Origin of the sequence: Microbacterium sp. NPDC008134 (assembly GCF_042957055.1) — a bacterium.
GTDB lineage: Bacteria > Actinomycetota > Actinomycetes > Actinomycetales > Microbacteriaceae > Microbacterium.
Genome location: NZ_JBIBHO010000003.1, coordinates 171,282 through 224,675, shown reverse-complemented (window position 1 = coordinate 224,675; position 53,394 = coordinate 171,282). Strand labels below are relative to the sequence as shown.

Annotated in this window: 60 protein-coding genes (2 of these 60 running past the window's edge); 34 read left to right on the top strand and 26 right to left on the bottom strand. The window is 69.5% G+C overall.

Translation table 11 applies throughout. The features are described from left to right. On the top strand, positions 1-849 hold the 3' portion of the coding sequence (locus tag ACFY9N_RS14580) for an MFS transporter (RefSeq protein ID WP_391479519.1). It extends 357 nt beyond the left edge of the window; only the last 849 of its 1,206 coding nucleotides appear in the window; its start codon lies beyond the left edge, outside the window; it ends in the stop codon at positions 847-849. A 229-nt stretch (positions 850-1,078) separates the two neighbouring features. Further along, on the top strand, positions 1,079-1,411 hold the full coding sequence (locus ACFY9N_RS14575; RefSeq protein ID WP_391479517.1) for a hypothetical protein: 333 nt from the start codon (positions 1,079-1,081) through the stop codon (positions 1,409-1,411). On the opposite strand, the gene pnuC is transcribed toward ACFY9N_RS14575, so the two are convergent. Next, entirely contained in the window at positions 1,323-2,069 is a 747-nt protein-coding gene (pnuC, locus tag ACFY9N_RS14570; protein ID WP_391479516.1) for a nicotinamide riboside transporter PnuC, read from the bottom strand. The two genes, ACFY9N_RS14575 and pnuC, sit on opposite strands and share 89 nt — an antisense overlap. 2 nt (positions 2,070-2,071) lie before the next feature. Further along, entirely contained in the window at positions 2,072-2,590 is a 519-nt protein-coding gene (locus ACFY9N_RS14565; protein WP_391479514.1) for a GNAT family N-acetyltransferase, read from the bottom strand. A gap of 231 nt (positions 2,591-2,821) precedes the next feature. Here ACFY9N_RS14565 and ACFY9N_RS14560 point away from each other — a divergent pair, with 231 nt between their 5' ends. Beyond that, positions 2,822-3,076: a ribbon-helix-helix protein, CopG family gene (locus ACFY9N_RS14560; RefSeq protein WP_391479513.1), complete on the top strand. Its 255-nt coding sequence runs from the start codon at positions 2,822-2,824 to the stop codon at positions 3,074-3,076. After that, positions 3,073-3,450, top strand: a complete 378-nt coding sequence (locus ACFY9N_RS14555; RefSeq protein ID WP_391479512.1) for a type II toxin-antitoxin system VapC family toxin — start codon at positions 3,073-3,075, stop codon at positions 3,448-3,450. The genes ACFY9N_RS14560 and ACFY9N_RS14555 overlap by 4 nt, the downstream gene beginning before the upstream one ends. Here ACFY9N_RS14555 and sigJ read toward each other — a convergent pair. Beyond that, entirely contained in the window at positions 3,444-4,364 is a 921-nt protein-coding gene (sigJ, locus tag ACFY9N_RS14550; protein ID WP_391479511.1) for an RNA polymerase sigma factor SigJ, read from the bottom strand. The two genes, ACFY9N_RS14555 and sigJ, sit on opposite strands and share 7 nt — an antisense overlap. 130 nt (positions 4,365-4,494) lie before the next feature. Here sigJ and ACFY9N_RS14545 point away from each other — a divergent pair, with 130 nt between their 5' ends. Then, positions 4,495-5,247: an SDR family oxidoreductase gene (locus ACFY9N_RS14545; protein ID WP_391479510.1), complete on the top strand. Its 753-nt coding sequence runs from the start codon at positions 4,495-4,497 to the stop codon at positions 5,245-5,247. Positions 5,248-5,364: 117 nt separating this feature from the next. Here the strand turns inward: ACFY9N_RS14545 and ACFY9N_RS14540 are convergent, their stop codons facing one another. Then, positions 5,365-6,282, bottom strand: coding sequence for a DUF808 domain-containing protein (locus ACFY9N_RS14540; RefSeq protein WP_391479508.1), 918 nt, complete (start codon positions 6,280-6,282; stop codon positions 5,365-5,367). 136 nt (positions 6,283-6,418) lie between these two features. Continuing rightward, positions 6,419-7,261 (bottom strand): hypothetical protein, encoded by an 843-nt coding sequence (locus ACFY9N_RS14535; RefSeq protein ID WP_391479507.1) that lies wholly within the window; start codon positions 7,259-7,261, stop codon positions 6,419-6,421. A gap of 146 nt (positions 7,262-7,407) precedes the next feature. Here ACFY9N_RS14535 and msrB point away from each other — a divergent pair, with 146 nt between their 5' ends. The 3 genes from msrB to ACFY9N_RS14520 all read left to right on the top strand — a co-directional run bounded on the left by msrB (position 7,408) and on the right by ACFY9N_RS14520 (position 8,872). Beyond that, positions 7,408-7,890 (top strand): peptide-methionine (R)-S-oxide reductase MsrB, encoded by a 483-nt coding sequence (gene msrB / locus ACFY9N_RS14530; protein ID WP_391479505.1) that lies wholly within the window; start codon positions 7,408-7,410, stop codon positions 7,888-7,890. Then, on the top strand, positions 7,887-8,432 hold the full coding sequence (gene msrA, locus ACFY9N_RS14525) for a peptide-methionine (S)-S-oxide reductase MsrA (protein ID WP_391479503.1): 546 nt from the start codon (positions 7,887-7,889) through the stop codon (positions 8,430-8,432). Before msrB ends, msrA begins: the two co-directional genes overlap by 4 nt. Before the next feature lie 200 nt (positions 8,433-8,632). After that, complete coding sequence (locus ACFY9N_RS14520; protein ID WP_391479501.1) at positions 8,633-8,872, top strand: PLDc N-terminal domain-containing protein; 240 nt, start codon at positions 8,633-8,635, stop codon at positions 8,870-8,872. 100 nt (positions 8,873-8,972) lie between these two features. Here the strand turns inward: ACFY9N_RS14520 and ACFY9N_RS14515 are convergent, their stop codons facing one another. From ACFY9N_RS14515 to ACFY9N_RS14495, 5 genes are all read right to left on the bottom strand, one after another. Then, entirely contained in the window at positions 8,973-9,782 is an 810-nt protein-coding gene (locus ACFY9N_RS14515) for an alpha/beta fold hydrolase (protein ID WP_391479499.1), read from the bottom strand. A gap of 104 nt (positions 9,783-9,886) precedes the next feature. After that, on the bottom strand, positions 9,887-11,338 hold the full coding sequence (locus ACFY9N_RS14510) for a catalase (RefSeq protein ID WP_391479498.1): 1,452 nt from the start codon (positions 11,336-11,338) through the stop codon (positions 9,887-9,889). A gap of 76 nt (positions 11,339-11,414) precedes the next feature. Continuing rightward, a complete protein-coding gene (locus tag ACFY9N_RS14505; RefSeq protein WP_391479496.1) occupies positions 11,415-11,837 on the bottom strand; it encodes a Fur family transcriptional regulator in 423 nt (140 codons plus the stop codon). Positions 11,838-11,911: 74 nt separating this feature from the next. Then, positions 11,912-12,829, bottom strand: a complete 918-nt coding sequence (locus ACFY9N_RS14500; protein ID WP_391479495.1) for a J domain-containing protein — start codon at positions 12,827-12,829, stop codon at positions 11,912-11,914. Positions 12,830-12,976: 147 nt separating this feature from the next. After that, positions 12,977-13,621, bottom strand: coding sequence for an IMPACT family protein (locus ACFY9N_RS14495; RefSeq protein WP_391479493.1), 645 nt, complete (start codon positions 13,619-13,621; stop codon positions 12,977-12,979). Between the two features lie 121 nt (positions 13,622-13,742). On the opposite strand from ACFY9N_RS14495, the gene ACFY9N_RS14490 reads away from it, so the two are divergent. Next, positions 13,743-15,239 carry an MATE family efflux transporter gene (locus tag ACFY9N_RS14490; RefSeq protein WP_391479492.1) on the top strand — a complete coding sequence of 499 codons (1,497 nt, stop codon included), beginning with the start codon at positions 13,743-13,745 and terminating at the stop codon, positions 15,237-15,239. 202 nt (positions 15,240-15,441) lie between these two features. Continuing rightward, positions 15,442-15,867, top strand: coding sequence for a hypothetical protein (locus ACFY9N_RS14485; RefSeq protein ID WP_391479490.1), 426 nt, complete (start codon positions 15,442-15,444; stop codon positions 15,865-15,867). Between the two features lie 25 nt (positions 15,868-15,892). Here ACFY9N_RS14485 and ACFY9N_RS14480 read toward each other — a convergent pair whose 3' ends face one another. Both ACFY9N_RS14480 and ACFY9N_RS14475 read right to left on the bottom strand, forming a co-directional pair. Beyond that, the gene (locus tag ACFY9N_RS14480) at positions 15,893-17,605 is read right to left on the bottom strand and encodes an AMP-binding protein (protein WP_391479488.1); all 1,713 of its coding nucleotides are present in this window, start codon (positions 17,603-17,605) and stop codon (positions 15,893-15,895) included. Positions 17,606-17,639: 34 nt separating this feature from the next. Further along, entirely contained in the window at positions 17,640-18,122 is a 483-nt protein-coding gene (locus tag ACFY9N_RS14475; RefSeq protein ID WP_391479487.1) for an Lrp/AsnC family transcriptional regulator, read from the bottom strand. 106 nt (positions 18,123-18,228) lie between these two features. Between ACFY9N_RS14475 and ACFY9N_RS14470 the strand changes: the two genes are divergently transcribed. After that, the gene (locus ACFY9N_RS14470) at positions 18,229-19,461 is read left to right on the top strand and encodes a trans-sulfuration enzyme family protein (RefSeq protein WP_391479486.1); all 1,233 of its coding nucleotides are present in this window, start codon (positions 18,229-18,231) and stop codon (positions 19,459-19,461) included. On the opposite strand, the gene ACFY9N_RS14465 is transcribed toward ACFY9N_RS14470, so the two are convergent. The 4 genes from ACFY9N_RS14465 to ACFY9N_RS14450 all read right to left on the bottom strand — a co-directional run bounded on the left by ACFY9N_RS14465 (position 19,408) and on the right by ACFY9N_RS14450 (position 22,454). Beyond that, on the bottom strand, positions 19,408-20,262 hold the full coding sequence (locus ACFY9N_RS14465) for a metal ABC transporter permease (RefSeq protein WP_391479484.1): 855 nt from the start codon (positions 20,260-20,262) through the stop codon (positions 19,408-19,410). The two genes, ACFY9N_RS14470 and ACFY9N_RS14465, sit on opposite strands and share 54 nt — an antisense overlap. Beyond that, entirely contained in the window at positions 20,259-20,993 is a 735-nt protein-coding gene (locus ACFY9N_RS14460; RefSeq protein ID WP_391479483.1) for a metal ABC transporter ATP-binding protein, read from the bottom strand. The genes ACFY9N_RS14465 and ACFY9N_RS14460 overlap by 4 nt, the downstream gene beginning before the upstream one ends. Beyond that, the gene (locus ACFY9N_RS14455; RefSeq protein ID WP_391479481.1) at positions 20,990-21,916 is read right to left on the bottom strand and encodes a metal ABC transporter substrate-binding protein; all 927 of its coding nucleotides are present in this window, start codon (positions 21,914-21,916) and stop codon (positions 20,990-20,992) included. Before ACFY9N_RS14455 ends, ACFY9N_RS14460 begins: the two co-directional genes overlap by 4 nt. A gap of 70 nt (positions 21,917-21,986) precedes the next feature. Then, positions 21,987-22,454: an acyl-CoA thioesterase gene (locus ACFY9N_RS14450; protein WP_391479480.1), complete on the bottom strand. Its 468-nt coding sequence runs from the start codon at positions 22,452-22,454 to the stop codon at positions 21,987-21,989. Between the two features lie 190 nt (positions 22,455-22,644). On the opposite strand from ACFY9N_RS14450, the gene ACFY9N_RS14445 reads away from it, so the two are divergent. Both ACFY9N_RS14445 and ACFY9N_RS14440 read left to right on the top strand, forming a co-directional pair. Further along, the gene (locus ACFY9N_RS14445) at positions 22,645-23,259 is read left to right on the top strand and encodes a ClpP family protease (RefSeq protein ID WP_391479478.1); all 615 of its coding nucleotides are present in this window, start codon (positions 22,645-22,647) and stop codon (positions 23,257-23,259) included. Next, a complete protein-coding gene (locus ACFY9N_RS14440; protein WP_391479477.1) occupies positions 23,256-23,846 on the top strand; it encodes a ClpP family protease in 591 nt (196 codons plus the stop codon). Before ACFY9N_RS14445 ends, ACFY9N_RS14440 begins: the two co-directional genes overlap by 4 nt. 107 nt (positions 23,847-23,953) lie before the next feature. Here the strand turns inward: ACFY9N_RS14440 and ACFY9N_RS14435 are convergent, their stop codons facing one another. From ACFY9N_RS14435 to ACFY9N_RS14420, 4 genes are all read right to left on the bottom strand, one after another. Beyond that, positions 23,954-24,280 (bottom strand): helix-turn-helix domain-containing protein, encoded by a 327-nt coding sequence (locus tag ACFY9N_RS14435; RefSeq protein WP_391479476.1) that lies wholly within the window; start codon positions 24,278-24,280, stop codon positions 23,954-23,956. Between the two features lie 148 nt (positions 24,281-24,428). Beyond that, a complete protein-coding gene (locus tag ACFY9N_RS14430) occupies positions 24,429-24,926 on the bottom strand; it encodes a MarR family winged helix-turn-helix transcriptional regulator (protein ID WP_391479474.1) in 498 nt (165 codons plus the stop codon). A 2-nt stretch (positions 24,927-24,928) separates the two neighbouring features. Further along, on the bottom strand, positions 24,929-25,588 hold the full coding sequence (gene ribA / locus ACFY9N_RS14425; protein WP_391479473.1) for a GTP cyclohydrolase II: 660 nt from the start codon (positions 25,586-25,588) through the stop codon (positions 24,929-24,931). Between the two features lie 27 nt (positions 25,589-25,615). Beyond that, positions 25,616-26,524 carry a DMT family transporter gene (locus ACFY9N_RS14420; RefSeq protein ID WP_391479472.1) on the bottom strand — a complete coding sequence of 303 codons (909 nt, stop codon included), beginning with the start codon at positions 26,522-26,524 and terminating at the stop codon, positions 25,616-25,618. Positions 26,525-26,705: 181 nt separating this feature from the next. Between ACFY9N_RS14420 and ACFY9N_RS14415 the strand changes: the two genes are divergently transcribed. Further along, the gene (locus ACFY9N_RS14415; protein WP_391479471.1) at positions 26,706-27,542 is read left to right on the top strand and encodes a sulfurtransferase; all 837 of its coding nucleotides are present in this window, start codon (positions 26,706-26,708) and stop codon (positions 27,540-27,542) included. 84 nt (positions 27,543-27,626) lie between these two features. Here the strand turns inward: ACFY9N_RS14415 and ACFY9N_RS14410 are convergent, their stop codons facing one another. Beyond that, on the bottom strand, positions 27,627-28,535 hold the full coding sequence (locus ACFY9N_RS14410) for a hypothetical protein (protein WP_391479470.1): 909 nt from the start codon (positions 28,533-28,535) through the stop codon (positions 27,627-27,629). Between the two features lie 293 nt (positions 28,536-28,828). Here ACFY9N_RS14410 and ACFY9N_RS14405 point away from each other — a divergent pair, with 293 nt between their 5' ends. From ACFY9N_RS14405 to ACFY9N_RS14395, 3 genes are read left to right on the top strand one after another with little or no spacing between them, the layout of a single operon-like run. Further along, the gene (locus ACFY9N_RS14405; protein WP_391479468.1) at positions 28,829-29,464 is read left to right on the top strand and encodes an acyl-CoA synthetase; all 636 of its coding nucleotides are present in this window, start codon (positions 28,829-28,831) and stop codon (positions 29,462-29,464) included. Continuing rightward, a complete protein-coding gene (locus tag ACFY9N_RS14400) occupies positions 29,461-29,835 on the top strand; it encodes a hypothetical protein (protein ID WP_391479467.1) in 375 nt (124 codons plus the stop codon). Before ACFY9N_RS14405 ends, ACFY9N_RS14400 begins: the two co-directional genes overlap by 4 nt. A 28-nt stretch (positions 29,836-29,863) precedes the next feature. Then, positions 29,864-31,297: an MFS transporter gene (locus ACFY9N_RS14395; RefSeq protein ID WP_391479466.1), complete on the top strand. Its 1,434-nt coding sequence runs from the start codon at positions 29,864-29,866 to the stop codon at positions 31,295-31,297. Positions 31,298-31,387: 90 nt separating this feature from the next. On the opposite strand, the gene purB is transcribed toward ACFY9N_RS14395, so the two are convergent. Both purB and ACFY9N_RS14385 read right to left on the bottom strand, forming a co-directional pair. Further along, entirely contained in the window at positions 31,388-32,770 is a 1,383-nt protein-coding gene (gene purB, locus ACFY9N_RS14390; RefSeq protein ID WP_391479686.1) for an adenylosuccinate lyase, read from the bottom strand. 23 nt (positions 32,771-32,793) lie between these two features. After that, positions 32,794-33,282: a low molecular weight protein-tyrosine-phosphatase gene (locus tag ACFY9N_RS14385; RefSeq protein ID WP_391479685.1), complete on the bottom strand. Its 489-nt coding sequence runs from the start codon at positions 33,280-33,282 to the stop codon at positions 32,794-32,796. A gap of 163 nt (positions 33,283-33,445) precedes the next feature. Between ACFY9N_RS14385 and ACFY9N_RS14380 the strand changes: the two genes are divergently transcribed. After that, positions 33,446-33,718, top strand: coding sequence for a hypothetical protein (locus ACFY9N_RS14380; protein WP_391479465.1), 273 nt, complete (start codon positions 33,446-33,448; stop codon positions 33,716-33,718). Further along, positions 33,715-35,079, top strand: a complete 1,365-nt coding sequence (locus ACFY9N_RS14375; RefSeq protein WP_391479464.1) for a hypothetical protein — start codon at positions 33,715-33,717, stop codon at positions 35,077-35,079. Before ACFY9N_RS14380 ends, ACFY9N_RS14375 begins: the two co-directional genes overlap by 4 nt. 2 nt (positions 35,080-35,081) lie before the next feature. On the opposite strand, the gene ACFY9N_RS14370 is transcribed toward ACFY9N_RS14375, so the two are convergent. Further along, positions 35,082-35,489, bottom strand: coding sequence for a phage holin family protein (locus ACFY9N_RS14370; RefSeq protein WP_391479462.1), 408 nt, complete (start codon positions 35,487-35,489; stop codon positions 35,082-35,084). 143 nt (positions 35,490-35,632) lie between these two features. Between ACFY9N_RS14370 and ACFY9N_RS14365 the strand changes: the two genes are divergently transcribed. The 4 genes from ACFY9N_RS14365 to ACFY9N_RS14350 are packed head-to-tail and all read left to right on the top strand — an operon-like array spanning position 35,633 to position 40,224. Beyond that, entirely contained in the window at positions 35,633-36,715 is a 1,083-nt protein-coding gene (locus ACFY9N_RS14365; protein WP_391479461.1) for a histidinol-phosphate transaminase, read from the top strand. Positions 36,716-36,742: 27 nt separating this feature from the next. Then, positions 36,743-37,870: a thiamine pyrophosphate-dependent dehydrogenase E1 component subunit alpha gene (locus tag ACFY9N_RS14360; RefSeq protein ID WP_391479460.1), complete on the top strand. Its 1,128-nt coding sequence runs from the start codon at positions 36,743-36,745 to the stop codon at positions 37,868-37,870. Positions 37,871-37,881: 11 nt separating this feature from the next. Continuing rightward, positions 37,882-38,847, top strand: coding sequence for an alpha-ketoacid dehydrogenase subunit beta (locus ACFY9N_RS14355; protein WP_391479684.1), 966 nt, complete (start codon positions 37,882-37,884; stop codon positions 38,845-38,847). A 21-nt stretch (positions 38,848-38,868) separates the two neighbouring features. Then, positions 38,869-40,224 carry a dihydrolipoamide acetyltransferase family protein gene (locus ACFY9N_RS14350; protein WP_391479458.1) on the top strand — a complete coding sequence of 452 codons (1,356 nt, stop codon included), beginning with the start codon at positions 38,869-38,871 and terminating at the stop codon, positions 40,222-40,224. 9 nt (positions 40,225-40,233) lie between these two features. Here the strand turns inward: ACFY9N_RS14350 and ACFY9N_RS14345 are convergent, their stop codons facing one another. Together ACFY9N_RS14345 and ACFY9N_RS14340 are read right to left on the bottom strand one after the other, a co-directional pair. Then, a complete protein-coding gene (locus ACFY9N_RS14345) occupies positions 40,234-40,773 on the bottom strand; it encodes a 2'-5' RNA ligase family protein (protein ID WP_391479457.1) in 540 nt (179 codons plus the stop codon). A 141-nt stretch (positions 40,774-40,914) separates the two neighbouring features. After that, a complete protein-coding gene (locus tag ACFY9N_RS14340) occupies positions 40,915-42,135 on the bottom strand; it encodes an ROK family protein (RefSeq protein ID WP_391479455.1) in 1,221 nt (406 codons plus the stop codon). Between the two features lie 100 nt (positions 42,136-42,235). Between ACFY9N_RS14340 and ACFY9N_RS14335 the strand changes: the two genes are divergently transcribed. From ACFY9N_RS14335 to ACFY9N_RS14285, 11 genes are all read left to right on the top strand, one after another. After that, positions 42,236-43,555 (top strand): ABC transporter substrate-binding protein, encoded by a 1,320-nt coding sequence (locus ACFY9N_RS14335; protein WP_391479454.1) that lies wholly within the window; start codon positions 42,236-42,238, stop codon positions 43,553-43,555. Further along, a complete protein-coding gene (locus ACFY9N_RS14330; protein ID WP_391479453.1) occupies positions 43,552-44,499 on the top strand; it encodes a carbohydrate ABC transporter permease in 948 nt (315 codons plus the stop codon). The genes ACFY9N_RS14335 and ACFY9N_RS14330 overlap by 4 nt, the downstream gene beginning before the upstream one ends. Continuing rightward, entirely contained in the window at positions 44,499-45,377 is an 879-nt protein-coding gene (locus ACFY9N_RS14325; protein WP_391479451.1) for a carbohydrate ABC transporter permease, read from the top strand. The genes ACFY9N_RS14330 and ACFY9N_RS14325 overlap by 1 nt, the downstream gene beginning before the upstream one ends. 74 nt (positions 45,378-45,451) lie before the next feature. Next, entirely contained in the window at positions 45,452-47,143 is a 1,692-nt protein-coding gene (locus ACFY9N_RS14320; protein WP_391479450.1) for a glycoside hydrolase family 13 protein, read from the top strand. 192 nt (positions 47,144-47,335) lie between these two features. Continuing rightward, complete coding sequence (locus ACFY9N_RS14315) at positions 47,336-48,364, top strand: metal ABC transporter solute-binding protein, Zn/Mn family (RefSeq protein ID WP_391479448.1); 1,029 nt, start codon at positions 47,336-47,338, stop codon at positions 48,362-48,364. Beyond that, on the top strand, positions 48,361-49,185 hold the full coding sequence (locus ACFY9N_RS14310; protein WP_391479446.1) for a metal ABC transporter ATP-binding protein: 825 nt from the start codon (positions 48,361-48,363) through the stop codon (positions 49,183-49,185). The genes ACFY9N_RS14315 and ACFY9N_RS14310 overlap by 4 nt, the downstream gene beginning before the upstream one ends. Next, entirely contained in the window at positions 49,182-50,042 is an 861-nt protein-coding gene (locus tag ACFY9N_RS14305; protein ID WP_391479445.1) for a metal ABC transporter permease, read from the top strand. Before ACFY9N_RS14310 ends, ACFY9N_RS14305 begins: the two co-directional genes overlap by 4 nt. 466 nt (positions 50,043-50,508) lie before the next feature. Beyond that, entirely contained in the window at positions 50,509-50,925 is a 417-nt protein-coding gene (locus ACFY9N_RS14300) for a Fur family transcriptional regulator (protein WP_391479444.1), read from the top strand. Positions 50,926-50,927: 2 nt separating this feature from the next. Beyond that, the gene (locus tag ACFY9N_RS14295; protein WP_391479683.1) at positions 50,928-51,950 is read left to right on the top strand and encodes a permease; all 1,023 of its coding nucleotides are present in this window, start codon (positions 50,928-50,930) and stop codon (positions 51,948-51,950) included. Beyond that, entirely contained in the window at positions 51,943-52,749 is an 807-nt protein-coding gene (locus tag ACFY9N_RS14290; RefSeq protein WP_391479443.1) for a TIGR03943 family putative permease subunit, read from the top strand. The genes ACFY9N_RS14295 and ACFY9N_RS14290 overlap by 8 nt, the downstream gene beginning before the upstream one ends. Positions 52,750-53,155: 406 nt before the next feature. Beyond that, a protein-coding gene (locus tag ACFY9N_RS14285) for an Ig-like domain-containing protein (protein ID WP_391479441.1) crosses the window boundary here: on the top strand, positions 53,156-53,394 show its beginning. The gene runs 1,096 nt beyond the window's last position; 239 of the gene's 1,335 nt are visible here — the first part of the coding sequence; the start codon lies at positions 53,156-53,158; its stop codon lies off the right edge, out of view.

Here is a 53,394-nt window from a genome sequence, read left to right as displayed (position 1 = left end):
GTCGCGCAGAACGCCCACGGTCTGCGCGTGCAGCGCGGCTACGGACGCTCGATCCTCAACTCGTTCCATGCCGTGTGGTCGATCGGCGCGGTGCTCGGCGGGTCGATGGCCGCGGGGGCGATCGCGCTCGGCGTGCCGATCGGGGTGCACCTCGCGATCTCGGCCGTGCTGTTCTCCGCCGTGTCGTTGACAGCGTTGCGGTTCTGCCTGCCCGGACTCGATGCGGCTTCGTTGGCCGCCGACGAAGAGGCGGTGGCGGACCCGGGTGAGGTGCAGGCGGCGGTGCGCGCCGGCATCCGCCCTCGTGTGGTCCTGATGCTGATCGCGCTGGTGATCATCGCGATGGCGGGCACGATCGTCGAAGACGCGGGCAACTCGTGGGCGACCCTTTACCTTGGCTCGCTCGGGGCTCCGGCGGCGATCGCTGCGACCGGATTCATCGCTCTCGTCGGAGCGCAGTTCGTCGGACGCCTGCTCGGCGACGGCCTCGTCGACCGCTTCGGGCAGCGCCTCGTGGCGCGGGCCGGTGGGGTGATCGTGGTGGTCGGCATGGGAGTCGCTCTCGCGTTCCCCACGATCCCCGGCACGATCATCGGCTTCGCGGCCGCCGGGTTCGGCGTCGCGACGCTGGTTCCGGCGGCGATGAACGAGGCGGACGTGCTGCCGGGGCTGCGTCACGGCACCGGCCTGACTGTCGTCTCGTGGCTGATGCGCCTCGGATTCCTGCTGTCGCCGCCCGTCGTGGGCCTGATCGCCGATGCGACCAGCCTGCGCGTGGGGTTGCTGCTCATCCCCGCGGTCGGCGTGGCTGTCGTGCTGTTCGCCGGGGTGTTGCGCCGGCGCGCATGACTCCTCAGAATCGGTCTGGATTCGGTCGGATCCAGCCGAATCCGGCTCGGGCGCTCCGTTTCTGAGGAGTTATGAACGCTCGCGACCTCACACCCACCCCGCCCGCGTCGTCATCCCGGGTATGAGACGACTCCACTTCCTCGCCCTCGCCTTCTCGACCCTCCTCGCCCTCTTCGACGGAGGCTGGGCGTACTTCGCGGCGCAGAGCTTCTAAGACTCGTTCCCCGGCGTGCTCGGATCGTGGGTCTCGGTCGACGGCCCGTTCAACGAGCACCTTATCCGCGACGTCGGCGCGATGTACCTCGCACTCGGCGCGGCGAGCATCGGTGGACTCGTGTGGCGGCATCCGATCGTCTCCCGCGTGCTCGGCCTCGCCTGGACGGTCTTCGGCACCCTGCACTTCGCGTACCACGCGCTGCACCTCGCGCACATGCCGCTCGAGTCGGCCATCGGGGAGATGGTCGCGCTCGGGATCAGTCTGCTGCTGGGGGTCGTCCTGCTGATCCCCGCCCGCGACCCCGAGGGGCTTTCTGAACCGGGATCAGTCCGGTCTGCGCAGTGAGGATCGGTTCGACGGCACGGCGTTGGGTGCGCATCCACACCACGAAACCGACCGCGGTGAACCCGCCGTAGAAGACGTACATGAGTCCGGTGGCGTAGTACCCCGAACTGAACAGCAGGGGCACGCCCACCACGTCGACGGCGATCCAGATCAACCAGAACTCGGTCCAGCCCTTGGCCATGCCGTAGGTCGCGAGCAGTGAGCCGACGAAGGTCCAGGCGTCGGCCCAAACGGGCTCCCACGAGCCGAGCGCCCGGAAGAGCGGGGTCAGCGCGACGGAACCGATGACCATCGCGAGCACCAGTCCGATGCGCGCGCCCGTCGGAGCCCACCGCGGTTGGATCCGCCCGCCCTCGGCCTGGCGCCACCGCACCCAGCCGTAGATCGCGATGGCGATGAACATGATCTGACGCCCCGCCTGTCCGAGCAGGTGCGGCAGGGAGTGGTCGGGGCTGAGCACCGATCCGAGGAACACGGTAAGCAGCAGCACGTTGCCGATGATGCCGACGGGCCAGGCCCAGATGCGTCGGCGCATGCCGCCGATCGCGCTCGCGAGCCCGAAGGCGTTGCCGACGACCTCACGCACGAGGAGCGTCTGCCCGCCGGGCAGCACCCAGTTCGAGTTGAACGCCTCGACGAGCCAGTTCAGGGGATCCATGATCAGGATGCCGGGGCGGGGGTGGCCCGCTCGTCGAGCGTGATCTGCAGGAAGGTGAGGTCGAGCCAGCGTCCGAACTTGGCGCCGACCTGCGGCATCCGTCCGACCTCGACGAAGCCGAGCTTCTCGTGCAGGGCGACCGACGCGGCGTTGCCGCTCTCGACCGCGGCGACCATCACGTGCACGCCCTGCGCACGGGCGCGTGCGAGGAGTTCGGTCATGAGGATGCGCCCGATGCCACGGCCCTGCTGGCCCTCGCGCACGTAGACCGAGTGCTCGACCGTGTGTCGGAACCCGCTGTGGGGCCGCCACCGGCCGAACGACGCGTAGCCGAGCACGCCCGTGTCGTCGGTCGCGACGATCACCGGGAATCCGTCGCACGAGCGCTCACCGAGCCACGCGGCCCGGTCGTCGACGTCGACGGGGTCCTCGTTCCAGATCGCGGTGGTGTGCACCACGGCGTGGTTGTGTATCTCGGTGAGCGCCTCGAGGTCGGCGACTCCGGCATCCCTGATCTGCACGGGGTTCTCCTGGGTCTGCGCTGCGGGAAGCGCATCGCCGACGGTATCAGGATGCGGGGCGCTCGGTGCGCCAGTTCTCCTGCACAGGGGCACGATTGCGCGGACTTCTTCTCGATCCGCGACCGGGTGCGGGATCGTCGTCGATCGACGCCCAGAAGTCGTCAGGATGGGCGGATGCACCCTCCCCCGTCCCTATCGCGCGAAGGAGACGCGATGTATAGTCCTTACATCATGAGCCTGAAGCGTACGCAGATCTCTCTGAGCGACGACGACCGTCGCGTGCTCGACGCCGTCTCGAGTCGGACGGGGATGTCGATGAGCCTCCTCATCCGACAGGCGATCCATGCGACGTACGGCAACGTCGATCAGGAGGACGCGACGAAGCGGGCGCTCGCCGCGACCTTCGGTGCGCTGACCACCGACCGATCGGGCGAGCAGCTCGTCGACGGCATCCGCTCCGGACGCCGCCTCTCTACGCATTCATGATCAGCCTCATCGACACGTCCGTCCTGATCGACCACACTCGCGGGGTCGTCGGCGCGCATCAGGCTCTCCTCGCGGCGGTCGATCGAGGCGCCCTGCATTCGAGCGAGATCGTGCGCACCGAGCTGCTCGTGCTGATCCGCGATCACGAACTCGCACGCATCGCGCCGCTGATCGACCAGATCATCTGGCATCCGGTCGATCGCCCTGTCGCGGAACGGGCGGGCGAACTCGGCCGACGGTGGCTCCACGCGTTCTCGGGCATCGACGCCGCAGATTTCATCGTCGCGGCGACCACCGACCTGCTCGGGGCCGAGCTGCTCACACGCAACGTGAAGCACTTCCCGATGTTCGACGGGCTCACTCCGCCTTACTGAGCTGCGGGGCGCTCGGTGCGCCAGTGCGAGAGCTTGTGCGGGTTCATCATGATCCAGACGCGGGTCACGGCTTCGTCGGCGACGCTGAGGTTGACGACCGACACGACCTCGCCGTACTCGCGGAAGAGGAAGGCGAGTCCGTCGCCGGTCTCGACTTCTTCCAGCCGCATGTCGGGGCGCTTGGCGGCGATACCGAGCAGGAACCGGGCGACGCGATCGGCACCCGAGACGACGTTGAGCGCGGCGCGCACGACTCCGCCGCCGTCGCTGTGCAGCTCGACGTCGGGGGCGAGCACCCGCAGCAGCTGCTCGATGCCGCCCGATCGGCTCGCGTGCTGGAACGCCCGCACCACCCGATCGTGCTCGGCGCGCGGGACCACGCTCGTGCGGTTCTCGCGCACGTGCCGCCGTGCCGCCGTCGCGAGCTGACGGACGGCCGCCGACGACCGCCCGAGGATCTCGGCGATCTCGGGGAACGGCACGTCGAAGATGTCGTGCAGCACGAACGCCACCCGCTCGGCCGGCGTCATCGACTCGAGCACCACGAGTAGCGCGGTCGACACCGAGTCGTCGAGGGCGACCCGCTCGAGAGGGTCGTCGACAACGGATGCCGTGACCCGCTCCCCGCCCACGAACAGGTCGAGCGGCACCGGTTCGGGCAGCCACTGCCCGACGTACTGCTCCCGTCGTCGCCGCGCCGAGGTGAGCAGGTCGAGCGAGATGCGGCTCGCGACCGTGGTCAGCCACCCGGCCGGGTTGAGGATGCCGGCGCGCTCGGCATCCGTCATCCGATACCAGCGCACGTACGTCTCCTGCACGACGTCTTCGGCATCGGACAGGGTGCCGGTCATCCGGTAGGCGAGGGAGGTGAGGCGACGGCGTTCGCCGAACACGTCGTCCTGGTGGTGATCCACGGTCTCTCCTCGTCGGGCACCGTCGAAGCCGGGGTGCTCTCGAAGACTACCGACCTCACACATCGCCGCCCTGCATCGTCGGACATGTGACAGGGTGACGCGCAGGGCACCCCGAACGAGAGGAACACCCATGAGGATCGCCGTCGCCGGAGGCACCGGAACCGTCGGACGTCACGTCACCCGCATCGCCCGCGAGGCCGGGCACGATGTCGTCGTGCTCTCGCGGGCGAACGGGGCGAACGTGCTCACCGGCGAGGGGGTGGCCGAAGCGCTCGCCGGAGCGGATGCCGTCATCGACGTCACCAGCATCATGACCCTGTCGGAGAAGAAGGGGCGGGAGTTCTTCGAGACGGGTACGCGCACCTTGCTCGCGGCCGAGGCCCAGGCCGGGGTGGCCCACCACGTGGCGCTCTCGATCGTGGGGATCGACGGCATCGACACCGCCTACTACGCCGCGAAGCTCGCCCAGGAGCGGGCGGTCGCGGCGGGTTCGATCCCGCACACGATCGTGCGCGCCGGACAGTTCCACGAGTTCGCGGGGCAGGTGCTCGCGCAGATCTCCGGTCCCTTCGCGATCGCGCCGCGCACTCTCATGCGTCCGGTCGCCGCGCGGGAGGTGGCTGCGCATCTCGTGCGCGTGGTCGAGGGGGCGCCGGTGGGGCGGGCACAGGATCTCGTCGGTCCGCGCGACGAGACCCTCGCCGACGTCGCTCGGCGGCAACTCGCCTTCGACGGCATCCGTCGCCGGGTGCTCGACGTGCGGCTGCCCGGTGCCTACGGTCGCGGCTTGGCGTCGGGCGCGCTGCGCGGCGGGCCCGACGCGTTGCAGGGCGAGATCACGTTCGACGAGTGGCTGCGCAGCGCCGATCACGCGCGGGGCTGAGCGCGCCGACGTCCATAACTCCGGAGACTCTGCCGCCGACCGCCCGGAACCGGCGGCAGCAGCACCGGAGGCAGCGATTCTTACGGAGTTATGCACACGCCAGCACGGACGAACCGATCAGGCGTGCACGTCGGCGGGCGACTCCTCGCCTTCGTGGAAGTTCGGCTTCTTGCCGAAGAGCTTCGCGATGCCGAGCACGATCCCGACGATCACGAGACCGGCGGCCAGGCCGGCGATCGCCGAGAAGAGGGTGTCGCCGATCCAGACGATGACGGCCCCAGCCGGCTCGAGGGCGTGCTCGATGGCGTGCAGGATGTCGGCGCCGAAATGCACGCCCACCTCGCCCAGATTGACGAGCAGCAGGTGCCCGCCGACCCAGAGCATCGCGACCGTGCCGAGGATGCTGATGAAGCGGAACACGCCGGGCATCGACCGCACGATGCGCATGCCCGTGTGGCGCACGCGCTTCTCGCGGTTCTTCGCCATCTTGAGGCCGATGTCGTCGATCTTCACCAGCAGTGCGACCGCGCCGTAGACGACGCCGGTCATGATGAGGGCGATGACCGCGAGGATCGCGAGGGTGGTCCAGATGTCGAGGCCGGCCTCGAGGTTCGACAGCGAGATGAGCATGATCTCGGTCGAGAGGATCAGGTCGGTGCGCACGGCGCCCCACACGAGTTTGTTCTCGTTGCGGGCGCCCTCGTCGGCGTGGCCGTGCTGCACGCCGAACCATTCGAGCACCTTCTCGGCGCCCTCGAAGCAGAGGTACGCGCCGCCGAGGATCAGCAGGAAGGGCAGCACGAACGGCGCGAAGGCGGTGAGCAGCAGCGCCACCGGGATGATGATGAGGAACTTGTTCGCCAGCGACCCGACGGCGATCTTTGCGACGACCGGCAGCTCACGCGCGGGCGTGATGCCCTGCACGTACTGCGGAGTGACGGCGGCGTCGTCGATCACGACGCCCGCAGCCTTGGCCGAAGCCTTCATCGCCGCGCTCAGGATGTCGTCGACGACGGCGAGCAGACCAACCGACATGTGCGTCCCCCAGGGTGTGTGTGCAGACGAGACACTCTATCGAGTCGGCGCGTCTTCACACGTCGCCGAAGAGATCTCGGAGCTCGGCGGCGTAATCCACGCGATCAGCCTGGAGGCGGACCGATCGGGCCCCGGTTCACCCGGACGTCTGCCCGTTGTCGACGAACACCCCGACGCGGTCGCCGTCGAGCACGAACTGCACGCCGCGCGCCTCGGGGAACCGGGCGCGGAGCGTCTCGGGCGCCTCGCTCCGCAGCGGGACTTCGATGGTCGCCGAGAACGCGCCGGCGCTGCATCCGCTGTAGATGGGGCCGTCGAAGCCCCACGACGTGGCGTCGAAGGAGTCGACCGCCGGTACCTGCTCCGTCGGCACGGCCATGATGCACACGTCGCCGACGCCGGTGCCTCCGCCCCCGAAACCGCCCTCGGCGTGGAAGATCGTGAGGCCGTAGAAGTCGTAGACGGGTGTGTCTTCCGAGGCGCCGAAGAAGCCGTGCGGCACCGCGGTCGCCGTGGTGGGGTGCAGTGTCGCGACCTGGGGCACGCCCGACGATGCCGACACCGGCGCGACGGCGGTGAGCGCGTAGGTCACGCCGGCGGCCGCGGCGGCGGAGGCGACGACCGAGAGCGCCCAGAGCACGCGCCGCCGACGGGGAGCGGATGCCGTCGCCCCGACGCGAGCGTCGTCGTCGGGTTCCTCGCGGGGTTGCCACCATTCGCTCTCGCTGCCCTCGTCGGTGGGGTCGGCGATGGCCGTCGGTGAGCTGTCGGCGGAAAGCTGCTCGGCGGGCGCGGCATCCGCTTCTTCCTCGCCGACCGTCGGGTCCGAGGGATCCGTCGGGCCGGTGACCTCCGCACGACGTGCCGCCTCGAGCTCGCGCAGACGTCGCATCGCCGCACGGTCGGTCGTGATGTCGGCCTTCGGGCCGTAGGCGCGGGCGCGGAGTGACCGCAGCTCGGCTTCGTTCTCGGCATCCATCCCCGGAATCGTCTCATGTCCGCGCGCTCGAGCGACGACGAAAAACTCACAGCCCGCTCTCAGCCCGGCGGGACCAAAACGGAGCGCTGCCTGGTTGACAACAGAGACGTCGCAGCCAGCGGCGTCCAGCAAAGGAGACACAGACCATGTCGAACGACTTCCGCAAGACGCCCGAGGCCGTCAGCGACCTCACACACCTGCAGTACGAGGTCACGCAGGAGGACGCCACCGAGCCGCCCTTCCGCAACGCGTACTGGAACAACCACGACGCCGGCATCTACGTCGACGTCGTCTCGGGCCAGCCCCTGTTCAGCTCCACCGACAAGTTCGACAGCGGAACCGGATGGCCGAGTTTCACGAAGCCCATCGAGGCGGATGCCGTGACCACCCGCACCGACCGCTCGCTGTTCATGAAGCGCACCGAGGCGCGATCCACCGGGGCCGACAGTCACCTCGGGCACGTCTTCGACGACGGCCCGCGCGACGCGGGAGGCCTGCGCTACTGCATGAACTCCGCGGCCCTGCGTTTCATCCCCGCCGACCAGCTCGACGAAGAGGGGTACGGTCGCTACAGCGGCCTCTTCTCCGCCGACGGCACCCCCACCCACGACTCCGAGGAGCAGTCATGACCGACGACACCGGAACCATCACCCGCACCCCCGGCACCGAGACGGCGGTCCTCGCCGGCGGTTGTTTCTGGGGCATGGAAGACCTGATCCGCCGCCAGCCCGGCGTGCTCGACACCCGGGTCGGATACACGGGCGGCCAGAACGCCCACGCGACCTACCGCAACCACCCCGGTCACGCCGAGGCGGTCGAGATCGTCTTCGACCCGAGCAAGACGACGTACCGCGACATCCTGGCGTTCTTCTTCCAGATCCACGACCCGTCGACGCTCGACCGTCAGGGCAACGACATCGGCTCGAGTTACCGTTCGGCGATCTTCCCGCTCAGCTCCGAGCAGCAGCAGGTCGCCCGCGACACCATCGCCGACGTCGATGCCTCGGGTCTCTGGCCGGGCAAGGCCGTCACCACGATCGAGGCCGAGGGCCCGTTCTGGGAGGCCGAGCCCGAGCACCAGGACTACCTGATCAAGTACCCGAACGGCTACACCTGCCACTTCCCGCGCGCGGGATGGGTGCTGCCGAAGCGCGCCGAGACCGCCGTCTGAGTCTCGGTCCGGGCCCGTCGTCTCCTCTCTGGGAGGCGGCGGGCCTTTCGCGTGCGGTTGACGCGCGCTTCCGGTCGCATGAACGGCTCGTCTGAGGCGCCAGATCAGCCCTTTGCGCGACCGGAGCGCGCGGTGCAGCCATTCGCGCGACCGGAAGGACGTGGGATGCTGGTCGTCCGACCGCCCGAGGAGACTCCCGCATGGATGCCAACCCGCTCATCCCCACCGCGTTCGACGTCGCCGTCAGCGTGGTGTGGCTCATCGTGTGCGCTTACGCGGTGGTCGCGTTCATCTCCGTGGTGCGGGATCGCCGCGTCGTCGGCATCCGCTTCCTGCTGTGGTTCCTCGTGATCGCGCTCGTGCCCGTCATCGGCCCGACCGCCTGGTTCGTGCTGCGCCGACGCGAGGCCGAGTCAGTGGCGCGCCCACCCGCCGGCTGACGCACGCTCCGCAGGAGATCTCACTCTCTGCAGGAGCGGATGCTGAGATCGATTCTGCAGAGCGCGAGATCTCCTCCGCAACGCGCGACGGGAGCAGGAGTCAGCGCTCGCCGAGGAATCCCACCGCCGCCTCCTTGAACGCCCGAGAGCCGGGAGCGTTGAAGTGGTTGCGATCGGGGATCTCGAAGAAGCGGGCGTCGGGAGCGGCGGATGCCAGGGCGCGTGATCCTTCGATGATCGCGTCCTTCGACCCGGTCGCGAACAGCATCGGGCGGGTGGGGGCATCCGCCGGATCGGGGTCGATCGACCCGGACGCCCGCATCCCCTCGGCCAGCGCGACGAGCGCACGCAGATCGTTGCCGGGCACCCGCTCGGTGAGGGCGATGTAGTTCTGGGTCGTCGGGTCGGCGACCGGCGTGCCGTCGGCGATGTACGCGCGCACCTGATCGAGATCGAGGCGGGCGAGGGGGATGCCGTCGGGCACCCCGCCGAGCACGGCGCGGCCGATGCGGTGCGGCAGTTCCTTCATGACCTCCCAGCCGACACGCGCGCCCAGCGAATAGCCGACGTACACAGCGTCATCGACGAGATAGGCGTCCATCACGGCCTCGACATCGGTGACGAGGGTGCGGATGCTGTAGTCCTCCGGCTGGTGCGGCCTCTCGCTGAGCCCGTGCCCGCGCTGGTCGAGGGCGAGCACACGGTACCCGGCCTTCGTGAGCTCGCGCACCCACCCGGTCAGGACCCAGTTGTCGCGCGCGTTCGACGCGAACCCGTGCACGATCACGACGACGGGAGCGTCGAGATCTCCCCACGTGTACGTCGCGAGGCGCGTGCCGTCGGCGGCGTAGACCTGCTGGGGTTCGGGCATGCGGGTGAGGTCGGAGAGCGGAACAGCCACGGCATCCATTCTCCTCCCGCGCCGGGGCCCTTCGTCTCGCTTCGCTCGCTCAGGAACCGAATAAACACCGGTTCCTGAGCGAGGAGCGAAGCGACGAGACGAAGGGCGCCGGATCAGACGCGGGTACGGAGCGCCTCTCCGAGGGCGGCATCCACGTTCGTCCAGTACTGGAAGAAGCGCTCACGGATCTCGTCGACCGTGATCGACTGGCCCTGGCCGGTCAGCGTGTCGAGGAACCGGGCGCGCTGCACGTCGTCGAAGACCTCGCGGTACAGCGTGCCGGCCTGACCGAAGTCGTCGTCCTCACTGTGCAGGGTCGCCGCCGAACGCATCAGCTCGCCGTCCGACTCCCAGCTCGCCTCGACGCCCGCCTGCGGGTCGGCCTCGGGTCCGCCGGCCGCGCCGTACGAGTTCGGGGTGTAGACCCGCTGCTTCGCACTGCTGAAGTGGTACTGCATCTGGCCCTCGTGCATGTAGTTGCGGGCCTCGGTGGCGTGCGGCTGGTTGACCGGCAGCTGGTTGTAGTTCGCGCCGATGCGGTAGCGCTGCGCGTCGGAGTACGCGAACACGCGGGCCATGAGCATCTTGTCGGGCGAGATGCCGGTGCCGGGCACCTGATTGCCGGGCGAGAACGCCGCCTGCTCGATCTCGGCGAAGAAGTTCTCCGGGTTGCGGTTCAGGGTGAACGTGCCGACCTTGATGCGCGGGTAGTCCTTCTTCGACCACGTCTTGGTGAGGTCGAACGGGTTGAAGCGGTATGCCTTCGCCTCGTCGTACGGCATGATCTGCACGTAGACGTCCCACTCGGGGAAGTCGCCGGCAGCGATCGCGTCGAACAGGTCGCGACGGTAGTGGTCGGCATCCGATCCGGCCAGGCGCTCGGCCTCGTCGGCGCCCATCGCCTCGACGCCCTGCTTCGAGAGGAAGTGGTACTGCACCCAGAAGCGCTCGCCCGCGGCGTTGACCCACTGGTAGGTGTGCGAGCCGTAACCGTTCATGTGGCGCCAGCTGAGAGGCAGGCCGCGGTCGCCCATGAGGTAGGTGACCTGGTGTGCGGTCTCGGGCGAAAGCGTCCAGAAGTCCCACTGCATGTCGGAGTCGCGCAGGCCCGAGTCGCCGAGGCGCTTCTGCGAGTGGATGAAGTCGGGGAACTTCATCGCGTCGCGCAGGAAGAAGGTCGGGGTGTTGTTGCCGACCACGTCGAGGTTGCCCTCCGACGTGTAGAAGCGCAGCGAGAACCCGCGCACGTCGCGCCACGTGTCGGGGGAGCCCTGCTCGCCGGCGACCGACGAGAAGCGCAGCAGCGTCTCGCTCTTCGCGCCCGGCTGGAAGACCGCCGCGCGGGTGTAGGCCGAGACGTCTTCGGTGACGATGAACTCGCCGAACGCGCCGCCGCCCTTGGCGTGCGGGTTGCGCTCCGGCACCCGCTCGCGGTTGAAGGAGGCGAGCTTCTCGACGAGGTAGCGGTCGTGCAGGACGGTGGGGCCGTCGGCGCCGACGGTGAGCGAGTGGGCGTCGCTCGCGACCGGGGTGCCGGTCTGGGTGGTGGTGGCGGGTTTCGTCATGGTTTTCTCCTTCTGCGCGCAGGCGCGACGAACAGCCCTTCTCCGCGGGTGGCGGGTCGGTGGCGGATGCGTCGGACTACTGTGCGGCGTTCTGGCAACTGGGGCACAGGCCCCAGAAGGTGACTTCTGCTGTCTGGACGGTGAATCCCCCCGTCGATGACGGGGTGAGACACGGCGCTTCGCCGACCACGCAGTCCACATCGGCGATCGCACCGCAGGCGGTGCAGACGATGTGGTGGTGGTTGTCGCCGATGCGCCGTTCGTAGAGCGCCGCGGATCCTGCCGGTTCGATCCGGCGGACGAGGCCCGCCGTCGTCAGGTCCGCGAGGATGTTGTGCACCGACTGGATCGACGTGGTCGGCAGCACCTCCGAGATCACCCGGTAGAGGCGTTCGGCATCCGAGTGCGCAAGGGAGTCCAGCGCCTCGAGCACCGCGACCCGGCCTGCGGTGGCCCGCAGTCCGACGCCGCGAAGCGCCTGATCGAGTGTGGTCTCCATGTCTTCGACCCTACCTGTTCTTTTTAGTGATTCAAAAGTGCGGCGTGTCTGCGCGTGTCGTCCGATCGCGTGCGTCACAGATGGCGGATGCTGTGCCGCAGTCGCGTGCGGATGTCGAACAGCTCGTTGCCGCCGATCACCCGCGTGCCCGGCAGGCCCGTGCGCAGGCGCGTCGGCAGGATGCTGCGGCGCACGACGAAGACGGGCAGACCGCGGATGCTGCCGAGCGGTGTCGAGGGCATCGACAGGTCGTCGTCGGGGAGCACCACGATCGCCCCGCTGAATCTCACGCGCGCCGTGCGCGCGACCGAGCGGATCTGCGCGAGCAGGTCGGTGACGGGCGCGCGGTGCCCGAGGCTCGGGCCGGTGATCTCGCCGCGGCGGAAACCGACGATGCCGCCGAAGTCGGCCGACATCACCCCGTACAGACCCGACGGGCCGAGGATCACGTGGTCGAGGCGGTGCGCGGCATCCGCGTCGTCGGCGGCGCTCGCCGGGCCGGTCGCGATGCCGTGCCACAGCGTGAAGCCCATGCCGAGACCCGCGAGGGCGTGCGCCGTGGCCTCTTCGGCGAGGGCATCGGCCAGGATGCGACGCAGGGCGCGCGGCGCCGCCCGCACCACGCTCGGCGCATAGGGGTCGGGGATGCTCTCGCCCGCCCATTCCTCGAGCAACGCCGTGTACCGGGCGCGCCGCCAGGCCCCGGCCTCGCCCGAGGTCTTCGGGCGTGGGCGGGTGTCGGTGCGAGCCGGCGTCGGCGCACGCCACTCGTCGCCGTCGCTGCGCATGCGGTCGTAGCTCGCACGCCCCGCGGGAGTGCCGATGAGCTCCCAGGCCCGCTGCACCCGGATGAACACCGCCGCATCACCGCCGGTGTCGGGGTGCGCTTCGCGCAGGCGTGCCCGGTAGGCGCGGCGCATCGCCTCGTCGTCGGTGTCCGGAGTCACCCCGAGAACCTCGTACGCCGAGGCCGAGAGCGGGCTGTCGAACATCCCCTCAGAGTATCCGTGCGGGCATGGGGCGCTTCGACAAGCTCAGCGACCCAGTTTCAGTACTGGGTCCCTGAGCCTGTCGAAGGGTCCCGCACCTACGACACTGGGTCCCTGAGCCTGTCGAAGGGCCCGCCCCGCGCGGCCGCCTCACGCCGGAACGTCGACCACGCGCTCCGCCCCGACCGCGGGCACGACACCCCCACCGGATGCCGCGGCCACAGCATCCGTGAGATGCGCGATCTCACCCTCCGGCACCCACACCTCGAGCGTGGCCGCCGCGCCGTACTCGGCCTCGCCGAGGGTCGCCCCGTGATGCCCGGCCCAGTCGCGCAGCAGGTTGTCGAAGCGCCCGGCGTCGGCGTGTGCGACCTCGATCCGCACCTGCGTGAGAGCCTCGCACCTCACGAGCCGGGCGAGGTCGAGCGCCTCCGAAGTCGCGGTCGAGTAGGCCCGCACGAGTCCGCCGGCGCCGAGCTTCACGCCGCCGAAGTACCGCGTGACGACGGCGACCACGTCGGTGAGCTCGCGGCGCCGCAGAACCTCGAGCATCGGGATGCCGGCGGTGCCGGACGGTTCCCCGTCGTCCGACGATCGAGCCTGGTCGCCGAGAAGGCCCGTGACCATTGCGGTGCAGTTGTGCGCGGCATCCCAGGCCCGCTTGCGGATGCCCGCGATCACCGCCTCGGCTTCCTCGACCGAGCCGACCGGCGCGATGTGCGTGAGGAACCGAGACTTCTTGATGACGAGCTCATGGTCGACGGTATCCGCGATCGTCGCCGGATACCTGCCCATCCGCCCACCCTATCCAGCACATTCGCGTGCGATCTGCCGAATCGATTCGATAGACTGAATGCCGCGACACGGAGCAGTGCCGCGCAGCCCCGATCCGTATCCAGCCCTGCGAGTCCTCCTCATGGCAACCTCCCTCACCACGGGCCGTCCGTGGCGCGTCATCCTCGCCTTCTCGATCCCCCTGCTGCTCGGCAACGTCGTGCAGCAGCTCTACCAGTTCGCCGACGCGATCGTCGTCGGGCGCCACCTCGGCGTGACCTCGCTCGCCGCGGTCGGCGCGACCGGTCCGCTGCTCTTCCTGCTGCTCGGCTTCGCGTGGGGACTCACGAGCGGATTCGCGATCCCGATCGCTCAGGCCTTCGGCGCGCGCGATGACGCAGGGGTGCGCCGCTCGGTCGCGACCGGTGTGCTGCTCAGCGGCGCGACGAGCGTGCTCCTCACGGCGTGCGCCCCACTGATCGCCGGCCCGCTGCTCACCTTGCTGCAGACCCCCGCCGAGCTCATGCCCGAGGCGACGGTCTTCACGCAGATCAGCTTCCTCGGCGCGAGCGCCACGATGTTCTTCAACTACCTCTCGGCGATCATCCGCGCGATCGGTGACTCGCGCACCCCGCTCGTGTTCCTCACGATCTCGTGCGCGCTCAACGTCGGACTCGTCGTGCTCATGGTTGGTCCCCTCGAGTGGGGCGTCGGCGGCGCGGCGCTCGCGACCGTGATCGCCCAGGCCATCTCGGTCGTGCTGTGCCTCGAGTTCGTGCGCCGGCGCCTGCCGATGCTGCACCTGCGCCGCAGCGACTGGCGCATCACCCGCGCCGACATCGCGGAGCATCTGCGCCTCGGCCTCCCGATGGGCTTCCAGGCGTCGATCATCGCGATCGGCACGCTGACCGTGCAGGTCGCGCTGAACACGCTGGGATCGGATGCCGTCGCCGCCTACACGACCGCATCGCGCGTCGACGGGCTCGCCGTCGCCCTGCTCTCGTCGCTGGGCCTGGCGGTCTCGATGTACTCGGCGCAGAACCACGGTGGACGCCGCCCCGACCGCATCCGTCGCGGCGTGGTCGAGGCCACCTGGATGGCGATCGCCGCGGGTCTCGTGCTCGGAGGCCTGCTCGTCGCGTTCGGGGCGCCCATGGTGCGCCTGTTCGTCGGCGAGGGATCCGACGAGGTCGTCGATCTCGCGCATCTCATGCTCATCATCAACGGCGCGGGTTACTGGGCGCTCGGCATCCTGTTCGTGCTGCGCGGTGCGCTGCAGGGATTGGGCCACACCCTCGTGCCGACGGTCACCGGGGTCATCGAGCTGGTGATGCGCGTGGTCGCGGCGGTCGCGCTCGGCGCGGTCATCGGGTTCGCGGGGGTCGCACTCAGCAACCCGCTCGCCTGGGTCGGCGCTATCGTGCTGCTCGTGCCGGCGTACGTGAAGGCGCATCGCGCTCTCGCGAAGCTGCCGGTCGCGCCCGCCGAGGCGACCGAGACCTCGGCCATCGCGATCGTCGGGCCGACCGACGGATCGATGGTCGTCGATGCCGTGATCACCCAGCCCGTCCCGGTCGTGCGCAAGCGCGGACTGCGCCGACTGAGCCTGCGCCCGTCGCGCCGGAAGGCCCGTCGCTGAGGCATCCGATCTTCTCGTGACCGGAACCGGGAAACCGCGTCAGAAATGAGCACTTCGGTCGTCTAGTAGAGGGAGGGTGCCGAGCGGCGCCTTCCGGTTGTCCTCCGAAAGGATGACAAAGATCATGCGTGAGACGGATGGGGATCCGCGTACGCTTTTCTAGTGTGAAGAGTGCGGAGATTCCGCAGACCGGGGGGTCATCATGACGACAGCAGCCATTGCCAGGGACCTGGCCGGATTCCTTGTACCGATCGGGTGGATCGGGGCGGCGCTCGCCGTCGTCTGCGCGATCGTGGCGGGGGCCGCGATCGCCCGTGGCGCGGGTGGACTCAGCGGGGGAGCGGTCGGGGTCTGGATCCCGATGGCGTTGCTGAGTTCCACCGCGTCGTTCGCCCACGAGTGGTTGCCGCTGATCGCCTCCGGCGCGGCGCTGGGCGCGATGCTCGTGCTCGGCGGCATCGTCCGTGCGATCGTCAGCGTCGCCGACAACGGCCGCATGACGCGCAGCGCGGCTCGCGCGGCGGCGGCATCGGCTGCCCCCGTGGAGCCCGCTCCGGCGACGACCACCGTGCTCGTCCCGGCGCGCACGCCCAGCACGGCCACCGGCGCGATCGCCGTCGTGCGCTGAGTCCGTTCGACCGCGCCGATCCGCCTCAGCGGTAGTCGCGCTCCCAGTGCTGCCCCGCGGCCTCGCCCGCCTCGACGCGCTCGGCCTCACGGGCGCGCAGTTCGACGCGGCGGATCTTGCCCGAGATCGTCTTGGGCAGTTCGTCGACGAACTCGATCACCCGCACCCAGAGGTGCGATGACAGCCGCTCGTTCGCGTAGGCGAAGATCGAGCGCGCGGCCTCGCCGTCGGCCGCGGCATCCGCTCGCAGGCAGACGTACGCCTTCGGCACCGACAGCCGCGTCAGGTCGGGGCTGGGAACGACGGCCGCCTCGATCACCAGGTCGTGCTCGAGCAGCACCGACTCGAGCTCGAACGGTGAGATCTTGTAATCGGATGCCTTGAACACGTCGTCGGCCCGACCGATGTAGGTGAGGTACCCCTCGTCGTCGCGCACGGCGATGTCGCCGGTGTGGTGGTAGCCCCCGTCGCGGGATTCGGCGGTCTTCTCGGGGTCGTCGTAGTACCCGGCCATGAGCCCGAGCGGCGGCTGCGACAGGTCGAGCGCGATCTCGCCTTCGCTCGCCCCGTCGACGACTTCGCCGGTCACGGGGTCGAGCAGCACGACCGGGTAGCCGGGCAGCGGGCGACCCATCGAGCCGACCTTCACCGCCTGCCCCGGGGAGTTGCCCACGCAGCAGGTCATCTCGGTCTGCCCGAAGCCGTCGCGGATCGTTCCGCCCCACGCATCGCGCACGCGGTCGATGACCTCGGGGTTGAGCGGTTCGCCGGCGCCGACGAGCTCGCGCGGCGGGTGGGTGAGGCGGCCGAGGTCGGCCTGGATGAGCATCCGCCACACGGTCGGCGGCGCGCAGAACGTGCTCACGTGGTGCGTGTCCATGACCTGCATGAGGGTGTTCGCGTCGAAGCGCGCGTAGTTGTAGACGAACACGGTCGCCTCGGCGAGGAATGGCGAGTAGAAGCTCGACCACGCGTGCTTCGCCCAGCCCGGCGACGAGATGTTCAGGTGCACGTCGTCGGGGCGCACGCCCAGCCACCACATGGTCGACAGGTGCCCGACCGGGTACGAGACGTGGGTGTGCTGCACGAGCTTCGGGCGGTTCGTGGTGCCCGAGGTGAAGTACAGCAGCGAGCTGTCGGTCGCGGGCGTCGGGCCGTCGGGCTCGAACACGGTCGGGGCGTCGACCGAGTCCGCGAAGCGCTCCCACTCGGCGGGGACGTCGTCGCCGATGCCGATGCGCAGGATGCCGTCGTCGATGCCCGAGAGTCGGTCGCTGAGAGCTCCGAGCGTGACGACGGCACGGGCGCGGCCGTGCTCGATCCGGTAGGCGAGGTCGGATGCCGAGAGCAGCGTCGAGGTCGGGATCGACACCGCGCCGATCTTGGTGATCGCGAGCATCACCTCCCACAGCTCGATCGTGTTGCCGAGCATCACGATCAGGTGGTCGCCGCGACGGATGCCGAGACCGGTCAGCCAGGCGGCGACCTGGTCGGAGCGGCGGGAGAGTTCGCCGTAGGTCCACGACCGCAGCGACAGGTCGGCCTCGACGATCTGCACCGCGGGGCGATCGGGTGTCTCGCCGGCGATCACGTCGAACCACTCGAGCGCGAAGTTGAACTCGTCGACGCGGGGCCACGAGAACCCGGCGCGGGCGGCGTCGTAGTCGGTCGCGTTCGCGAACAGGAAGTCGCGCATCTCGCGGATGGTCTGCGTGGCGGCGGTGGCACTGCGGGTCATGGGGTCCATCCTCCCGCAGGTTCGCCGGGTGGGGCTAGCGCGACAGCAGCCCGGCGCCGTCGCGCAGCTCGAACACGAGCTGGGTCTCGGTTCCGCGCACGACCGGGTGCACGGTGATGTGCTCGAGCACGATGTCGCGCAGCGCCGTTGCGTCCTCGACGGCGACGTGCACGAGGAAGTCGTCGACGCCCGCGACGTGGAACACCTGCAGCACGCGCGGGATGCCGGCGAGGGCGTCGAACAGGGCGGTGACGGTCGGTCCGGTGTGGTTGGCGAGGCGCACCTTGATGATCGCCTGCAACGGATAGCCGACGGATGCCTCGTCGAGGCGGATCCGCGTATCGCGGATGACACCGCGCTCGCGCAGCGCCCGCACGCGGTGCGCGCAGGTCGACTCGGCGAGATTCAATCGGTGCGCGAGGGCCTTGTTGGTGATGTCGGCTTCGCGGGTGAGCACCGCGAGCAGCGCGAGGTCGGTCTCGTCGAGCGGCGAACCTTGTTCTTTGGCCAACGTCACGCCCTCCTCGGCATCCGATCTTGCTCAGAATATCGAAATAGTCGCTGAGAACGGCGGATGCTGTCGATTCTTACCGCGTTTACTGTGATTCCCGCAACATGGAGGGGTGACCGTCCCGCTGCATCCCGACACCGTCGCCGTCCACAGCGGCCGCTCCGACCTCGCCGACCTCGGCGTGCACGCGCTGCCGATCGACCTGTCGACCACGAACCCGCTGCCCGATGTCGAGCGCGGCGGCGACTCCTACGAGGCGATGGCGACGGGCGGACGCCCGCCCGCCGACGGCAGCCTCGTCTACGCGCGCCTGTGGAACCCGACCGTCGCGCGCTTCGAAGAGGCGCTCGCCGAGATGGAGCACGCCGAGGCGTCCGTCGCGTTCGGATCGGGCATGGCGGCGATGACCGCCGTGATCCTCGCCCATACGAACGCGGTCGGCAAGCACCACGTCGTCGCGGTGCGCCCGTTGTACGGCGGCACCGACCACCTGCTCGGCTCGGGACTGCTCGGTGCCGAGGTCTCGTACTGCCACCCGCACGAGGTGGCCGCGAGCATCCGCACCGACACCGGGCTCGTCGTGCTCGAGACGCCCGCGAACCCGACGCTGGAGCTCGCCGACATCGCCGACATCGTGCGCCAGGCGGGAGGTGTGCCGGTCGTCGTCGACAACACCTTTGCGACGCCGATCCTGCAGAACCCGCTCGATCACGGCGCGGCGATGTCGCTCCACAGCGCGACCAAGTACCTCGGCGGGCATGGCGACGTGATCGCCGGCGTCGTCGCCTGCCGCGAGGAGACCGCCGCGGCGCTGCGCCGTGTGCGCGCTGTGACGGGCGGCCTGCTCCACCCGCTCGGCGCCTACCTTCTGCACCGCGGACTCGCCACGCTGCCCGTGCGCATGCAGCGCCAGCAGCAGAACGCCCGCCGCATCGTGTCGTGGTTGCTCGACCGGCCCGAGATCGCCGAGGTCTTCTACCCGGGACTCGACGGCGATCCGCACGGCCTCCTCGACCGGCAGATGCGCGGCACCGGGGCGATGATCGCGATGCGGATGCAGGGCGGGTACGCCGCGGCATCCGCCGTCGCCTCCGCCACCGCGCTCTTCGCCCACGCCGTTTCGCTGGGTGGTGTCGACTCGCTCATCCAGCACCCCGCCGCGCTCACGCACCGACCGGTGCCGGCCGAGGCGCGCCCCGCCGCCGACGTGCTGCGTCTGTCGGTCGGCCTCGAAGACGCCGACGATCTGATCGCCGACCTCGCGGCGGCGTTCGCGGCGATCGCGCCGGTGTCAGGCGGTGACCGTGTGCCGACGCATGCGGGTCACGAGACCCTGGCGGGGTGAGAAGAGGTAGACGAGCGCGAACAGCGCTCCCTGCACGACCACGACCAGCCCTCCCGATGCGGCGTCGGCCCAGTAGCTGATGTAGATGCCGACGACGGCGCAACCCGCCGACAGGAGCGGCGCCATCCACAGCATCCGTCCGAATCGGTCGGTGAGCAGGTGCGCGGTCGCCCCCGGAATGATCAGCATCGCCACCACCAGCACGACCCCGACGACCTGCAGGGCGACGACGCAGGTCAGCGCCAGGATGCCGAGCAGCAGCGCGCTCAGGCGCCGCGGGGACAGCCCGATCGCGAACGCGTGCGTCGGATCGAAGGCGAACAGGGTGAGATCGCGCCGTTTGATCAACAGAACCGCCAGGGCCACGGCCGCGAGGATGCCGATCTGGATCAGGTCGGAGGTCGAGACGCCGAGGATGTTCCCGAAGATGATGTGGTTGAGATCGGTCTGACTCGGGGTCACCGAGATCAGCACCAGGCCCAGGGCGAAGAGCGTCGTGAAGACGATGCCGATGGCGGCATCCTCCTTGATGCGACTCGTACCGCGGATCGCACCGATGAGTGTGACCGCGAGCAGCCCGAAGACGAGCGCGCCCAGGGCGAACGGGGCGCCGACGATGTAGGCGAGCACCACACCGGGAAGCACGGCATGCGAGACGGCGTCGCCCATGAGCGACCATCCGACGAGCACCAGCCAGCACGACAGCACCGCGCACACGACGGCCGCGATGACCGTCGTGACCAACGCCCGCACCATGAACTCGTACTGGAGGGGCTCGAGCAGGAAGTCGAGGGGGTTCACGCGGCGGCCTCGTCGTCGCCGAGTCCGAAGGCGCGGGCGAGGCTCTCGGGGCGCAGCACTTCGGCGACCGGGGCGTGCAGGAGCACGCGCCGCCGCAGCAGCACCGCGTCGTCGGCGAGCTCGGGGAGGGCGTGCAGGTCGTGCGTCGAGACGAGCACGGCGTGCCCGTCGGCGGCGAGGTCGCGCAGCACGCGCACGATCATCTGCTCCGATCGCTTGTCGACCCCGGCGAACGGCTCGTCGAGCAGCAGCGTGCGCGCGCCCTGGGCGATGCCGCGGGCGACGAACGCGCGCTTGCGCTGACCGCCCGAGAGCTGGCGGATCTGCCGGTCGGCGAGAGCGGTGAGTTCGACGCGCTCGAGCGCTTCCTCGACGGCGGCGCGATCGGCGGCACGGGCGCGCCGGGTCGGTCCCATCGATCCGTAGCGCCCCATCATCACCACGTCGCGCACCGAGACGGGGAAGTCGACGTCGATGTCCTCGCTCTGCGGCACGTATCCGACGGTTCCCGAGCGTCGCGCGGCCACGGGGGTGACGCCGTCGAGCGTGACCGTGCCGGCGCGGGGGCGGATGCTGCCGATGATCGTGCGGAAGAGCGTCGACTTGCCCGAACCGTTCGTGCCGATGAGGCCGGTGACCACTCCGGCCTCGACGCAGAGGGACACGTCGTCGAGGGCGACGAGATCGCCGTACCGCACCTCGACCCCGCTCACGTCGATCGCGGCGGTCATCGGTTCTCCGTGAGCGCGGCGACGATGGTGTCGGCATCGTGGCGGATGAGGTCGAGGTAGGTCGGCACCGGTCCATCGTCGGTCGACAGGGAGTCGACGTACAGGATGCCGCCGAACTCGGCATCCGTGGCCTCGACCACCTGCTGCATCGCGCGGTCAGACACGGTCGACTCGCAGAACACGGCCGGGACGTCGTTCTGCTCGACGAAGGCGATCGTCCGGGCGATCTGCTGCGGCGTCGCCTGCTGCTCGGCGTTGACCGGCCAGATGTAGGCCTCGGCCAGGCCGGCGTCGCGCGCGAGGTACGAGAAGGCGCCCTCGCAGGTGACCAGCGCGCGCTGACTCTCGGGCAGGCGCTCCAGTGCGCCGGTCAGGTCGTCCTGCACCTGCTGCAGCTCGGCCTTGTACGCCTCGCCGTTCGCGCGGAAGTCGTCGGCATGCTCGGGAGCGAGGTCGGCGAACGCCTCCACCGTGTTGTCGACGTAGGTCTGCACGTTCGTGGGGCTCATCCAGGCGTGAGGGTTGGGGGTGCCCGCGTACGCGTCCTCCGAGATGTCGATGACGTCGATGCCCTCCGACACCACGGCGTGGGGCACGTCGACGGTCTCGACGAACTGCGCGAACCAGAGTTCGAGGTTCAGGCCGTTGTCGAGGATGAGGTCGGCATCCGCCGCCGATCGGATGTCGCCGGGCGTGGGCTCGTACCCGTGGATCTCGGCCCCGGGCTTGGTGATCGATCGCACCTCGAGGTGCTCGCCGGCGACCTCCTGTGCGATGTCGGCGAGCACCGTGAAGGTCGTCAGCACCACCGGGCGGTCGTCGCCATTTTCCGGCTGTGCGTCGGGCTGTGCGTCGGATGCCGCTGAAGCCGAGCACGAGGCGAGGAAGAGCGCCCCGACGAGGACGAGAGGGGCGGCAAGCATCCGGGTCAAATTTTTCGGCATGCCTAAAACGTAGCTTTTAGGCGCACCGAAAACAACTCACGGTGGGATCTCAGAGCTTGGGCAGCGTGACCGTCCCCGTCGCCAGTCGCTCGGTGGGCATGCGGTCGCGGTTGTAAGTGATGTCGCTGTAGCCGTGCGGGGTCGGGTTGCCGTCCTCATCGAGGCTCACGAACACGATCTTCTCGATCGTGAGGATGCGCTTGCGCGTGATCATGTTGCGCGCGACCGCCCGCATCGTCAGCGACGTGCGCCCGAAGTGGGTGGCGGTCAGGCCGATCTCGATGAGGTCGCCCTGCACGGCCGAGGCCTCGAAGTTGATCTCCGAGATGAGCTTCGTCACCGCGCGGTAGTTGCCGAGCTGCACGATCGCGTAGATCGCCGCCTCTTCATCGATCCACTTCAGCAGGCTGCCGCCGAACAGCGACCCGTTGGCGTTGAGGTCCTCCGGGCGCACCCACTTGCGGGTGCGGAAGTTGATGCCGTCCTCGGACCACGAGTTCTCTTCATGCTGGGCCATGCCTCCAGCCTAGGAACGCCGTGAGTCGGCGGTGTTACGAGGGCGGCTTTCGAATCGCTCACCTTGCAGTTCTCGCACCCGACTTTATGCAAAGTGAGCGATTCGAGAGCCTGAGGGGGCTCTGCCGACGGCAGAACGGCCCAGGGCAGATTCCGGCGTAAGACTGCGGATGCCGACGGATGCTGGGGGCATGAGCGAAGAGAACCCCCTCCCGCAGTTCGGGCCCGAGGCCCGACGCGCCCTGTTCCACGAACGCGTCCTGGTGCTCGACGGCGCCCTCGACGACGACAACGGCACGCTGCTGATGACGCAGCTGCTCACTCTTTCGGCCGAGGATGCCGCGACCGACATCGCCCTGTGGATCCATTCGCCGGGCGGCTCGGTGCCGTCGATGCTCGCGATCCGCGACATCATGCGGCTCGTTCCCAACGACGTGTCGACCCTCGCGCTCGGCCTCGCCTGCAGTGCCGGGCAGTTCCTGCTCTCGGCGGGAACCCCGGGCAAGCGTCGGGCATTGCCGCACGCGCGCATCCTCATGCACCAGGGGTCGGCCGGGATCGGGGGATCGGCAGGCGAGATCGAGACCCAGGCCGACGACCTGCGCCACATGCGCGACACCGTGCTCGGACTCATCTCCGACGACACCGGGCAGACCCGCGAGCGCATCTTCGAGGACTCGCTGCACGACCGCTGGTACACCGCCCATCAGGCGCGCGACTACGGCTTCATCGACGAGATCGTGTCGTCGTTCGCCGAGGTGATGCCGCGTCGACGGGCCCGGGTCGGACTGGGGGCGGGCGCATGAGCGGGTACACGATCCCGAACGTGATCGCGCAGCATCCGCGGGGCGAGCGTGTCATGGACGTCTACTCGCACCTGCTCGCCGAGCGCGTCATCTACCTGGGCACCGGCATCGACGCTGGCGTCGCGAACGCGCTGATCGCCCAGTTGCTGCACCTCGACGCCGACAGCCCCGAGAGTGCGATCCAGTTCTACATCAACAGCGAGGGCGGCGATCCGGGGGCGGCGCTCGCGGTCTACGACACGATGCAGCACATCCGTCCGAGCATCGCGACGACGTGCGTGGGGCAGGCGATCGGGCCGGCCTCGCTGCTCGTCGCGGCCGGGGCGCCGGGGGAGCGGGCGGCCCTCGCGCACGCCCGGCTCGTGCTGCACCAGCCGGCCGGACAGTCACGCGGGGCGATCCCCGACCTGATCCTCGCGGCCGACGAGGTGGTGCGGGTGCGGTCCGACATGGAGGCGATCCTCGCCCGGCACAGCGGGCGGACCGTCGAGGAGCTACGGGTCGACACCGACAGGGATCGGGTGTTCACGGCATCCGCCGCCCAGGCTTACGGCCTCATCGACACGGTGCTGGGGGAGCGGGGGTAGCGCGGGGCGGGGCCCTTCGACAGGCTCAGGGACCCAGTTGCGAGTGGGTCGCTGAGTGCTCACCCTGGGTCGCTGAGCCTGTCGAAGCGTCCCCGCCCCGCGCAACCTCAGGCCGCCAGCGCGAAGACCGACGCCCGAGCGGATGTCGGCGCCGACGCCGTGCGCAGCTCGTCGGCGACCGCGCTGGTGAGCTCGATGAGGCTGGTGTCGAGCGCGCCGGCGATCGCGGCGATCATCTCGCTCGACGGTTCCTTGCGCCCGCGCTCGACCTCCGAGAGGTACTGCGGCGAGACGCCCGCGGTGTCGGCGGTCTCGGTGAGGGTCTCGCCGCGTTCGTGGCGGCGTCGGCGCAACTGGTCGCCGAGGAGGTGGCGCCACAGCGGCTCGGGGTCGGAGGGGCGGGGTGCGCGCGGGAACGGGACGATGTCGGCCATGCCTCACGGTACGTCGCGGTGTCTGACGGCATCCATCGTTTCTGCTCAGAGCAGAACCCGGCACCCACCCCGTTTCGAATCGCTCACTTTGCACTTTCCCGCCCCGAAAAGCGGCAAAGTGAGCGATTCGAAAGCCACGACGCCCGCCCTACAGCGCCGCCGTCACCCCGGGGAGCAGCTTCGTCAGGATGCCGGCGAGCTGATCGCGCTCCTCGTCGGTGAGCGGGTCGAGCACGAGTTCGCGGATCTGCTCGACGTGCACGGGGGCCGCCTCGCGCAGCATGTCGCGTCCGGCCGGGGTGAGGGTCGCCGACAACGTGCGCTTGTCGGCGCCGCACGAGGTGCGCTCCACCCAGCCGCGCTCCTCGAGCGAGTCGAGCGCGTGGCTGAGGCGCGACCGGCTCAGCCCGGCGATGCGCGCGAGCTCGGTCATGGTCACAGCGGAGCCGTCGATCTGCTCGGCGAGCATGATGAGGATCGCGTATCGCGCGTGGTTGAGTCCGGCCTCGTCCTTCAGCGCGCGGTCGAGCACCTGCGGCAGCAGCTGCACGAAGCGGATGACCGGAAGCCACGTGTGCATCTCGGTCTCGTCGAGCCGCCGCGGGTGCCGTTCGGCATCCGTCCGCCCGTCGATCCGTGCGTCCATGCTCACGCCGCCGAGAGGTCGATGGTGTGCGCGGTGTGGTCGCGCTTGGCCTCGAGATATCGGGTGTTCGCCTCCGAGAGGTGCACACCGGTGGGCACGTGCTCGGTCACGCGGATGCCGAGGGCCTCGAGCTGCCGCGCCTTGTCGGGGTTGTTGCTGAGCAGGCGGATGCCGTCCACTCCGACCGCGGTGAGCATCTGGGCGCCGACGGTGTAGTCGCGCTCGTCCTCGCCGCGGCCGAGGGCGACGTTCGCCTCGTAGGTGTCGAGGCCGGAGTCCTGCAGCGCGTAGGCGTCGAGCTTGGCGTAGAGGCCGATGCCGCGACCCTCCTGGCGGAGGTAGAGCAGGAAACCGCCCTCGTCGGCGATGCGTTCGACGGCTTCGCGCAGCTGGGGGCCGCAATCGCAGCGCTGCGAACCGAAGACGTCGCCGGTGAGGCATTCGCTGTGGGGGCGCACGAGGGGTGCGGGTCCGCCGTTCGCCGCGCGGTCGATCGCCGCGCGCCAGTCGCCGATGCCGAGGAGCAGGTGCTCGCGTCCGTCGACGAGCCCGTCGAAGGTGACGACGTCGGCGGTGGTGGAGTAGCCGTCGGCGAAGGCCATCGGCACGCGCACGCGGGTCCGCTCGGTGGCGAGAGGAGCGACCGTTGAACTTTCAATCATGTGGGGTAGAACGCGACGCGGCCGGGTCTATTCCCGAGTTCCTCCTGTGGCGGCATCCGCCCGCCGTCGCACGAACTTCAGCTCGCTCGCGAGGATGCCGAGCACCACGAGCCCCCCGCCGACCAGGGCGAGGGCTGGCAGGCGCTCGCCGGCGATGCGTCCGATCACGCCCGCCCACACCGGCTCACCGGCGTAGATGATGGTCGCGCGGGTGGGGGAGACCGACTTCTGAGCCCAGTTCATCGTGAGCTGGATGAGGCAGCTCGCCGCCCCCAGCCCGACCGCGCACACCACCCAGACCCAGGAGAACTCCGGGATCCCCTCGCCGACCACGGGCATCGTCAACAGCCCGAGCAGACCCGCGGTGAGCAGCTGCACGATCGTGATGCGCCCCAGGTCGATCCGTCCGGCGAACACGCTGATCAGGATGATCTCGGCCGCGATCGGCAGGGTGCTGATCATCGTGGCGATCTCGCCCGCACCGAGGGTGAGGGAGAACGCGTCGGGCCCGGCGATCAGCACGAGTCCGACGAATGCGAGCGCCGCGCCGACGAAGGCCATCGCGGGCGGACGCTTGCGGAACACCGCCCACTGGGCGAGGGGCACGAGCGGCACGTACATCGCCGTGATGAAGGCGGAGGTGCTGGAGTCGATCGTCTGCAGCCCGACGGTCTGCAGACCATATCCGAGGTAGATCATCACGCCGATCGCGACACCGGCGCCGATATCCCGCCATCGGATGCCGCGCAGCACGCGGTGGAAGATGACGACGCTGATCAGCCCCGCCACGAGGAAGCGCAGCCCCACGAAGAACCACGGGCCCGAGTGCTGCATCGCCCAGTGCACGAGCAGGAAGGTGCTGCCCCAGACCGCGGTGATCGCGATGAGTGCGGCCTCTTGCGGGCGGAAGCGCATCCAGCGCAGACGAGTGGACATCGGTGCCCTTTCTCGACGGGGTGCCTTCCTGAGGATATCGCCGCCGCCCAACGCCGTTCGCATCGCTCACATCGTCGATTTCGGGCGCTGGAAACGACCAAGTGAGCGATTCGAAAGCCGCCCCGAGTCGAAGAATGTCGGCTCGGAGCGGATGCATCGAACGCCTCGGTAGCCTCGCACCATGAGCAACTTCGTGAGCCCCGACGAACTGAGCGACCTGCGCGAGCAGGGTGCGCCCGTGCGTGTGATCGACGTGCGCTGGCGGCTCGACCGCCCGGACGGTCACGCGGAGTATCTCGAGGGCCACATCCCGGGCGCCGTCTACGTGCCGCTCGACACCGAGCTCTCGACCCACGGCGAGGCATCCGAGGGGCGCCACCCGCTGCCGTCGACCGAGACGCTGCAGCGCGCGGTGCGCCGCTGGGGTGTGCACGACGGCGACCTGGTCGTCGCGTACGACGATGCGAAGGGCCTCGCCGCTGCGCGGGCGTGGTGGTTGCTGCGCCAAGCGGGCATCGACGTGCACGTGCTCGAGGGCGGCATCCGCGGATGGATCGCCGCCGGTCACGAGGTCGACACGGTCGACGAGGCTCCCGAACCGGGCACCGCGGTGCTCCGCGAGATCGGGGGCGATGCCCTGTCGATCGACGAGGCAGCGGCGTTCCCGGCATCCGGGGTGCTGCTCGACGTGCGCGCTCCCGAGCGCTACCGCGGCGAGACCGAACCGCTCGACCCGATCGCCGGGCACATCCCCGGCGCCGTCAACCTGCCGACGATGCTGCACCTCGACGCCGACGGGCGCATCCTCGACGCCGCGACCGTGCGCGCGAACCTCGCCACGGTCGGCATCGCGGAGGGCACCCGGGTCGCGGCGTACTGCGGCTCGGGCGTCACCGCCGCGCACACCGCGCTCGTGCTCGACGAGGTCGGCATCGAGGCGAAGGTCTTCCCGGGGTCGTGGAGCCAGTGGTCGAACACCCCGGGCCGCCCCGTCGCGACGGGCGATCAGCCCGGCTGACCCGGACCGTTTCGAATCGCTCACTTTTCGCATCCGGACGCCGGAAAACGACGAAGTGAGCGATTCGAAACCCCGCGGAGACCGTCAGTCGCGCGCGCCGAAACCCCAGCGCAGCAGCAGCGCGCCCGGGCCGAAGGCGCGGCGCACCTGGTGGATCGAGGTGCCCGATTCGAGCGTCAGAGCCGTCGCCGTCTGGCTCTGGGGCGTGTCGACCTGCTCCTCGAACCAGTCCGGGAGGGCGTCGGGATGGAACCGGGTCCACACCAGCAGCTCGCGGCACTGGCGGGCGACGGCATGCCCGGTCTCGAGCTGCGGCGGATACCCCGGCGGGTACGACACCGACCACTCCACCATCGCCGTGTTCGGTGCCGTGAGCGGGGTGTCGAGTTCGAAGAGGAAGCCGTGGACCTCGCCGTTCGGGTGCGAGTAGCGGTTCGCGATGCGTCCCCCGAAATCGACGGAGAAGACCGGCGCAGGGGTCGGGATGCCGGGGGTCAGCTCGAGGAACGGGATCGCCGTGATGGTGCCGATCGTCGACTGCACGATGCTGCGCGTGTGGCTGTGCACGACGTGCCCCTCGATGCCGACGTCGGTCACCGAGTGCGTCGTGAGCTCGCGAGACGTGTCGGGGTACTCGGCGCCGAGCGCCGCGAACGCCTCTTTCACGGCCTCCTCGATGGCGTGCTCGTCGAGGGGGAAGAGGTTCGGTCCGAGCGGGCCGGTGCGCCACGACCGCAGCAACCCCGTGAGCGCCCCGCTGTCGAGATGCAGCAGTTCTTCGATGTCGGTGACGGCAGCCAGTGATTGGGCGCCCTCCGGATGCCGTGCTCCCGAGCGCCAGTAGCTCAGCGTCGCCATCGACACCTGGTTTCCCCGGGCGCGCAGACGCTCCTGGACCCACGACAGGGTCACCCGACGCGCGTTGATCGCATCACGGAACGTCGCGGCGAAGTCGCGCCCGTTCGAGGACTGCAGAAAATCTTCACTCTCCATCACAGACCCCCTCCGGTATGTGAAGAACTGCTGTTTAGAGTGAGCTTACGACCGCACGAGGCCACTCCTGGGGACCTGGGTGACGAAGTGGGGTCGTCGTGATCGTCTCGACGCAGGCAGGGTGCCCGACCCTGCGACGGATGATCGGGCGCAGCGATGCCCCCGTGCTGCGTAGTCGTGGGGCCCGATGATCGATCTGGGGAGATCCATCGGGCCCCGCGAACAGCCACGTCCGTCCGCCCCGGCGCCCCCGCGTAGACTGGGAGCACAACCCCGGAGGACTCTGGATCTTCATGTCTGCCCCTTCCCGCACCTTCACCGTGCGCAACGTGCAATTGCTGCGCGCGCTGTTCGCCGCCGTCGCCGCCCTCATGATCACGTTCTCGTCCGATCACTCCGCGGCCGTCGGGCTCTCGGTCTTCAGCGGCTTCGCGATCGCGACCGCCCTCGTGATGCTGCTGTCGGTGTGGCTGGTGTTCCCCGCGGGATCGCGCTGGCCGGCCGTCGTCATCGGCGTGCTCAGCGTCGGCGCGGGCATGGCCACCGGCATCCCCGTGTGGCGCACGAATGACGTGTTCTTCATCGTCGTCGGCGTCTGGGCGCTCGCGACGGGTCTGACCGAGCTGCTCGCCGGCATCCGCGCTCGCCGCATCGGCACCGATCCGACGGCGCGCGACTCCATCATCATCGGGTCGTTCGGCATCCTGCTCGCCGTGCTGCTCTGGGTGATCCCTGCCGGCTTCGCCCACGACTACACGATCAAGGAGGCCGGCACTTTCGAGCTGACCGGCATCATCCTCGGCGTCGGCATGCTCGGCGGCTACGCCGCGCTCGTCGCCGTCTTCCTCGGCATCGCCGGACTCACGCCCAAGAAGGCGGATGCCGTCGCTACGGCATCCGTTCCCGCCGAGAGCGGAGACGCCCGATGAGCGACGAGAAGCCCACGCGGCGCGACATCCTGCGACCGCTGCACCTGCTGGGCATCGCCCTCGCCTGCGGCGTGTTCGCGATGATCGTGACGCTCGTCTCGACCGGGGCCTTCACGGCGCGCGTGAACACCGCGATCGCGAACGGCAGCTACGAGGGGCTCACCCCGGTGATGCTCGGACTGGTCGTCGGCGGTGGCGCGTTCATCGTGACGCTGCTCATGCTCTCGATGCTCATCCTGGCCGTCGATCCGGCCGACGTCGCGAAGACCGTCGACCGTCCGGTGCTCTACGACCCCGAGCCCGCGTCCGACGGCGACAACGCTGCGGGCGACAGCACTACGGGCGACGACCGCACCGACCGCACGGAATAGTCGCGGCATCCGTGGGCTTGTCCCTGAGGTGACCACTCCCGTCGACCGCGCCTCCGTCGGACTGCGCTCCGCGCGCGGACCCGTGCTCGGCGCGCTCATGCTCGCGACCGGGCTGATCGCCATCGACGCGACGATCCTCGCGACAGCCGTGCCCAGCATCGTCGACGACCTCGGCAGCTACCAGCAGTTCCCCTGGCTGTTCTCGGTGTACCTGCTCGCTCAGGCCGTGAGCGTGCCGATCTACTCACGCTTCGCCGACACCATCGGTCGCAAGCCGATCATCCTGCTCGGGATCGGGCTGTTCCTGCTCGGGTCGATCCTCTGCGGATTCGCCTGGAGCATGCCGGCGCTGATCGTCTTCCGCATCGTGCAGGGGCTCGGCGCCGGGGCGGTCGCGCCCATGGCGATGACCATCGTCGGCGACATCTACACGGTGGCCGAGCGCGCCAAGGTGCAGGGCTACATCGCGAGCGTCTGGGCGATCTCGTCCGTGGTGGGACCGGCGCTGGGCGGGATCTTCGCCCAGCTCGACGCCTGGCGGTGGATCTTCTTCGTCAACGTTCCCCTGTGCCTGATCGCGGGATGGATGCTGCTGCGCAAGTACACCGAGCAGAAGGTGCAGGCGCAGCACCGCATCGACTACCTCGGGGCGGTACTGCTGACGGTCGGCCTCACGGGTCTGATCCTGGGGATGCTCGAGGGTGGAAACGCCTGGGAGTGGATCTCGGCTCCGAGCGCGCTGTGCTTCGGACTCGGGGTGGTGGCACTCGTGCTGTTCGCGGTGGTCGAGCGGCGGGCGGCCGAACCCATCGTCGATCTGCGCCTCGCCGCCCGCCCGCTGATCCTGACCACGACGATCGTGTCGCTCGGCGTCGGGGCGCTGATGACCGGTGTCACGAGCTTCGCGCCGGCGTACCTCGAGGGCTCGACCGGGATCGCGCCGCTGCTGGCCGGGCTCGCCGTGGCGGCGCTGACCCTCGGGTGGCCGGTCTCGGCGGCGAACGCCGGGCGGCTGTACCTGCGGATCGGGTTCCGCCGCACCGCGCTGATCGGCATGAGCATCACGTCAGTCGCCGCGATCACGCTCGCGGTCGTCGCGCCCTGGCCGAACCCCTTCATCGTGGCGCTGATCGCCTTCGTGTTCGGTTTCGGCCTGGGGTGGACCGCCGCGCCGACGCTCATCGCGGCGCAGGCATCCGTCGGCTGGAGCGAGCGCGGCGCCGTGACCGGCATGAACGCGTTCGCCCGCTCGGCCGGCAGCGCGGTGGGCGTGGCGATCTTCGGAGCCATCTCGAACGCTGTGATCGCGCAGGGCGCGGGCCCCGACGACCCCGCCACCATCGTCCACGCGTCGATGTGGGTGTTCGTCGCGGCGGCGGTGGCCGCGGTGATGACGCTGATCGCTGCGGCTTTCATGCCGCGAGATCGGGTGGGCGCGCGGTCGGGGGAGGCCGGGGAGTAGGCGCGGCATCCGTCTGCGGCATTCGCCACCGAACGCAGAAACGCACCCTCGCGACGGGCGCGGGGTGCGTTTCCGAGTCGGGAAGAGGCGTCAGCGCGCGAGGCGCTCGGCGATTCCCGTGTACGTGGCGGGGGTCAGCGCGAGCAGACGCTGCTTGGCGGCGTCACCGATCTCGAGACCCTGCACGAACTCGGCGAGCTCGGCACCGCCGACGCGGTGTCCGCGAGTGAGCTCCTTGAGCAGGGCGTAGGGGTCGGTGATGTTCGAGCGACCGGCGACGACCTCGGCGCGGATGACGGTCTGGATCGCCTCGGCGAGCACCTCCCAGTTCACGTCGAGGTCGGCGAGCAGCACGTCGCGCGAGAGCGAGATCTCTTTCAGCCCGCGGCGCAGGTTGTCGAGCGCGAGCAGCGAGTGGCCGAACGCGACGCCGATGTTGCGCTGCGTGGTGGAGTCGGTGAGGTCGCGCTGCAGCCGGCTCGTGACGAGAGTCTGCGAGAGCGAGCCGAGCAGCGCCGCCGAGAGCTCGAGGTTGGCCTCGGCGTTCTCGAAGCGGATCGGGTTGATCTTGTGCGGCATGGTCGACGATCCGGTCGCACCGGCGACGGGGATCTGCGCGAAGTAGCCGAGCGAGATGTACGTCCAGATGTCGGTGGCGAGGTTGTGCAGGATGCCGCCGGCGTGACGCACGCGGTCGTACAGCTCGACCTGCCAATCGTGCGACTCGATCTGCGTGGTGAGCACGTTGAACCCGAGCCCCAGGCCCTCGACGTACTCGCGGGCGATGGTCGGCCAGTCGGCATCCGGGTCGGCGGAGAGGTGCGCCGACCACGTGCCGGTCGCGCCCGAGAACTTCGCCAGGTACTCGGATGCCGCGATCTGGGCGCGCACGCGCTCGAGCCGCCACGCGAACACGGCGATCTCCTTGCCCATGGTCGACGGGGTGGCGGGCTGTCCGTGGGTGCGCGAGAGCATCGCGGCGTCGGCATGCTCGACCGCGAGTTCACGGAGCTTGGCGATGACGGCATCCAGAGCCGGCAGCCAGACGCTCTCGACCGCGCGCTTGACGGTGAGTGCGTACGAGACCGAGTTGATGTCCTCGCTCGTGCAGGCGAAGTGCGTCAGCTCGGCGATCGCGTCGAGGCCCAGGGCCGAGAGGCGGTCGCGCACGAGGTACTCGATGGCCTTGACGTCGTGGCGGGTGACGGCTTCCTTCTCGGCGAGCCAGTCGATCTCGGTCTGGCCGAAGTCGCGGTAGAGGGCGCGCAGGCGCTCCTTGTCGGCATCCGACAGCGGCGAGGTCTCGAAGAGCGAGCGGTCGGTGAGGGCGATGAGCCACTCGACCTCGACCTCGACGCGGGCCCGGTTGAGTCCGGCCTCCGAGAGGAAGTCGGCGAGTCCGGTGACGGCGCCGCGGTAGCGACCGTCGAGGGGGCTGAGGGGCTGCGGCGGAAGCGAAGGCTGGAAAGTCAGGGGAGTCCTCCTGATCGGGCCCGTCAGATGCGGGGCGTGCGGGGCTGGCGCAGGGCGGGTTCGAGCTGACGGAACAGCCCACGAGTCGCCGTCTCGATCATACCGAGCACCGAATCGAACATCTCGGGGCCGGCGTAGTAGGGGTCGGGCACGTCGTGGGTCGATGCGTCGGGGTCGAAGCCGAGCAGGAGGGTGACCTTGCCCTCCTGGTCCTCGTCGCTCGCCCACTCGCGCAGGATGCGTTCGTGGGTGCGGTCGAGGGCGACGATGAGGTCGTTCTCGAGGAAGGATGCCGCGGTGAACTGCTTCGCGCGGTGCTGCGATCCGTCGTACCCGCGGCGAGCGAGGGAGTCGATCGTGCGGTGGTCGGCGCGCTCGCCGAGGTGCCAGTCGCCCGTGCCCGCGCTGCGCGAGATGATGCGCGAGCCGAGTCCCTGATGGTCGGCGAGGTCGCGGAACACGACCTCGGCCATGGGGGATCGGCAGATGTTCCCCGTGCACACGAAGATCACGCGAAAGGGATCCGGGGATGTCACAGACCCATTCTGCCGCTCCGGGGCCGTCGTGCACAGTTCGGGGTGCACTGATCCTGCACAGCATCCGTTCGCGCGATCCTCTGCACCGGTCGTGCGTTCGCGGTGACCGACGGAGGCGCCGGCGGCGGAGGCTGTGGGCATGTACTCCTCTCTCGCACTCCCGTCCACCGATGGGTGGACCCCGTACGACGTGTCGATGTGGCAGCAGGCCGGGGTTCAGCTCCGCGTCGCCCTCGACTTCGCGCAGACCGCGGCGGCGGCCCTCGACCCGCTCGCCGACGAGACCGAGTGGGCATCCGACGGGCTGCGATCGCTGCACGACACGATGGCCGAGCAGCGTGGGCTCATCGCTCTCGAGGTCATGATCCTCGAGTCGACCGAGGTCGAGCAGCGGGCGGTGGGGCTCGGATGAGCGACGATCTCGATATCCGTTACGGCGGTGCGATCTCGGTCGACACCGAGATGCTGCGCGACATCGGCGCGCGGCTGGCCGGCGTCGCGGGGTCGCTCGCGCAGGCGGCGGCCGCGGCGGGCAATGCTCAGGCCCTGCTCCTGGGGTCGGCGGCCTGTCGCTCCTGGGACGGGTTCGACACGCTCGGGCGCAGCTACAGACGGCTCGACGAGTCGAGGATCACCGCCGAGACCACGTCCGCCTCCACCCTCCTCATGGCGGATGCCTACGAGGTGGTCGAGTTGCGCGCTCAGGCCGAAGCGCTCGCCGCGAGCGACGCCGCTGCGGCGGCGGCACTGCAGGCGCGCGCCGATGAGATCGCCGGTTCCGATCCCCGTGTCCAGGAGCTTGTCATCGCGCTGACACAGGGGTGGGTGGTCGGCCGATTCGAGGGCCTCGATTTCCAGGTCGGATTCGGCACGCCGATCGGTGCGCTCTTCGGAGGGGTCGGCACGGCGGCCGCGCTGCTCGGCAAGGGGGTGATCCCGAAGGGCGCGACCCTGCAGGGGAAGGCGGATGCCGTACGCGTCAGACCCGTCGTCACGACGACCCCGAAGGGGCCGCCGACGTCGCTGCCGGAAGCGCTGCAGCGGTTCCCGAACTCCGGCGGGGCGCAGGTGCGGGTCGAGAAGTACACGATGCCGGACGGCACGAACCGCTTCGTCACGTATGTGAAGGGCACGCAATCGCTGCTGTTCGGCGGGAGCAACCCGTGGGACATGAAGTCGAACCTCGAGCTCTACGACCGGCAGAGATCGGCCTCGTACCAGGCGACCCTCGATGCGCTGAAGGAGTCGGGAGCGGAGCCGGGTGACCGTGTCGATCTCGTCGCGTACTCGCAGGGTGGGGCGATCGCCTCGCACCTCGCGATGGACGACGTCTACGACGTCGGGGTCGAGATCACCGCCGGCAGCCCCGTCGAACCGACGCTCGACGACGATCAGACGCTCGTGCAGCTGCGCCACACCGACGACGTGGTCTCGTCGCTGGCGGGCGGGGGATCAGCGGGCGGCACGGGCTCACCCGACAGCTTCACGGCCGAACGGGTCGGCGATCCGGGGCTGGGACTGCAGGATCTGCTACTCGAACCGCATCGCATCGAGACCTACGTCGAGACCGCCGAGATGGTCGAGGAATCGGGCGATCCGCGGGTCGACGGGCTCGACGAGCTGTGGGAAGACCTCGGCCAGGCGACCTCGGTCACCGCCACGGACTACCACGCCGAGCGGGTGCTGCCCGAGGAGGTCGTGGCTCCGGGCGGTCCGACCACTCCCGCACCGGTGGTCGGAGACGAATGGTGGAATCGGAAGGACGTGCGGTGAGCTCAGTCGCGGCGGCGCTGCTTCTTCGCCTGCGGACGCAGGATGAAGCCGAAGATGCCGTTGATGATCGAGATCACGAGCGCGGCGACGACGCCCCACCAGAAGTGGCCGACCGTGAGTCCCCATCCGAAGCCGCTCGTGATCCAGGCCGTCAGCCACAGCAGGAAGCCGTTGATGACGAACCCGATGAGGCCGAGCGTGAGGATGTACAACGGGAACGCGACGATCTTCACCACGGTGCCGATGATCGTGTTCACGAGCGCGAAGATCGCGGCGACCGCGAGCAGCGTGAGCACGAGCTGCAGCGTCTCGCCCGGAGGGAACGCGATGATGCTCACCTGCAGCGCGGGGATCAGCGTCACGACCCACAGGGCGAACGCGTTGACGACGACTCGGATGATGAAGCGCATGGTCCGCCCAGTCTCCCACGCGCGCCCGGCGCTTGTCAGGAGGGATTCAACTCGCGGCGATGGCGACCAACTGTCGCTCCACGTCCTTGGGAAAGTCCACCTCTATCTCCACCTGCCGTAGTCCGACTCCTAGACTCGACCTCGTGACCGACCCGATCCTTCCCCGTATCCGCCCCGCCATCGCCGCGCTCGCGCCGTACCGTCAGGGCAAGCAGGCCGGGCCCGATGCGTTCAAGCTCTCGAGCAACGAGAACCCCTTCGACCCGCTGCCGTCGGTGGTCGAGGCGATGCAGCACATCACGCCGATCAACCGTTACCCCGACGCCACCGCGCTGCGCCTGCGCGAGCGCCTCGGCGCCCGCTACGGGGTCGAGCCCGATCAGGTGCACGTCGCCGCGGGCAGCGTGTCGATCCTGCACCAGCTCATCATCGCAACGGCATCCGTCGACGACGAGGTCATCTACGCCTGGCGGTCGTTCGAGGCGTACCCGAGCCTGCCGCTCATCTCCGGCGCGACGGGTGTGCCGGTCGCGCTCACCGACGACGCCCGTCACGATCTCGACGCGATGGCGGATGCCGTCACCGACCGCACCCGCGCGATCATCGTCTGCACCCCCAACAACCCGACCGGCCCGATCATCACCAGTGTCGAGTTCGCGGCCTTCGTCGAGCGGGTTCCCGCCGACATCCTGATCATTCTCGACGAGGCATACGCCGAGTTCGTCACCGCCCCCGACGCGGTCGACGGTCTGGCGGAGCGCATCTTCGACCGGCATCCGAACGTCGTCGTTCTGCGGACGTTCTCGAAGGCGTACGGACTCGCCGGCCTCCGCATCGGCTACGCGATCGGCAACGAGAAGGTTCTCGACTCCGCCCGCGTCACCGGTGTGCCGCTGTCGGTCACGTCCGCCGCCGAGAACGCGGCGATCGCGAGTCTGGATGCCGAGTCCGAGCTGCTCGAGCGCGTCACCGAGATCGTCGCCCGCCGCACGCGCCTCGTCGCGGGCCTCCGCGCCCAGGGCTGGAAGGTCCCCGACTCGCAGGGCAACTTCGTCTGGCTGCCCGCCGGGGAGCGCACCGATGAGGTCGCCGCCGCTTTCGTCGCGGGCGACATCGTCGTGCGCCCGTTCTCGGGCGACGGCATCCGCATATCCGTCGGAGAGCATGAATCGGTGGACAAGGTCCTACAGGTTTCGGAATCCGTTGTGCGGACTCTCCAGCCCTAGGCGTCGATCCTCGGATAGCGTGGAACGGTGAGCTCGTCAGAGAACGAAATCGTCCGCGTCCTCGAGGCAGACGGCCGATTCGCCCCCACCCCCGCAGCCGAGCGGTACCTGTCGCTGATCGAATCGATCAGCGATGCGGAACTCGAGCAGTTCTACCGCGACATGGTCGTCATCCGCGCCATCGACACCCAGGCCACCAACCTGCAGCGACAGGGGCAGTTGGCGCTCTGGCCGCCGAGTCGCGGTCAGGAGGCCGCACAGGTCGGCTCGGGTCGCGCGGCCCGCGCGCAGGACACGATCTTCCCGTCGTACCGCGAGCACGTCGTCACCCGCATCCGCGGCGTCGACCCGCTCGACATCATCAAGCTGATGCGCGGCGTCTCGCACGGCGGGTGGGATCCGACCGATCCGAAGAACGGCAACACCCGGCTCTACACGCTCGTGCTCGGCTCGCAGACCCTGCACGCCGCGGGCTACGCGATGGGCGTCGCCTTCGACGGACGCTCCGGCACCGGCGACCTCGACCGCGACGAAGCGGTCATCGTCTATTACGGCGACGGCGCGTCCAGCCAGGGCGACGTGCACGAGGCGATGGTCTTCGCCGCGAGCTACCAGGCACCGACGGTCTTCTTCCTGCAGAACAACCACTGGGCGATCTCCGTCCCGGTGGCGACGCAGTCGCGCGTTCCGCTCGTGCAGCGCAGCGCCGGGTACGGCATCCCCAGCGTCCGCGTCGACGGCAACGACGTGCTCGCCAGCTACGCCGTCTCCCGGCTCGCGCTCGACGAGGCGCGTTCCGGCCAGGGCCCGCGCGCGATCGAGGCGGTCACCTATCGCCTGGGCGCGCACACCACCAGCGACGACCCCACCAAGTACCGCGGCAACGACGAAGAGGAATCGTGGGCGCAGCGCGACCCGATCACCCGCATGCGCGCGTTCCTCGAGAACCGCGGGGCCGGAGCATCCTTCTTCGCCGACGTCGACGCCGAAGGGGCGGATGCCGCGGAGGACCTCCGTGCTCGCACGGTCGAGCTCGGCCCGCCGCCGGTGTCGAAGATGTTCGACCACGTCTACAGCGAGGCCCACCCGCTGATCGCCGAGCAGAAGGAATGGCTCGCGCGCTACGAAGCGTCGTTCGAAGGAGGAGCGCAGTGACCCTCGAGACGATGCCGTTCAGCAAGGCTCTGAACGCCGGCCTGCGCAAGGCCATGGAAGACGACGCCAAGGTCCTGCTCATGGGCGAGGACATCGGCAAGCTCGGCGGGGTGTTCCGCGTGACCGAGCACCTGCAGCGCGACTTCGGCGACAAGCGGGTGCTCGACACCCCGCTCGCCGAGTCCGGCATCGTGGGCACCGCGATCGGCCTCGCGATGGCCGGGTTCCGCCCCGTCGTCGAGATCCAGTTCGACGGCTTCGTGTTCCCCGCGTTCGACCAGATCACCACGCAGCTCGCCAAGCTGACCAATCGGCACGAGGGCTCGCTGAGTCTGCCGATCGTGATCCGCATCCCCTACGGCGGGCACATCGGCGCGGTCGAGCACCACCAGGAGAGCCCCGAGGCGTACTTCGCGCACACCCCGGGTCTGCGGGTCGTGTCGCCGTCGACGCCGAACGACGCGTACTGGATGATCCAGGAGGCCATCGCCTCGAACGACCCCGTGATCTTCATGGAGCCCAAGAGCCGCTACTGGCCCAAGGGCGAGGTCGAGCTCGAAGCATCCGCCGCCCCGTTGCACTCCTCGCGAGTCGTCCGCACGGGATCGGACGTCACCCTCGTCGGTCACGGCGCCATGGTGACGACCTTGCTGCAGGCGGCCGCGCTGGCCGAGTCGGAGGGCACGAGCTGCGAGGTCGTCGACCTGCGCTCGATCTCGCCGATCGACTACGCGCCCATCCTCGACTCGGTGCGCAAGACCGGACGCATGGTCCACGCGCAGGAGGCCCAAGGCTTCGGCAGCATCGGCAGCGAGGTCGCGGCGACCGTCATGGAGCGTGCCTTCTACGCCCTCGAAGCGCCGGTGCTGCGGGTGTCGGGCTTCGACACCCCGTTCCCGCCCGCCAAGCTCGAGGGCGCCTACCTCCCGGATGCCGACCGCATCCTCGAGGCCGTCGACCGTTCACTCGCCTACTGAGACGTTCCGAAAGGACCGCAGATGAGCACGCAGAACTTCACCCTTCCCGATGTCGGCGAGGGCCTGACCGAGGCCGAGATCGTCACGTGGAAGGTCGCGCCCGGCGACACGGTCGCGATCAACGACGTCATCTGCGAGATCGAGACGGCCAAGTCGCTCGTCGAGCTGCCCTCGCCGCACGCCGGCACGGTCGGCGAGCTGCTCGTCGCCGAGGGCACGACGGTCGAGGTCGGCACGCCGATCATCACCTTCGTGCAGGCGGATGCCGCCGCTCCCGCTCCGGCGGCGCCCGCAGCTCCCGCGCCCGCGGCGGAGGAGGGTGGCGGCTCGGTGCTCGTCGGTTACGGCTCGGGTGGGGGAGCGACCTCGCGTCGCAAGCGCCCCGCTGAGCGTCCGGTGCGGTCGTCGGTGGGCGTGATCGCCAAGCCCCCGATCCGCAAGCTCGCCCGCGACCTCGGCGTCGACCTCACGACCGTCACGCCGAGCGGCGCCGACGGCGAGGTCACCCGCGACGACGTCATGAAGCACGCCTCGCAGGCGAGCGTGTTCCGCAACATCCAGACCCCGGAGTGGGGCGACGTGCGCGAGGAGACCGTTCCCGCGCCGCAGATCGCCCCGGTCGGCCTCGCCCGCGGGGTCGCGCCGGTCGCGGCATCCGTGTCGGCGTCGGATGCCGAGCGCACCGAGTCGATCCCGGTGAAGGGCGTGCGCAAGGCGACGTCCTCGGCGATGGTGCAGAGCGCCTACTCGGCCCCGCACGTCACCGTGTGGAAGGACGTCGACGCGACCCGCACGATGGAGCTCGTCAAGCGCCTCAAGGCCGCGCCCGAGTACGCCGACATCAAGGTGTCGCCGCTGCTGATCGTGGCGCGCGCCGTGATCTGGGCGCTGCGCCGCACCCCCATGATCAACGCCGCGTGGGTCGAGACCGAGAACGGCGCCGAGATCGCCGTGCGCCACTACGTGAACCTCGGGATCGCGGCGGCCACGCCCCGCGGCCTGCTCGTGCCGAACATCAAGGACGCGCAGGACCTCGGGATGAAAGATCTCGCGCGCGCCCTCAACCGCCTCACGCTCACGGCCCGCGAGGGCAAGACCACGCCGGCCGATCAGCAGGGCGGCACGTTCACGATCACCAACATCGGTGTGTTCGGGATGGATGCCGGCACCCCGATCATCAACCCCGGTCAGGCGGGCATCCTCGCCATGGGCACGATCAGCCAGAAGCCGTGGGTCGTCGACGGCGAGGTGCGCCCCCGCTGGGTGACCACGGTCGCCGGTTCGTTCGACCACCGCGTCGTCGACGGCGACGCCATGAGCCGCTTCATCGCGGATGTGGCCTCGGTGCTCGAGGAGCCCGCGCTGCTCGTCGACTGACGTTTCGCGCTACGCCCGCCGCAGTTCCACGACGGTCGTGACGGTCGCGGTGCCGGGATCCCACCGCCGCAGGTCCGTGACGCGACCGTGGATGTCGCCTCCGACGGCCTCGAGCGCGGCCCCGAGATCGGTGACGCGCAGTCGGCGGGCCAGCGTGACGTGCGGGGTCCATTCGCCCGGTGCGGTGTGCGGGGCATCCTCGCTCGGCCCGGCGGCGGCGTGAATCAGCGCGTGCAGGTCGAGCAGCTCTGCGGTGGGCACGATGCTGCGGGCCAGCACGCGCCGATCCCCCGTGCCGAAGAGCAGCGGGGCACCGAGCGTGATCGGAAACGACGGGATGCCGTCGAGAACATCGGCGTCGAACCGCGGCAGGTCGACGCGCGCGAGCAGGGTGAGGTGTGGGCGGTTGCTCGGCGAGGTGTGCCGCCCGAGGCTCGACAGCCCGAGCGCGGCGAGGGCCTCCCACTCGGCCCGCACGGCAGTCTCCGCCGCGCGGTCGAGCAGCATCTCGATCGTCGACGGCGACCTCCGCGCCTCGGCATCCCTCATCATCCGATTCTCCCGCCGCATACCGACATCCCGTTCGAATCGCCCACTTTGCGGTTTTTCACCCCGAGTTTCTGCAAGGTGAGCGATTCGAAAGCCGGGGGCGGAGGCCGGGGACGGATGCCGGGGGCGGATGCCGGGGAACTACGTCAGTACCGACAGCCGGGCCTCGGCCAGGCGGGGCACCGTGCGTTCGCGGGCGGCGCGGCGGGCGGTCGCGACCGCGCCGACCGACACGACCTCCGCGCCGAGTTCCGACGCGAGGATCTCGGGCGCGGGTAGGTGCAGTTCCGACGGCAGGAGCCGGCGGGCGACGTCGAGCACGGGTTCGATGCTCTCGGCCACGGCGCCGCAGACGATGACGCGGGCGGGGTCGTACAGGCTGCCGAGCACACCGACGATGCGGGCCACGACGGCGCCGACGGTCTCGGCGACGAGCAGGGCATGGGGGTCGCCCGAGGCGGCGAGCGTGAGAACGAGCCGCGGGTCGACACGGTCGTCCGACACGAGCTGTCCCAGCGCCGACGTCGGGGCCACGGCGCCCGAGGCGACGGCATCCCGCGCGGCCTCCTGCACCGCGTACGGCAGGCCGACGGCCGAGCCGACGCCCATGATGTGGTCGAAGACGACGCCCTCGCCGACACCGCCGTGCGCACCGTGCAGCACGTGCCCGTCGACGACCACGCCGCCGCCGTAGCGTTCGCTGGCGAGCAGGGCGACGTAGTCGCGGCATCCAATCGCTCCGCCGACCGCGCCCTCAGCGATCGCCGCGAGCTGCGCGTCGTTCTTGACGTGCACGACCGGGGCCCAGCCGCTCAGCGCCTCCGCGAGCCCGGGGTTGGTGCGTTCCCAGAAGCCGTCCGGGTGGGGTGGCGAGATGCCGTTGCGGTCGACGGGGGCCGCGACGCCGGCGCAGATGGCCAGCACGTCGTCGCGGGAGACTCCGGCTTCATCGAGCGCCGCGCCCAGCTGCTCGATGATGAGCGCGCGGCGCTCGTCGGCGGGCTGGGTCTGCGACACCTCGACGCGATGGTGCACGAGGTTCTGGTCGTGAAGGTCGGCGACGGTAACGGAGAGATGCGTGTCGCCCGCGTCGATGCCGACGACGACGCCGAGATCGGGGGAGAGGGCGAAGCGGCGGGCGGGCCTGCCGGAGCGGTAGCTGCCGGCGACGCGGGCGTTCGCCAGCTCGCGCAACACGTCGGCGCCGACGAGGGTGTCGATCGCATCGATCGCGGTCGAGCGGGTGAGCGAGGTGCCGGCCATCACGTCGGTGGCGGTGAACTCCCCGGCGCCCCAGGCGAAGTCGAGCACGGCGCCGACGCTCGCTCGTCCGGTGCCCAGCCCGGTGGATGCATCTGCCACGCCTCTTGCCTTCCTGTCGTCCGAATGAGAGAGTACCTCTCAGCGGAGTAAATTCGCTCATTAGATTTAGTAATCAGATCTAAAAACCGGAAGGACGACGGTGTCTGGAAAACGAACACGCGTGCTGCGGCTGATCGCCGGGGGCCTCGGGCTCACGCTGGTCGGAGCCGCCCTCACGAGCTGCGCGGCCGGCTCGGGAGCGGAGACGATCCGCTTCACCTTCAGCAAGCGCGAGGCGATCGCGTTCATGACCGAGCGCGTCGCCGAGTACAACGCCTCGCAGGACAAGGTCAAGGTCGAGATCGACACCTCGGGCGTCGACGTCGTCTCGGCCAGCTTCGTGCGCGGCAACCCGCCCGACATCATGCTCGGCAACTACAACTACGAGATCGCCCGGTTCGTGCAGCGCTGCGCGCTCACCGATCTCTCCGGAACGGATGCCGCGGCCAGCGTCCGCGACGACCTCCAGCCGCTCATGGACCAGTACGGCACGTGCGAGGGGCGCACGAGCGCCCTGCCGTATTCGGTGATGGCGGCATCCGTCATCTACAACAAGGAGATCTTCGAGGCTCAGGGCCTCGAGGTGCCCACCACCTGGGACGAGCTCATCGCGGTCTGCGACCAGCTCAAGGCCGCCGGCATCGACCCGTTCTTCGGCACCTTCAAGGACGACTGGACCGTCGGCCAGGGCTGGTACGACTACACCGCCGGAGGATCGGTCGACGTGATCGACTTCTTCGACGCGCTCGCCGAGGAGGGCACCGAGGTCGGCCCCGACTCCGCCGTGTCGTTCGAGAAGGACTTCGCCGAGCCCATGAATCGCATGATGCAGCTCGCCGAGAACTACACGAACGCGGATGCCGCGAGCCGGGCCTACGGCGACGGCAACCTCGCCTTCGCCAACGGTGAGGCGGCGATGTACCTGCAGGGGCCGTGGGCGTTCAGCGAGATCGCGAAGACGTCGCCAGACCTGCAGCTCGGCACGTTCCCGCTGCCGATGACCGACGACCCCGACGACCTCGAGGTGCGTGTCAACATGGACCTCGCGGCGATGATCCCCGAGGGGTCGCGCCACCAGGAGGCGGCTCGCGACTTCCTCGAGTTCCTGTACCTCCCCGAGAACATCGAGGAGTACAACGCCTCGCAGCTCGGGTTCACCCCGACGACGGATGCCCCGGCCCCCGACGACCCGCGCATCGAGGGGATGATCGAGTACTACGACGAGGGCAGGATCTACCAGGGCCCCTCGGTGCTCGTGCCCAAGACGCTGCCGATCTTCAACTACGCGCAGGCGATGGTGCTCGGCGCTTCGACCGAGAACACGCTGCGCACCATGGACGCCGACTGGGCGCGCATCGCCTTCCGCGCGCCGATCCCGTCGACGCAGGACAACGCCTCGGCAGAGGAGCCGGCATCATGACCACCACCGCGCGACCCACCACCACGACCGGGCCGACCGACACGACGGCGATCCTCACGGGCAGCAGGCGCGGCATCCGTCCCCGCACCCGCCGGGTGGAGCCGATCTACTACCTGTTCCTGCTGCCGACGCTCGTGATCTTCACGCTCGCGATCACGGTGCCGGGCGTGATGGGCATCTTCTTCAGCTTCACCGACTCGATCGGCATCGGCGAGTGGAGTTTCAACGGCTTCACGAACTACATCGCGATGTTCAGCGACCCGGCGATCCTGCAGAGCTACCTCTTCACGTTCGGGTTCTCGATCGCCACGGTCATCGTGGTCAACGTGATCGCCTTCCTGCTGGCGGTCGGGCTCACCTCCCGCATCCGCTTCAAGACCGGGCTGCGCACGATCTTCGTGATCCCGATGGTGATCTCGGGCATCATCATCGCCTACGTCTTCAACTTCCTGTTCTCGAACTCGATCCCGGCCGCGGGTGAAGCCGTCGGCATCCCGTTCCTGCAGACGAGCCTGCTCGCCAACCCCGACCTCGCCTGGGTCGCGATCGTGATCGTCACCGCCTGGCAGGCGGTGCCCGGCACGCTGCTGATCTACATCGCGGGCCTGCTCTCGGTGCCCGGCGAGGTCTACGAGGCCGCGAGCATCGACGGCGCGAGCAAGACGCAGCAGCTCACCCGCATCACGGTGCCGCTCGTCATGGGGTACGTCGTGATCAACATCATCCTCGGGTTCAAGGGCTTCCTGAACGCCTACGACATCATCGTCGGCCTCACGAACGGCGGCCCCGGAACCTCCACCCGCAGCGTCGCGATGACGATCATCGCGGGCTTCAACGGCGGCGACTACGCCTACCAGATGGCCAACGCGACCATCTTCTTCATCGTCGCCGTGCTCATCTCCCTCCTCCAGCTGTCGCTGACGCGCGGAAGGAACGCACTCTGATGTCGACGCAGACCATCACCACCGTCACCGCTGACGGCAAGAAGCCCCGCCTGAGGATGGAGCGGGTCAACTGGTCGGGAACGATCATCCTGATCCTGTGCGCGGTCACCGTGCTGCTGCCGCTGTACGTCACGATCTCGATGGCGTTCAAGACGACGGGGCAGGCGGTCGACGGCAACGCCTTCTCGCTGCCGGCGCCGTTCAGCATCGACGGGTTCGTCGAGGCGTGGAACCTGACGAAGTTCCCGGTTGGCGCGGGCATCTCGCTGCTCGTCACCGCGGGCACCGTGATCGCCACCATCGTGCTCGCGGCCTTCGCCTCGTACGCGATCGTGCGCAACTGGGACCGTCGGCTCTTCCGATACTCGTTCTTCTACCTGCTCGCGGCGATGTTCATCCCGTTCCCGGTCGTCGCCCTGCCACAGATCCAGCTCACCGGACGCTTCGGGCTCGACAACCCGTTCGGCGTGATCATCCTCGCCACCATGTTCCAGCTGAGCTTCAGCGTGCTGCTGTTCACGGCGTTCCTGCGGTCGATCCCGATCGAACTCGAGGAGAGCGCGCGCATCGACGGCGCCACCACGTGGCAGACGTTCTGGAAGCTGATCTTCCCGCTGCTCGCGCCGATGAGCGCGACGGTCGGCATCTTCGCCTTCCTCTACGCGTGGAACGACTTCATGATGCCGTCGCTCATCATCTCCGACCCGGCGCTGCAGACCCTGCCGGTCAGGCAGAACCTCTTCCAGACCCAGTTCAGCAACAACTACAACGTGTCGTTCGCCTCGTACCTGATGGCGATGGCCCCGGCGATCCTGGCGTACCTGTTCACCCAGCGCTTCGTCATGGAGGGCGTCACGCAAGGCGCCGTCAAGGGCTGACAGTACTGGGTCCCTGAGCCTGTCGAAGGGCCCGTCACAAGATCCACCACAAGAAAGAAGGAGCTACACCCCTCATGACCGATTCGCTTCTCACCGAGACCCGCGAAGACGACAAGACGGCAGCGTGGTGGCGGCAGGCCGCCGTCTACCAGATCTACCCCCGCAGCTTCGCCGATGCCAACGGCGACGGGCTCGGTGACATCCCCGGCATCCTGTCGAAGGTCGACTACCTGGCAGAGCTCGGCATCGATGCGGTCTGGCTGAGCCCGTTCTACCCCTCCGAGCTCGCCGACGGCGGATATGACGTCGCCGACTACCGCGACGTCGACCCGCGACTGGGCACGCTCGCCGACTTCGACGCCATGGTCGAGGCGCTGCACGCCCGCGGCATCCACGTCGTCGTCGACATCGTGCCGAACCACTCGTCGGATCAGCACGCGTGGTTCCAGGAGGCGCTCGCCGCGGGTCGCGGCTCGGCGGCGCGCGAGCGGTACATCTTCCGCGAGGGCACCGGCCCCGACGGCTCCGAGCCGCCCACCGACTGGGTGTCGGTGTTCGGTGGCCCAGCCTGGGAGCGGGTCGATGACGGCCAGTGGTACTTCCACAATTTCGCCACCGAGCAGCCCGACTTCAACTGGGACCACCCGGAGGTGCGCGCCGACTTCCTGAAGACCCTGCGCTTCTGGTCGGACCGCGGGGTCGACGGGTTCCGCATCGACGTCGCGCACATGCTCACGAAGGATCTCAGCGAGCCGCTGCCTTCGCGTGCCGAGCTCGACGCGATGGACCGGTCGACGGGAACGCACCCGCTGATCGACCGAGACGACGTGCACGAGATCTACGCCGAGTGGCGGCAGGTCTTCAACTCGTACGACCCGCCGCGCACCGCGGTCGCCGAGGCCTGGGTCGACACCCCCGAGCGTCGCGCGCGCTACGCCTCGGCTGAGGGCTTGGGGCAGGCGTTCAACTTCGATCTGCTCGAGGCCGACTTCGACGCCGCGCAGTTCCGCGAGATCGTCGACGAGAACCTCGCCCAGGCGCGGCAGAGCGGATCGTCGACGACGTGGGTGCTCTCGAATCACGACGTCACGCGTCACGCCACCCGCTACGGCCTCGCGCCGCTGCAGGGTCGCGCGGTGAAGCAGGGCACGGAGTGGGTCGCCGCCGGCGGACCATCCGATCTGCTCGATCGCGAGCGAGGTCTGCGCCGCGCGAAGGCCGCGTCGCTGCTGCTCCTCGGCCTGCCCGGCAGCGCCTACCTCTACCAGGGCGAGGAGCTCGGCCTGCACGAGGTCGCCGAGATCTCACCCGAGCAGCGGCAGGATCCGGCGTTCTTCCGCGGGGCCGAGTTCGACGGCCTCGGTAGGGACGGATGCCGCGTGCCGCTGCCCTGGACCGCCGACGGCGTCTCCTTCGGGTTCGGTTCGGCGCCCGCGCATCTGCCTCAGCCGGGGTGGTTCGCCGAGCATGCGGTGGATGCCGAGGCATCCGACCCCACGTCGACGCTGTCGCTGTACCGCGAGGCGCTGCGCCTGCGGCATCCGCTGCAGACGGGCGAGACGCTGGAGTGGGTCGAGACCGGTCGCCCTGACGTGCTGCGCTTCGCGCGCCCGAACGGCTGGCAGGTCGTGACGAACTTCAGCACCGAGCCGTTCGACCTGGGAGCGGATGCCGCCGACGCGGTGCTCGCGAGCATCCCGCTCGAGGGCTCGCTTCTCCCGGGCGAGGCCACGGCCTGGCTCGCCCCGGCGGCGCTGCGCGCCTGACCTCGTCCCTCACCTGACCTCGTCCCTGGCGTCGAGACCCATCACCACCGTCGAGACCCATCACCCCGCACGTCGCGGGTGGTGGGTTTCGACGCGCGTGGTGGGTCTCGACGGGTCGAGCGCCGGGCCAAGATGAGGACGCCGCTGCCGCACGATTTGATAATGGTTCTCATTAGCGTTTAAAGTGGGATCATGAAGAAGCCCGTGATCGTTCTCGCCCTCGCATCCGTCGCCGCCCTGACGCTGGCCGGATGCTCCACCGCCGCGGCGGGAGAGGGAGGCGGGGGCGCCGACGGCACGATCACGGTCGTCGCGAGCACCAACGTCTACGGCGACATCGCGTCGACGATCGGCGGCGACCGCATCGAGGTCGAGTCGATCATCACGTCCGCTTCGCAGGACCCGCACTCCTACGAGGCCACCGCGCGCGACCGCCTCACGGTGCAGAAGGCCGACCTCGTGATCGAGAACGGTGGCGGCTACGACGCGTTCATCGACACTCTCCTCGAGGACGCGAACGACCCGCACGTCGTCACGGCGGTCGAGTACTCGCACGACTACCCCGGCAACGAGGGTCACTCCGGCGAGGAGCACGCCGAGGACGAGCATGCCGAAGAAGGCCACGACCACGCCGAAGAAGAGGGCCACGATCATGCCGAGGGCGAAGAGGGTCACGAGGGTCACGACCACATCGAGGGCTTCAACGAGCACGTGTGGTTCGACCCGCACACGATGATCCACGTCGTCGAGGCGATCTCCGACGAGCTGTCCGAGCTCGACCCCGAAGGGGCCGACGAGTTCGCCGCCAACGCGGCCGAGCTGACCGCCGAACTCGAGGGCTTCGAGGCCGACCTCGCGACGATCAAGGCGGATGCCTCGGGCGTCAACGTGTTCATCACCGAGCCGCTGCCGGGCTACCTCGCCGCAGCCGCCGGATTCACCGACGTCACCCCCGAGGGCTTCGCCGAGTCGGTCGAGGAGGGCACCGATGTCGCCCCCGCCGTGCTGCTCGAGGCGCTCGACGTGATCAACAGCGGCGACGTGACCGCTCTGCTGACCAACGCGCAGACCGGCGGCTCCGAGACACAGCGAGTCGAGCAGGCCGCGACCGATGCCGACATCCCCGTCGTCGCCTTCACGGAGCTGCTCGAGGACGGATCGTCGTACTCTGAGTGGATGAGTGACGCGATCCAGAGCCTCGCCGCCGCGACCCAGTCGTGAGTGGGCGCCCCGTCCTCGAGATCGCGGATGCCTCGCTCCACCGTGGAGACCGCGAACTCTGGTCGGGACTCGATCTGACGGTCCAGCCCGGCGAGTTCATCGCCGTGCTGGGCCCGTCCGGTTCGGGCAAGACCACTCTGCTGCGCAGCATCCTGGGTCTGCAGCCGCTGTCGTCGGGAGCCATCCGCGTCGCGGGCGAACCCGTGCACCGCGGCAACTCCCGCATCGGCTACATCCCGCAGCAGCGATCGCTCGCCCCCGACACGAGCATGCGGGCCCGCGACCTGGTCGCGCTCGGTGTGCACGGCAGCCGCTTCGGGTTCCCGGTGCCGCACCGCGGTGACCGCGCGAAGGTCGACCGTCTGCTCGAGTCCGTCGGGGCCGCGCACTTCGCCGACCGCCGCGTCGGACTGCTCTCGGGTGGTGAGCAACAGCGACTGCGCGTGGGGCAAGCCCTCGCCGATGAACCGGCCCTGCTGCTCTGCGACGAGCCGCTGTCGAACCTCGACCTCGCCAACCAGGTCGCTGTGACCGACATCATCGACCGGCAGCGGCGCGAGCGCGAGGCGGCGGTGATGTTCGTCACGCACGACATCAACCCGATCCTCGGCAAGGTCGACCGCATCCTCTACATCGCCGGCGGGCGGTTCCTGCTCGGCACCCCCGACGAGGTTCTGCAGACCCGCGTGCTGACCGATCTCTACGGCACCCCGGTGTTCGTGCTGCGCGCCGGCGACCGGCTGGTGGTCGTCGGGGTTCCGGATGCCGAGCCCCACCACGATCACGGTGATCACGAGCACGCGCACGGAGGGGCGGCATGAGGCCCCTGCTCGATTGGAGCGATGTCTTCTCGTTCCAGGACTACGGCGAGCTCGTGGCCCTGCTCTCGAACTCGATCATCGCCGGAGCGGTGCTCGGCATCGTCGGCGGACTCATCGGCGTGTTCGTGATGCAGCGCGACCTCGCGTTCGCTGTGCACGGCGTGAGCGAGCTGTCGTTCGCGGGTGCCGCGGCCGCGCTGCTGTTCGGCGGCAGCGTCGTCTTCGGCTCGCTCGGAGGAGCGCTCGTCGCGGCGATCCTCATCGGCGTGCTCGGGGCGAAGGCCCGCGACCGCAACTCGATCGTGGGCGTGCTCATGCCGTTCGGCCTCGGCCTCGGCATCCTGTTCCTGTCGCTCTACGACGGACGCAGTGCCAACCGCTTCAGCCTGCTCACCGGGCAGATCGTCTCGGTGTCGAGCCCCGACCTCGGCTGGCTCATGGGCATCAGCCTGGTCGTGCTGCTCGGGCTGCTGATCATGTGGAATCCGCTGCGCTTCGACTCGCTCGACCCCGAGTCGGCCGCCGCGCGCGGTGTGCCGACGCGCGCGGTGAGCCTGCTGTTCATGGTGCTGCTCGGACTCATCGTCGCGGTCAGCGTGCACATCATCGGCGCGCTCCTGGTGATGGCGCTGCTCGTGACCCCCGCCGCCGCCGCGATGCGGGTGACCGCGGGTCCGGTGGCCGTGCCGTTGCTCGCCGCGCTGTTCGGGTTCGTCTCGGCGGTCGGCGGCATCCTGCTCGCCCTGGCCGGCACGCTTCCCGTCAGCCCGTACATCACGACCCTCTCGTTCACGATCTACGTCGTGTGCTGGGTGGTGCAGAAGGCCCGAGCCCGTGTGCGGCGCGTGCGGGTCTGACCCGCTGCTCGCCGCCGCATAACTCCGCAGAACCGCCGTCGAACCCGCTCAGTGGGGCCCGTGGGCCCGTTTCGGTTCGGGTTTCTGAGGAGTTGTGCGGCCGCCGGTGTCCATAACTCCGGACATTCGGCCCAGCCCCGTCGCGGCGACCCCGGAATTCCGGGGCGGGTGCGGCTGCCGGGTGGCAGATGTCCGGAGTTATGGACCGGCCGCGACTCGTCCTCCCGGATAACTCCGCAGAACCGCCGTCGAACCCGCTCAGTGGGGCCCGTGGACCCGTTTCGGTTCGGGTTTCTGAGGAGTTGTGCCGCCGCCGGTGTCCATAACTCCGGACATTCGGCCCAGCCCCGTCGCGGCGACCCCGGAATTCCGGGGCGGGTGCGGCTGCCGGGTGGCAGATGTCCGGAGTTATGGACCGGCCGCGACTCCCAGCCCTCGCCGATCCCCGACGCCTAGAATCGTCGGTATGGCTCAGCGGAACACCTGGCAGCGCGAACGCGTGCGCGAAGCACTCGCCGACGCGCGCGGTTTCGTGAGCGCGCAGAACCTCCACGCCTCGCTGCGTGACGAGAACACGGGCATCGGCCTGGCCACCGTGTACCGCGCGCTCGCGGGTCTCGCCGCCTCGGGCGACGCCGACTCGCTGCAGAGCCCCGAGGGCGAGGCGCTCTATCGCGCCTGCACCACCCAGGGGCATCACCATCACCTCATCTGCCGCAACTGCGGTCTCACGGTCGAGATCGAGGCCAAAGACGTCGAGCAGTGGGCACATCGCACCGCGGCCCTGCACGGGTTCACGGATGCCGCGCACGTCGTCGACATCTTCGGACTCTGCGCCCCCTGCACCAACAAGCGCGATGCCGAGAGGGCCGCGAACGCGTGACTTTGCTGAGCCCCCCGCGGCACACGCACCGCCCGAGCGCGTCGCCGCGCTCGGCGTGGATCGGCCTCTCGCTGGGTGCCGTCATCATCGCGGCGCTGTTCCTCGTCGACGCGTTCCTGCCGCAGCTCTTCCCGGCCTCCCTGCCGACCCGCGCGCAGGACGGCCTGACCCTCGCCCTCAGCGTGCTGATCGAGGCGTTGCCGTTCGTGATCCTCGGCGTGCTGCTGTCGATCGTGGTGCAGGTGTGGCTGCCGGCCGACGTCATCCACCGTTGGCTGCCGAAGCGAGCCTGGGCCCGCCGGGCCGTGCTGTCGCTGCTGGGGATGCTGATCCCGGTCTGCGAGTGCGGCAACGTGCCCTTCGCCCGCGGACTCATGATGCGCGGCCTCGCGCCGGCCGAGGCGATGACCTTCCTCATCGCGGCCCCGATCGTGAACCCGATCGTGATCCTCACCACCCACGCCGCGTTCGGGTGGGACGGCGGCATCCTCGTCGCGCGTCTCGTCGGCGGCTACCTGATCGCGAACCTCATCGGTTGGATCTACAGCCGCCACCCCTCGCCCGACGCCATGCTCACGCAACGCTTCATCGAGACGTGCGACCGCGTCACCCACGAGCACGGCACCCCCGTCAAGCGCAGCCTCACGCAGTTCCTCATCGAGCTGCGCGCCGTGATGCCCGCCCTCGTGATCGGCTCGGCGCTCGCCGGAGCCGTGCAGGTGCTCATCCCGCGCGACATGCTGCTCGCGATCGGGTCGAACCCGGTGCTCTCGATCGTTGCCATGATGGCGCTCGCGATGACAGTTGCGATCTGCTCGAACGTCGACGCCTTCTTCGCCCTGTCGTTCGCCTCGACATTCTCGTCGGGAGCGATCGTCGCGTTCCTCCTGGTCGGCCCGCTCGTCGACGTGAAGATGCTCGCGCTCATGCGCACGACCTTCACGGCCCGCACGCTGCTCGGCATCGTCGGCGTGGTCGTCGCCGCGGCCTTCGCGATCGGGATCGGGGTGAACGTCCTTGTCTGAGTCGCATGCGGTCGATCCGAAGACTTCCCGCACCCGCCTCCGTGCTCTCGGCACGCGCTGGCTGGGCATCGGCCTCGCGACCTTCGTGTCGATCGTCACGCTCGGCCTCGGGTTCACCGGTCGCCTCACGCTCTACATCAGTCCCGAGTCGGTGTGGTTCGCGTGTGCTGCCGCCGTCGTCACGCTTCTGGGCGCGATCTGGTCGTGCACGCTGCCGCTGGGGGAAGAGGGCGACCACGGCCACGATCACGGAACCGCAACCGATGAGGCGGATGCCCCGCCCACCCCTCGTCGCGCCCTCGCCGCCGCGGGAGCGGTGACCGGCGGTATCCTCGCCACCGGCGTCGTCGCCGCGGCACTCGTGCTGCCGCCGGCCTCGCTCTCGGTCGAGCTCGCGATGTCGCGCGTCGGCGAGCAGACGGCGCTCTTCGCCGGATCCGACGACATCACCCTCGGTGTCGCCGACACCTCGACCTTCGGGGTCGGGGACTGGGCCAGTGTCTTCGCGACGGCGACGAACACGGCGGCGTACGACGGAGCATCCGTCTCGCTGGTCGGATTCGTCACGCCCGACGCGGTGAAGGACGGCGAGGTCAATCTCACCCGCATGGTCATCACGCACTGCGTCATCGACGCCCAGCCGGCGACCCTGCCGGTCGACGTCGACGCGAGCGCGTACGACACCGGCCAGTGGATCGAGGTCACGGGAACGGTGAAGACGGATGCCGACGGCAAGCTGAGCATCGTCCCCACCGAGGTCGTCGCGATCGACGAGCCGGGAGACCCGTATGAGTACTGACGACGAGCGGCCCGAGGGCCCCGCCGTCCCGCGTACGCGCGCCGAGATGCGCGCCGCCCGCGAGGCCGCTGCCGCGGCGGAGGCGGCGGCTGAGGAGGAGTCTCGGGGCGCGGCCCTTCGACAGGCTCAGGGACCCAGTTCGGGGGAGCCCGCGGAAGAGCCCTGGGTTGCTGAGCCTGTCGAAGCATCCCAGCCCGCGGAGGAGTCTCGGAGCGGGGCCCTTCGACAGGCTCAGGGACCCAGTTCCGTCGAAGCGTCCGTGCCCGCGGAGGAGTCTCGGAGCGGGGCCCTTCGACAGGCTCAGGGACCCAGTTCCGAGCAGCCCGCGGAACCTTCGGTTCCTGAGCGAGCGAAGCGAGACGAAGGGCCGAAGCGCTCGCGGCGGTTCGGGGTCGCGCTCGCGGCGGTGCTCGGCATCCTCGTGCTGGTCGGTGCCGGCTTCGGTGTCGTGAGCCTGACGCAGGGGCCGCGCATCACCGAGGTGCAGGTCGACCCCGCGCACGCGATCGACGCCTCGGGCAGCCGCCTCATCCTCACGACGAATCAGTCGCTCGCGGCGATCGACCCCGCGCAGGTGACGGTCGAACCCTCGGTGCCGTTCACGGTGGATGCCGCGGGGCGGGGTGTCGGCATCCGGTTCACCGT

Bases quoted from the DNA above. Each gene is read 5' to 3' on its own strand.
- pnuC (WP_391479516.1), bottom strand. From the start codon at position 2,069: ATGGATCCCCTGAACTGGCTCGTCGAGGCGTTCAACTCGAACTGGGTG.
- ACFY9N_RS14560 (WP_391479513.1), top strand. From the start codon at position 2,822: ATGAGCCTGAAGCGTACGCAGATCTCTCTGAGCGACGACGACCGTCGC.
- ACFY9N_RS14555 (WP_391479512.1), top strand. From the start codon at position 3,073: ATGATCAGCCTCATCGACACGTCCGTCCTGATCGACCACACTCGCGGG.
- ACFY9N_RS14545 (WP_391479510.1), top strand. From the start codon at position 4,495: ATGAGGATCGCCGTCGCCGGAGGCACCGGAACCGTCGGACGTCACGTC.
- ACFY9N_RS14540 (WP_391479508.1), bottom strand. From the start codon at position 6,282: ATGTCGGTTGGTCTGCTCGCCGTCGTCGACGACATCCTGAGCGCGGCG.
- ACFY9N_RS14535 (WP_391479507.1), bottom strand. From the start codon at position 7,261: ATGGATGCCGAGAACGAAGCCGAGCTGCGGTCACTCCGCGCCCGCGCC.
- msrB (WP_391479505.1), top strand. From the start codon at position 7,408: ATGTCGAACGACTTCCGCAAGACGCCCGAGGCCGTCAGCGACCTCACA.
- msrA (WP_391479503.1), top strand. From the start codon at position 7,887: ATGACCGACGACACCGGAACCATCACCCGCACCCCCGGCACCGAGACG.
- ACFY9N_RS14520 (WP_391479501.1), top strand. From the start codon at position 8,633: ATGGATGCCAACCCGCTCATCCCCACCGCGTTCGACGTCGCCGTCAGC.
- ACFY9N_RS14515 (WP_391479499.1), bottom strand. From the start codon at position 9,782: ATGGATGCCGTGGCTGTTCCGCTCTCCGACCTCACCCGCATGCCCGAA.
- ACFY9N_RS14510 (WP_391479498.1), bottom strand. From the start codon at position 11,338: ATGACGAAACCCGCCACCACCACCCAGACCGGCACCCCGGTCGCGAGC.
- ACFY9N_RS14505 (WP_391479496.1), bottom strand. From the start codon at position 11,837: ATGGAGACCACACTCGATCAGGCGCTTCGCGGCGTCGGACTGCGGGCC.
- ACFY9N_RS14500 (WP_391479495.1), bottom strand. From the start codon at position 12,829: ATGTTCGACAGCCCGCTCTCGGCCTCGGCGTACGAGGTTCTCGGGGTG.
- ACFY9N_RS14495 (WP_391479493.1), bottom strand. From the start codon at position 13,621: ATGGGCAGGTATCCGGCGACGATCGCGGATACCGTCGACCATGAGCTC.
- ACFY9N_RS14490 (WP_391479492.1), top strand. From the start codon at position 13,743: ATGGCAACCTCCCTCACCACGGGCCGTCCGTGGCGCGTCATCCTCGCC.
- ACFY9N_RS14485 (WP_391479490.1), top strand. From the start codon at position 15,442: ATGACGACAGCAGCCATTGCCAGGGACCTGGCCGGATTCCTTGTACCG.
- ACFY9N_RS14480 (WP_391479488.1), bottom strand. From the start codon at position 17,605: ATGACCCGCAGTGCCACCGCCGCCACGCAGACCATCCGCGAGATGCGC.
- ACFY9N_RS14460 (WP_391479483.1), bottom strand. From the start codon at position 20,993: ATGACCGCCGCGATCGACGTGAGCGGGGTCGAGGTGCGGTACGGCGAT.
- ACFY9N_RS14455 (WP_391479481.1), bottom strand. From the start codon at position 21,916: ATGCTTGCCGCCCCTCTCGTCCTCGTCGGGGCGCTCTTCCTCGCCTCG.
- ACFY9N_RS14450 (WP_391479480.1), bottom strand. From the start codon at position 22,454: ATGGCCCAGCATGAAGAGAACTCGTGGTCCGAGGACGGCATCAACTTC.
- ACFY9N_RS14445 (WP_391479478.1), top strand. From the start codon at position 22,645: ATGAGCGAAGAGAACCCCCTCCCGCAGTTCGGGCCCGAGGCCCGACGC.
- ACFY9N_RS14440 (WP_391479477.1), top strand. From the start codon at position 23,256: ATGAGCGGGTACACGATCCCGAACGTGATCGCGCAGCATCCGCGGGGC.
- ACFY9N_RS14435 (WP_391479476.1), bottom strand. From the start codon at position 24,280: ATGGCCGACATCGTCCCGTTCCCGCGCGCACCCCGCCCCTCCGACCCC.
- ACFY9N_RS14430 (WP_391479474.1), bottom strand. From the start codon at position 24,926: ATGGACGCACGGATCGACGGGCGGACGGATGCCGAACGGCACCCGCGG.
- ribA (WP_391479473.1), bottom strand. From the start codon at position 25,588: ATGATTGAAAGTTCAACGGTCGCTCCTCTCGCCACCGAGCGGACCCGC.
- ACFY9N_RS14420 (WP_391479472.1), bottom strand. From the start codon at position 26,524: ATGTCCACTCGTCTGCGCTGGATGCGCTTCCGCCCGCAAGAGGCCGCA.
- ACFY9N_RS14415 (WP_391479471.1), top strand. From the start codon at position 26,706: ATGAGCAACTTCGTGAGCCCCGACGAACTGAGCGACCTGCGCGAGCAG.
- ACFY9N_RS14410 (WP_391479470.1), bottom strand. From the start codon at position 28,535: ATGGAGAGTGAAGATTTTCTGCAGTCCTCGAACGGGCGCGACTTCGCC.
- ACFY9N_RS14405 (WP_391479468.1), top strand. From the start codon at position 28,829: ATGTCTGCCCCTTCCCGCACCTTCACCGTGCGCAACGTGCAATTGCTG.
- ACFY9N_RS14400 (WP_391479467.1), top strand. From the start codon at position 29,461: ATGAGCGACGAGAAGCCCACGCGGCGCGACATCCTGCGACCGCTGCAC.
- ACFY9N_RS14380 (WP_391479465.1), top strand. From the start codon at position 33,446: ATGTACTCCTCTCTCGCACTCCCGTCCACCGATGGGTGGACCCCGTAC.
- ACFY9N_RS14375 (WP_391479464.1), top strand. From the start codon at position 33,715: ATGAGCGACGATCTCGATATCCGTTACGGCGGTGCGATCTCGGTCGAC.
- ACFY9N_RS14370 (WP_391479462.1), bottom strand. From the start codon at position 35,489: ATGCGCTTCATCATCCGAGTCGTCGTCAACGCGTTCGCCCTGTGGGTC.
- ACFY9N_RS14355 (WP_391479684.1), top strand. From the start codon at position 37,882: ATGCCGTTCAGCAAGGCTCTGAACGCCGGCCTGCGCAAGGCCATGGAA.
- ACFY9N_RS14350 (WP_391479458.1), top strand. From the start codon at position 38,869: ATGAGCACGCAGAACTTCACCCTTCCCGATGTCGGCGAGGGCCTGACC.
- ACFY9N_RS14345 (WP_391479457.1), bottom strand. From the start codon at position 40,773: ATGAGGGATGCCGAGGCGCGGAGGTCGCCGTCGACGATCGAGATGCTG.
- ACFY9N_RS14330 (WP_391479453.1), top strand. From the start codon at position 43,552: ATGACCACCACCGCGCGACCCACCACCACGACCGGGCCGACCGACACG.
- ACFY9N_RS14325 (WP_391479451.1), top strand. From the start codon at position 44,499: ATGTCGACGCAGACCATCACCACCGTCACCGCTGACGGCAAGAAGCCC.
- ACFY9N_RS14320 (WP_391479450.1), top strand. From the start codon at position 45,452: ATGACCGATTCGCTTCTCACCGAGACCCGCGAAGACGACAAGACGGCA.
- ACFY9N_RS14315 (WP_391479448.1), top strand. From the start codon at position 47,336: ATGAAGAAGCCCGTGATCGTTCTCGCCCTCGCATCCGTCGCCGCCCTG.
- ACFY9N_RS14305 (WP_391479445.1), top strand. From the start codon at position 49,182: ATGAGGCCCCTGCTCGATTGGAGCGATGTCTTCTCGTTCCAGGACTAC.
- ACFY9N_RS14300 (WP_391479444.1), top strand. From the start codon at position 50,509: ATGGCTCAGCGGAACACCTGGCAGCGCGAACGCGTGCGCGAAGCACTC.